The following is a 46501-nucleotide window of genomic DNA, read 5'->3' on the forward strand; positions in this document are numbered from 1 at the left end:
CATTTTGATCAGCTAGCTCCTCATGAGATAGCTACATTTGATAAAAATAAGTCGCTGGAAATTTTACATATCTTCTTTAAAGGGATTTCTCCCAATTGATTTAAAAAAACGAACAAAGATGACTATTCTCATTTTTTTGTTCGTTTTTTAGTTTTTTGAGGGTTGACACGTGTCTTTATGGAGAATAAGATGGTAGTGTGATAAACGGAAAGTGTATAGTATGCAGTGAACAAAATATGTATAAATATGCAAAAAAGGGGAGTTACTGCGTAGCAGTTAAGGCGATGGGATACAGCGGGAATATCATTATGAGGAGAGAACAACTATGAAAAAACCATCGTTACTAACGCAGGTTTTAGTAGCATTCGTCGTAGCTGTTGCGCTCGGACTCATCTTTGGAGACAAGATGTCTGTCGTGCAGCCGCTTGGCGATTTGTTTCTAAGGCTCATTAAGTTTATTATGGCGCCTTTGATTTTAACGACGCTCATTGTAGGCGTAACAAGTTTACAAGATACCAAGCAGCTTTTTAGTATGGGAGGGAGAACGATTGTTTTCTACCTCTTTACAACGTTGATTGCTGTGACGATTGGTATCGTATATGCTGTGATTTTATCACCTGGTACAGGAGCTAACGTGTCGTTACAGCAAGGAGCCACTGCGCCGAGTGGAGAAGCACCAACGCTTACGGAGACGTTGTTAAACATGATTCCGGAAAATCCATTTGCAGCGTTAATGGAAGGGAATATCCTACAAATTATCTTTATGGCAATTGCAATTGGTTTAGGGATTTTATTTGTAGGAGAGCCAGCAAAGCCAATTCAAAAGCTATTTGAATCTTTTTCCACAGTCATGTTTAAAATTACAAGTGGTATCATGGTCATTGCACCAATTGGTATCTTTGGAATGGTAGCACCAATTATTGGTGAGTATGGTTTAGCTGTTTTAGCACCTCTCGCTAAGGTGATTATTGCTGTAGCATTAGGTTGTTTAACGCAGCTTCTCGTTGTGTATTCTCTTGCGGTTAAAGGCTTTGCTGGGATGAATCCACTTACATTTTTAAAAGGAATAGCACCAGCCGGCCTTGTAGCTTTTAGTACAGCAAGTAGTGGTGCAACGCTACCTGTTTCAATGAAAAACGTTCAGGAAAACCTTGGCGTTTCAAAGGAAACAGCAAGCTTTGTTTTACCGTTAGGTGCCACAATGAATATGGACGGTAGTGCGATTTACCAAGGTGTTGCTGCGCTATTTATTGCACAATTTTATGGAATTGATCTCGGTATGAGTGAAATTTTACTAATCATGTTTACAACTACCATTGCATCAATTGGTACTGCGGGCGTGCCAGGTGCAGGGATGATTATGTTAACAATGGTACTAGCAGCCGTCAACCTTCCAGTTGAAGGAATTGCTTTAATTGCAGCAATCGATCGTATTCTTGATATGTTCCGTACGTCGGTTAATATTGTCGGAGATGCTGCAGCTTCTGTTGTTGTAGACTCATATGAGAAGAAATCAAAAGAAAAAGCGAATCAGCAAGCATCGTGAATTTTTGTGCGTACATCCTTATGAAAGGTGAGGATGTACGCATTTTTTTTCATTCCTTGCTATAATGGAAAAAGATTCACGCATACTAAAGTGAATGAGTAATTGATAATGATTTAAAGGAGTTTTTTGATGACAAAAGTAAAGTTAATTTCACATAATGATTTAGATGGGGTAAGCCCAGCTTTATTAGCTCGCTTAGCATTTGGTGATGAGAACCTTGATTACGACACGGTAGGAATCGGACGCATAAACGATACGGTGCTGCATTTTATAGAAGAAGATAATGATGGACAAGACTTATACATAACGGATATTAGCGTAAATGATGAAGTAGCAGCTAAGCTGGATGAACTTGTGAAAAATGGTCAAAAGGTTACGCTTATTGATCATCATATTTCTGCACTTCCTCTTTCTGAAAAATACGATTGGGTCCATGTGATACCAGAAGATAAGAATGGGACGAAAACAGCAGCTACATCGCTTTTTTATACATATCTACTAGAAAACAAGATGTTGGAACGTACGAAGATGCTGGATGAATACGTAGAGCTTGTACGTTTATTCGATACGTGGGATTGGTTTCACGAGAAAAATGAAAAAGCAAAAAGACTTAATCACCTTTACTACTTAATTTCTCATGAAGAGTTTAAAGATACGGTTCACGAAACGCTACAAGCATCTTATACTGGTGCCAATCAAAGCTTTGAATTTACAGAAAAGCACGCGATTTTACTTGAAGCTGAAGAGAAGCGAATTGAAAAATATATCTATGACAAACAAAAGCAAATGATGCAAGCAGAAGTAGAGATTGCAGAGCAAAAATACAAGGTAGGGATTGTGTTCGCAGATACATATCAGTCAGAGTTGGGAAATGCATTATGCCTAGAGCATGAAGAAATCGACTTTTCAGTAATGGTTGATATGGGAAGGAAAAAGCTAGGGTTTCGAGCGGTGAAAGATAAGATTAATTTAGCTGAAATCGTGGGTCACATTGGTGGTGGAGGCCATCCAAAAGCATCCGGCTGCAAATTAACGAGCGAAACCTTCAAGCTATTTGTAACCGACCACTTGTTTCAACCAGACGAAAAAAGTGAATAAACTAAGTGTAGAGGAGGGATGACTTTGACATTTGAACGTGAGGTTGTTGTGGTAACTGGTGGCGCAAATGGAATTGGAAAAGGTGTGGCAAGCGCCTATGCCAAAAAAGGTGCCAAAGTGATAATCGCAGATATTGATGAAGAACAAGGGGAGAAGCATGCTAAAACGCTGCGTGAAGCAGGTGCACAGGCAATGTTTATTCACACAGATGTAAGAAAAGAAGAGGATGTTATCAACCTCATGAAAGAAACTGTTTCAGCTTATGGTACGATTACCATTCTGGTTAATAATGCTGGAGTAACAAAGTGGAAGTCTCCGTATGAGTTAACGCTAGATGAATGGGATGATATCATAAATCTTAATTTACGAAGCGTATTTTTATGCTCAAGAGAAGCTGCAAAAGTGATGCGAAATAACAAAATAGGTGGTTCAATTGTAAACTTAGCTTCTACGCGTGCCGTTATGTCAGAGCCACACACCGAAGCATACGCTGCTACAAAAGGTGGCATTGTGGCGCTAACGCATGCTCTTGCCATTTCACTTGGACCAGACAAGATTACCGTCAACGCAATTTCTCCTGGCTGGATTGAAACTCAGCAATATGAGGATCTTCGAGATGTTGATCATGCTCAGCATCCGTCTAACCGAGTTGGCACTCCAGCAGATATTGCAAAAGCGTGCCTTTACCTGACGCATCCAGACAATGATTTTGTAACGGGGACGAACGTAGTTGTCGATGGTGGAATGACGCGCAAGATGATTTATGAACATTAACTAAAGTAAGCAGGCTATAGGCTATACCTATAGCCTGCTATTTTTATTTTGTATAAAAACACAGTTATATGAAAGCGTATTCTTTTTAAAATTTAGAAAAATCAGACTTGATTTACTTATCGAAATCATGTATCGTTATGTTCAATTCCTAATTGAAAAGGAATTAGTGTATAAAGTGAATATGTTCATGCAAAAGGTGCTAAGACACTAGTTTTAGCTTAAAAGGGAAGATCGGTGAAAATCCGACGCGGTCGCGCCACTGTAAGGAGGAGCCTATTATCAGTAAACCACTGTTTATGAAACGGGAAGGTGATAATAGGTGATGATTCTAAGTCAGGAGACCTGCCTGTTGTTTGCACTCACAACCTACGCGTAATAGGGAGAGGTGATTAGCTTGGTATTGAAACAAAAGTATATGTTGTTCAATACTTCTTAAAGCTGTCGTCTAACTCTCTTTCCAGAGAGTTTTTTATTGCAGAAAAATAGACGAAACGAGGAGATTGAAATGACAGTGAATACAGCAACAATTGGGTATCCAAGAATCGGTAGAAACAGAGAATGGAAAAAAGCAATTGAAGCTTATTGGAAGCAGGAAACAACGGAAGCAGAGCTGCACAACCAACTTCATGAGTTGTATGTTAATCAGCTTCGTATTCAAAAAGATAAGGGGATTGATTTTGTTTCAGTAGGTGACTTTAGTTATTACGATCACATGCTTGATACGGCGGTTATGTTTAATATTATTCCAGCTCGTTTCAAAAAGCAAAATCTATCCGCTCTTGATACATATTATGCAATGGCAAGAGGGAACAAAGAAGCAGAGGCATGTGAGATGACTAAGTGGTTTAATACCAACTATCACTACATTGTCCCAGAGTTTACTGACGTAACGCCGGCATTGAATGAAAACAGACCATTAGCATATTGGCAAAAAGCAAAGGACGAATTGGCACTTAACGGTAAGCCTCTTCTAATTGGGCCAGCAACCTTTATCTTATTAGGCAAAGGATTTAAACAAGAAGAAGTATCGAGCTTATTTGCTCAATTAACTCCGCTTTATATTCAAGTGATTAAGGAGTTACATGAAGCGGGAGCAGAGTGGATTCAAATTGATGAACCAATTTTTGTAACGAATAAAACAGAAGGGTACTGGAAGGAGGTTGAGGCATTTTATCAGCGTATTTCAGAGGAAGTACCTGGTGCTAATCTTATCATCCAAACGTATTTTGAAGCATTAGATAATTACCAATCTGTTGTGAACCTTCCTGTGAATGCTTTTGGGTTGGATTTTGTACATGATGAGAGAAAAAATAGTGAAGCGATAAAAGCACACGGTTTTCCAAAAGGGAAAAAGCTTTTTGCAGGCGTTATTGATGGTCGTAACGTGTGGAAAAGTAACTTAATTGAAAAAGCTGCACTTGTAAGTGAATTGCAAAAATTAGTGGGTAAAGAAGAGGTAATTGTTCAGCCATCTAGTACACTGCTTCATGTCCCTGTAACGGTAGAAACTGAACAAGAGCTACCAGCTGATATTCGAGCAGGCTTAAGTTTTGCTGAAGAAAAGCTGACTGAGCTAGAACTTTTAAAGGACCTTTTAAAAGGGGATAGCGAAGCAGTAAAAGCACATCAGCAAGAGATTGAGGCATTTTCGAAGGTTGCAAACCGCGTTCACACGAAAACGAGAGCAGAGCTAGAACAGATTGATGATCAAGCCTTATCTCGTGCTTCTGTGGCTGAGCGCCAGCGTTTGCAAAAAGAAAAGTTTGATTTACCGCTTTTACCAACTACAACAATTGGAAGCTTGCCACAAACAGCAGAGGTTCGTTCGAAGCGCTTAAAATGGAAGCAAGGTCAGTTAACGAACGAACAGTATGAAGCGTTTATAAAAGAAGAAACAAAGCGCTGGATTGAGGTTCAAGAAGAAATTGGTATTGATGTGCTGGTTCACGGTGAGTTTGAACGTACGGATATGGTTGAATTTTTTGGTGAGCGCTTAGGCGGAATGTTAACAACGAAAAACGGTTGGGTTCAATCATATGGTTCACGCTGCGTAAGACCACCTGTTGTATACGGAGATGTCTATTTAGTCGAGCCGATGACGGTTAAAGAAATTGTCTATGCACAAAGTTTAACCGAAAAAGTCGTAAAAGGAATGCTGACGGGGCCAATTACCATCTTAAACTGGTCATTCCCACGTACAGACATCTCGAAGTATGAAAGCATGAATCAAATTGCATTAGCCATTCGAAAAGAAGTTAAAGCGCTTGAAGAAGCCGGTGTTCACATGATACAAGTAGATGAACCTGCGCTGCGAGAAGGATTGCCAATTCGAGCTGAAAAGCAAGCCGCGTATTTAAATGCTACTGTTGAAGCGTTCCGTCTAGCAACAACGGGTGTAGAAGATACAACGCAAATTCATACGCATATGTGCTATTCGAAATTTGATGACATGATTGACACAATCTCTGCACTAGACGCAGATGTCATTTCAATTGAAGCATCCAGAAGTCATGGCAATATTATTTCTTCATTCGAGCAGTATTCATACGATAAAGAAATCGGGCTTGGCATTTACGACATTCATAGCCCTCGTATTCCAAGCTTTGAAGAAATGACAAATAATCTTGACCGTGCTCTTCGCGTGTTAAACCCAGCACAATTTTGGGTTAATCCAGACTGCGGTTTGAAAACACGAAATGAAAAGCAGGTAATCGATGCTTTAACTCAAATGGTAAACGTTACGAAGAAGTATCGTGAAAAGTTAGCAGCAGTCGCACAATAAAATGAAACAAAGAAAACCCCCTTTTATATGGGGGTTCTTTGTTTACGTTATGACAAATTATCTTGTTCCAGCCATTGCTGCGACCATTTTTCAATTTCTATCATAATAGGTTCAAGCGCTTTTCCTTTTTCCGTCAAGGAATACTCGATGCGTACAGGCGTTTCTGGAAAGACCTCACGCTTGACAATCCCTTGTTGTTCAAGGTCTTTCAAGCGTTCTGATAGTACGCGGCCGCTTACTGAAATGGATGATTCGATGGCACAAAAACGCTGGGGTCCAGACAGAAGCTTATAAATAATGAGCCCGGTCCAGCGCTGACTTAAAATCGTCATTGCTTTTTCAAAGCGTGGACATAAGGTTGATTGATTCATTTGTTTCACTCCTATAACACATATTATAGCACAAAGCATTAGGTGCTACACTTCTTAAAACTTCACGACCAAAGAGAAGAACCTTACATAAAGTAAGCGAAAGGAGTATTGAAGTAAAGCTGTTGAGAGAAACTAGTTAATAACCAATTACTTATCTATCTAAAAAACGAAATGGCTTATTCACGATCAAATAGCCAAGTTTTAATAATTGCTGCATACTCACGACCATATGATTGAAGCTTCACGACGTTTGGTGTTTCTGCACCTAATGGGTATACGTTATATCCTTGTCTTTTGGCAATCAGTGATGCGCGGTATAAATGAAACTGGTTGCTGACGAGTACAATATGTTTGTCATTGATATCAATAAGCTTTTTGGTATAGAGAAAGTTTTCATAAGTGGAAGTAGATTGATTTTCTTGTATAATGCGAGCAGAGTCAACGCCGTGATCTACTAAAAAAGTAGACATCGCTTCCGCTTCAGAGATGTCTTCATCATCACCTTGTCCACCTGAGACAATAGCAATAGTTGAAGGATTATCTTCTAAATAACGCAGCGCAGTAATCATGCGCTCTCGTAAACTTAAAGATAGCTCTTTTCCATTTACCTTAGCTCCAAGAATCATAATGTAGTCTGCGTTTTTTGGAGGAGGTGAACTAGCTGCAGAATAAATATGATATGACGCAAACAACACGTATCCAATTAGTAAAGAAGTAAGTACGTAGATAAATTTTCTTTTCATAAGCTACTCCCATCGTTTATTCCTATTTAGTATAATGCAGTAATTGGTATAAAAAGTAGTATTTATTTAATATTTAAGCGGTAAATAGGAAAAAATGTCATGAATTTAGCAAAAGGGATAGCTTCATATGTTTTGGAACGTTATAATCATTATGCACATCTTCTGCAACATTTCAAAGAAGGAGAGAACGAACATGAAGAAAAAAGCCGATTGGCGTTATCGAATCGCACATAAAGAAGCTTTAATCGGTATCGGCCTGGCTCTTTTCCACTTTGCATGGTGGTTTGGTTTTGCGTACGGACTTGGTTCAAAGCCCGTATCAGAGTATACATACATATTGGGGTTTCCGGCCTGGTTTTTTTATAGCTGCATACTTGGAATCCCGCTCATTATTTTACTGGTCTGGATTATTGTTCGCTTTTTCTTTTCAGATCTTCCTTTAGAAGATGAAGAAAGAGGTGAGAGCGAATGAACTGGGCTGTTGTTGTTCCTCTTGTTGTGTTTGTTCTATTAATTTTTGCGATTGGCTTTATTACCGCTAAAAAAACAAGCACGGCAAGTTCATTTATTAATGATTATTTTCTAGGAAGCAGAGAGCTTGGAGGGTTTGTTCTTGCCATGACGATGGTCGCGACGTACGGAAGTGCGAGCAGCTTTATTGGTGGTCCTGGTACAGCATATCAAACCGGACTTGCTTGGGTACTATTGTCCGTGATTCAAGTTGTAACAGGTTACTTTGTTCTCACAACTCTTGGCAAAAAATTCGCCATTGTTTCGCGAAAGATGAATGCCGTTACGCTTGTTGATTTTTTGAAAAAGCGATATGAAAGCAATATTGTTGTGATTGTTTCTGCTGTAAGCATTGTCCTTTTTCTATTTGCTTCTTTAGCTGCTCAGTGGGTTGGAGGAGCTAGATTAATTGAAGGTTTTGTAGGCATTTCATACAAAAGTGCGCTTGTCATCTTTGCAGTCACCGTACTTGTTTATGTATCAATTGGTGGGTTTCGTGCTGTCGTACTAACCGATGCCCTGCAGGGAATTGTAATGCTTGTAGGGACGATTATTTTACTAATTGCTACTATTTATGCTGGCGGCGGTGTCGAAGCAATCATGAAAGACTTAGTGAATGAAAATCCAAATCTTGTGAGCCCGTACGGAGCAGATCGTTCATTAACACCGCTTTATGTGTCATCATTTTGGATTTTAGTTGGAGTAGGAGTTGTGGGACTGCCACAGGTGGCCGTTCGAGCGATGTCTTATAAAAACTCGAAAGCGATGCATCAAGCCATGCTTATCGGTACGGTAGTAGTTGGTGTGATTATGTTAGGGATGCATCTTATTGGTGTGTTTGCTCGTGCTGTAATTCCAGGAATTGAAGTGGGAGACACTGTGATGCCGACGTTAACTCTTGAAGTATTACCACCTTGGTTAGCAGGAGTTGTACTTGCTGCGCCGATGGCAGCCATTATGTCGACGGTAGACTCTATTTTATTAATCATTAGCTCTGCTATTGTAAAAGATTTGTATTTAAACTACGTTAATCCGAAAGCAAAAGAGCAGCAGGTGAAAAGATGGAGCTTCTTAACAACAATGATTATTGGAATTTTAGTATTTTTGTTTGCTATTAACCCACCTGATTTACTCATTTGGTTTAACTTATTTTCATTCGGTGGACTTGAAGCAGTATTTATTTGGCCAATTGTGTTAGGATTATATTGGACAAAAGGAAATAAATATGGAGCAATTTCGGGAATGGTGACGGGGCTTTTAGTGTATATTTTAATTCACACATACGCTCCTAACCCATTTGGCATGCATACGGTTGTGCTTCCCGTTGTTCTGTCTTTATTGGTTTTTGTAACTGCAAGTATAATGACACAATCAAAAACAAAGAACCTACAAGAACAGCTTCGAAAAAAATATTTATAAACGATTATGTTTTAAAAGTGCCTTATACGTTTAAGGATAATAGGGAAATCGGTGGAAATCCGATGCAGCCCCCGCTACTGTAAGTGTGGATGAACCTGCAACAAACCGCTAGCAATGAGCTAGGAAGGTGCAGAAGTAAAGTGAAGCACAAGCCAGGAGACCTGCTTTTAAACATTAACTCTTATTTTTCGGCGGGGAAAATAGGTGACGTGCACATCAAAAGAATGAAGATGTTGTCATGAAGCCTTGGTTTTTAGCCAAGGCTTTTTGCTATGAAAGGCGTGATACAGATGAAAAAAGCAATTCCTCTTATGATTCAAGGAACGCACTCGGACGCTGGAAAAAGTTTACTTACAACTGCTTTTTGCCGAATTTTTGCAGAAGATGGTTTCAAAACAGCGCCGTTTAAATCACAAAATATGGCACTTAACTCTTATATTACAAAGGATGGAAAAGAGATTGGACGTGCTCAAGGAATTCAAGCTGAAGCTGCTGGAGTGGAAGCAACGACCAATATGAATCCGGTTTTAATCAAACCGACAAGAGAGTATGAGGCGCAGGTCGTCGTTCATGGTGTTCCTTTGCAAAATATGTATGCGTACGAGTATAGGAAAGATTTCTTTGAAACCGGACGTGAGATTATCACCAAAGCGTATGAAGAGCTTGCTTCTGAGTACGAGCATATTGTCATTGAAGGAGCAGGGAGTCCTGCTGAAATTAACTTAAACGACCGTGAACTTGTGAATATGCGAGTAGCTGATATTGCACAGTCTCCCGTTATTTTAGTAGGAGATATCGATAAGGGAGGCGTTTTTGCTAGCTTAGTAGGAACAATTCAGCTGCTTCCAAAAGAGCATAAGTCAAAAGTGGTAGGTGTGATTATTAATAAATTTCGAGGTGACTTGTCGCTGTTGCAACCAGGGCTTGATTGGTTTGAAGAGTATACGGGACTTCCTGTTCTAGGCGTCGTTCCTTATCTGGATGATGTGGAGATTGATGCAGAAGATTCACTTGCTTTAACTACGTACCCTACTCTTCCAAATCCAGCTAAAGAACTTGATGTTGCCGTTATTTCTTATCCTCGCATGTCGAACTTTACAGATCTAGATCCTATTCGTTTTGAAGATGATTGCCACGTAAGGCTTGTGACAAAACCTTCTCAGCTTGGAACGCCTGATTTAATCATTTTACCTGGGAGCAAGAATACGTTAGAAGACGCAAAGTACTTGTATGAAACGGGCTTAGCAGAAGCTATTTTGACAAAGAAGAATAAGGTGGATATTGCTGGAATCTGCGGTGGGTATCAAATTTTAGGTGAAGTGATAAGTGACCCAAATGAAGTGGAATCAACCCAAAAATCTGTTAAAGGGCTAGGTCTTTTACCTATTGAAACTGTAATGAAAACAAAGAAGCGAACAGAACGGGTAACGGGAAGGGCTATTTTACACGATGAGTCCTATCAAATTGAAGGTTACGAAATTCATATGGGCGAAACAACGTCTACCAAGCCAACTGTACATTTTGCTGAGCTAAATGGTATAAAAGAAGGAGCAGTTTTTGGTCGCGTCATTGGTACATACATACATGATGTTTTTCATAATGATGGCTTTCGACGTGCATATTTAAACGACATTCGACAGCAAAAAGGATTAGTGCCGATTAAGAAAACGTTTAATAGTAGGGCGCGAAAGGAAGAGTCTTTTCAAAAGCTGGCTGCACATGTACGAAAAGCAATTGATATGAAACAAATTTATGAAATCATGAGTGAATATAAAAAGTAATTCACTATCAAACGGTTGGGGCGTGCTATCTGTAAAAGATTCTTTACAAAAAGGTTAAAATCCCGGCCCTCGGTTTCCGATAGAGGGAGTTGATGCAAGATGAAAAAAATCGCAAACAAAATTGTCTTATTTTATGTCTTTAGTATAATCCTTGTTTTAACTACAGTTATTACTGGTGTTTTTGTAGGTACCGTGTCTTTAACCGTTACAGACGTTATTAAAATTATTGTTCAAAACATGTCTGGATTATCTTTATATCATGGCCCCAGTAACATGGAGCTCATTATTTGGGAAATTCGATTTCCACGCGTAGTCGTTGCCTTTTTAGTTGGAGCAGCTCTTGCCATTGCGGGGGCAGCTTTTCAAGGCTTGCTTCGAAACTCATTAGCGGACCCGTATACCATCGGGGTGTCTTCTGGAGCCACTCTTGGCACGGTGCTTGCTATCTTTTTTAACTGGCAGCTATTTGGGATGCATATCTATACGCTACCGATTATTGGGATTGTATCTGGCTTTTTAACGCTTTTACTCGTATTTGGTATTACAAAGTTAGCGAGCGGGACATTAGCTAACGAAACTATTATTTTAGCAGGTATTATTTTGTCATCGTTCATGAGCGCTATGATTTCTCTTATGGTTGCATTATCATCAGAGCAAGGAGTGCGTGAAATTTTGTATTGGCTGATGGGAAGTGTGTCAATGAGAGGCTGGGGACATGTTCAGCTTTTACTCCCGTTTTTCATCATCGGTACGGTCGGCTTACTTGCGAATACCCGCGAGCTAAATGGCTTTGCGTTTGGCGATCAGTCTGCACAGTTTATGGGAATTAACGTAAAAAGCAGAAAGCGTATCATTTTGGTATCGGCAGCTATTTTGACAGGTGCATCCGTATCTGTCTCTGGAGCAATCGGCTTTGTTGGACTTGTCATTCCTCACTTAGTAAGGTTGGTGGTAGGTGCAAACCACAAGCATGTGCTTCCTCTTTCTATTCTGATTGGAGGCAGCTATCTTGTGTTGGCAGACCTTGTAGCACGAACCATTCTAAACCCACAGGAGCTTCCAATTGGTGTGGTAACTGCGATCATCGGCTCACCTATTTTTACGCTGTTGCTTATTAAAGAAAGGATTAGGAAAAGAGGGATTGAATGATTGAGGTTTGTAACGTAACTGGTGGGTATAAAAAGCATAAGCCTACTGTAAAAAGCGTAGCTTTCACCGTGGAAAAAGGCTCATTTTGCACGCTTCTTGGACCAAACGGGAGCGGAAAGACCACGCTCATTCGCTTGATGATGGGCGTGCTACCGCTAACAGCAGGAGAAATTAAGTTAGAACAAAAGTCAATTTCCTCCTATTCAGCTACGCAGTTAGCGCAAAAAATAGCGGTTATGACGCAGGAAAACCAAATCGGTCTAGAGTTTACCGTTCGTGAAATTGTGGCGCTTGGTCGCTATCCTTTCCAAACGAAACGGTTTTTAAATAATGAATCACCTTATGATAAAGAAGTGATTGAAAGAGTGATGAAAAGAACGGATGTGTGGCGATATCGTCATCACTCATTCAATGCTTTAAGCGGTGGGGAAAAACAGCGTGTTCTTTTAGCTAAATCTTTAGCGCAAGAACCTGAATATTTGCTGTTAGATGAACCGACAAATCATCTAGACGTAAAGCACGCAATGGAACTGCTGCATTTATTAAAAGAGCTGCAGCGAGAAGAAAACTTAACCATTGTGGCGATTTTACATGATTTAAACATTGCAGCACTATTTGCTGATGACGCCATCTTGTTAAAAGATGGAGAGGTTTATGCAAGAGGTATTGAAGAGATTTTTAGTGACCAGCAAACTCTTCAGCACGTCTATGGAGTTGATTTACACGTACTTTATCATCCTGGAGTCCATAAAAGGCAGCTTGCATATGTCCCCCCGAAAGAAGAGAAGGTACTACAAGCTTTTTCCAACTTATATACGCTCATAGAAAATGAACGTTGTCTGTCAGTAAGCTTTGAACATTCCCTGCGCACCCTTTCTACGGGAGATAGCGGAAAGGGTATCCATTGGTGTAAGCAAATCGTTCAGTACACAGACGAAGAGAAAAGCAGCGATTTACTTTCGTGGTCTGGGATCGATCATCGCTTTACACGAATTTCATTTTACGAAGATGGAGTATATACGTGGCTATTCTTGTTTACAAAAAGTAAGGAACAGGTGAACGTCGTAGTTGTTACGGATATGCCTCTTAAAGATGAATCACTTTTAGAAACAGCAATGGAAGTAAGTGCTCAGCTTGGAGGGTTGGGAATCAATCGAGGGAATTTTGCAGCTTGTGCTGTTAGAAATACGGATACAAAAGCAGTAGATGCTAAAAAAATTAAAGCTATTATAAAACGAGAAGTTGATAAATATCAGCTTGTTACGCAATGAAAAATGCTCACCGTGTAAACAGCGAGCATTTTTAGTCGAAGCGATGAACATCAATTTCTGTTTCAGGTAAATTTGTATACTTTATGAGCTTGACTTCAAGAATGCCGTTTCTGCACGTAGCTTTACTTCCTTTTCGGCTGACCGTACAAGGGAGTTGACACTCTTCTGTGAAAGGTTCACCATCATACGTACCCGTAATCGTACATGAGTAAGGTGTATAGGCAACCTTGACTTCTTCAATTTTATTAGAGGTTGGAAAAGAAAGTTGGACGATACATTCATCGTGCGTTTGAAAGACGTTTGATGTTAATGAACTTCGCTGTTGCTCAGAAGAAAGCGGCTGATGGTACATTTGATGTGCTTGCTTAAAGAAGTCGTTTTCTTTCATATATTGTGGAAAAGACTGAGCCATTGCGTTGGATAACACTTGCTGTACATATTGATCGATATCTTTCATATTCATCTTTCCAAATCCATTTTCTTTAAAAGGTGATTTTCCAAACGGAAACATAGCGAACCTCCTTTAGCGACAAATGCCGTTTATGTAGCTTATGAATGCAATAAAAATAGGTGCATATCACAAATGAAATCGCCTTTTCCATATTTGGAAAAAGCGATTGAGAGAGAGGATTAATTATACATATGTTACAAATGCCTAATAGGTGCTTATACTTCTTTTCGTAATAATGAGCATCCAAAGTGCATCATAGAAAATAGATGTGCTATGATAATAAGTATTAAACCGATGGGCGTAGTAGAGATTTAGTGAAAAAGGAGCGGTTGATAGTGCACAATTCATTTATCACGGATTCAAACAAAGAATCGTACCAAAATCTTGCAGCTCTCATTCCAGCTTTTAAAGAGCGTGCTCAAGAAATTGATGAAAAAAGTAGCTTTCCCTTCCAAAACATTGAAGACTTAAAAAATGTTGGTTACACAACATGGTCATTAAGTGAAGCGAATGGAGGGGAAAACTTATCTCTGTATGACTTTCTATTGTATCAAGAGTTAATTGCTCAAGGTGATTCGTCCACGGCGTTAAGCATTGGCTGGCATATGGGCATTACGATGGATCTTCGTGATAAGCAGCCGTGGAAGCCAGAAACGCTTGAATTTTTATTTGGAAAAATTCAAAAAGGAGCGCTTGTTAACAGTGCGGCAACGGAACCGAAAACAGGGAGCCCTACGAGAGGAGGCCTTCCTGAAACCAAAGCAGAGCGTACAAAAGATGGCTGGGTGTTAAATGGCCGAAAAACGTTTACAACGATGTCACCTGTACTGGATTATTTTTTAGTTAAAGCTTTTGTGCCAGAAGCAAATCAGGTAGCACAGTTTATTATCCCAAGAGATACCCCCGGACTTTCGATTGAAGAAACATGGGATATGATTGCAATGAGAGGAACTGGAAGTCATGACTTAGTGCTAAAAGACGTTTGGATTCCCAAAGAATATTTAGCTGAATATATTGGTGGTAGTAAAAAGCCTGGCGCAAACGGGTGGTTATTGCATATTCCAGCATGCTACATTGGCATTGCTATCGCAGCGAGAGACTACGCAGTAGAGTTTGCTAAAACCTACTCACCAAATAGTATAGAAGGAACAATCAGTGAACTTCCAAATGTGCAAATGCAAATGGGAGAAATTGAGCTTGAGCTTATGAAAGCACGTCACTTCATGTATAGCGTTGCGCGCAAATGGGATGAAGGACAAAAGCGTGAAGAATTGGCAGGAGAATTAGCTGCTGTAAAGCATGTGGTCACAAATAGTGCATTTCAGGTAGTAGACAAAGCAATGCGAATTGTTGGTGCACGCAGCTTGCAGCGGAAAAATCCTCTTCAGCGCTATTATCGTGACGTGCGAGCGGGTCTTCATAACCCGCCGATGGACGATATGACGCTCATTAATTTAGCAAAACAAGCGTTTAAATAATCATACTAAGAAAACGGCAAGAGTGGAATTAAGTAAACATCCGCTCTTGCCGTTTTTTTTACAAATATTTATTTTTATAGGTCAAGCATCTATGCATAACATGTTTAAGCTACATAGACTGTAGAGAATATTTAGTGAAAAAGCCAAGGTTTTTTGCTGAATATCAAGAGATGAAAGGAGACGATTTTTTATGAAAAGAGCAGTTGCACTTCGTGCTATTTGCTGTAATGGAGGAACAACTCCGGAGCCTGTTGAACCACCTACTTCCCCAACACCACTTTTAGGTACTTTATTAACGCTAGTAAATGAGCGCGTAACATTAGGAATTTCATCAGGTATCGAACCAACAATTACAGGTGTTTTATCATTTGTAGGTACAGACTATGTAGTTGTTGTTGAAGACGATTTATCCGTAACATTCGTTTTAGTTTCTCAAATTGAAACGGTAACACCACTTTAATTAAAAGGAGGAATAATGGTATGTTTGAAAGCTTATTACTTTCTCAATTGGCAAGATATGTTGGTCAGCGAGCTGAAATTGGATTAGATAACCGAATCATTGATGGAGTTATTACGCTTGTTGGTCCTGATCATGTCACGGTTGTTGAATCGATGGGGTATGGTGCTATGCCTGTATTTGTCCCCCTAACTTCTATTAACACAATTCGTTTCTTCACTGCCTAAATTAATCCAAGGTTTTAATGAAATCGCTCCAATTGGAGTGATTTTTTTTTGTGATGCTTTTCACGTGATCACGAACGTTGTATACAGTGAAATCTCGGTAGCATACCGAATAGCGCTTCATTAGCTCATTTAAGACGCTGACATCTTCGTACATACGCCCATCTAAAAAAGAAAGAACGGGAAATCCTCCAATTGCTTTTAGAAAAGACGTACGATAAATGCGTGGCCCCATAGGAAATGCGTAGCCTAAAAGCTCATTTTTTGAGCGAATGGACCGTCCGTGCACAACACCCATTGGCTTTAATCCATTGTGTGGTGTTTCTTTCCACCTTCGTAAATTTCCATACAAAATAGCAGCGTCTGAAGGAATAGAAGGTAAGTGATTTGAAATAACTGATAAAGCGTTGGGATCAAGCCAGTCGTCTGCATCAAGCTCTAGTACGAATTCTGTATCAACTAAAGGTAGAAGGGTGTTTAGAGCGCGTGCTTTTCCTCCATTTTCTTTTTGAATGAGCTGAAAGCCTAGCTGTGATTGAAGAAAAGCTAAGTCTTCAGCAGTTCCATCCGTAGAGCCATCGTCAACTACAAAAAGTTGTTTCTTTTGAAAAGAAACGCTTTGAATGAAGCATGAAGAAACGGCTGTATGAATAAATGGCTTTGCGTTATAAGCTGCTAGCATAATTGATAGAGGAGAGCTGGCTTTATGCTCAGTAGTAAACTGATAGAGTTGGCTAGTTTCTAAAAAAGCAGAAGCAAGGCGGGTTTCTTTTTGAATTCCCATCTTCACCGCTTTTTTTGTATCCACAGGTATGCATTGATCTGAAGGAAGGGTGCGTACCCAATATGCAAACATCGCTTCAACAAAAGGAAATGCGTGTATTTCAGGAAATGGAAATAATTTTAAATCGGCGCTTTTAAAAAACAGAGGTAGTTTTAACTCTTCATCTGTTAATGGATAAGTGTATAGCTTCATTTTATCTAGCGTTTGCTTTTTTAAAAGCGGAAGGTTTACGTCGTCTCCTTTAAATAAAAACAATACGTGCTCCTTATTTAAACGTTGAACTCTTTTGTTAAGCTCGCTTCCTATACAACTAGAAAGAGATATAGTATCCGCGTGGTGCGGAATCAATTGCAGAACTTCTGACTTGGCAATGACGGTAACCGACGCACCGTCGCTCAGTTTGGCTAAAAGCTGCTGAATTACATGCGGACTTTCATGCCCAAAAAGAAAAATGTGCATATTTGTCATAATACTCTCCTTTTAACTTAGTCAATTATAGGCTGAACGCTAGTTTTTTTAAAAATTTCCATGCATACAAGGTATATATATTCTATGAGGTTTGGATTAATGTTGAGAGGTAGGTTAATAGCATAAAGATAATAATCTCGCCTATAGCAAGTCTTACTTCCCAGCATAGAGTAATAAGAGGATACAGCAAAGACGGAGTCTAAACTATGTATAGGATGTGTAGAGAATGAAAGTGATGACCATTTTAGGTACGAGGCCTGAAATTATACGTCTAAGTTTGATTATTGACAAATTAGACCGCTATGCAACTAAGCATATTTTAGTTCATACAGGTCAAAATTTTACCGCTTCCCTTAGCGACGTATTTTTTCAAGAGTTACAGGTTAGAAAGCCAAACTACGTGCTTGCTAATCAGCAAGCCACGTTAGGACAGCAACTTTCAACAATGTATGCTCAGTTAGAAGCAATTTTTTTGAAAGAAAAGCCTGATAAAGTTTTGGTGTTGGGTGATACAAATAGCGGACTAAGTGCAATTCTAGCAGAACGTATGGGAATTACAGTGATGCATATGGAAGCTGGAAATCGTTGCTTTGATCTCGAAGTACCCGAGGAAAAGAATAGAAAAGTAATTGACGCCATTTCAAGCATTAACCTTCCTTATACTCCTCAAAGTAAAGAAAATCTTATTCGAGAAGGTGTTCCAAAGAACCGAATTGTGGTTTCTGGAAATCCTATTTTTGAAGTGTTAAACCATTACGCTCTTCAAATTAACGCAAGTTCTATTTTAGAAGCACTAAGCATCAAAAAAAATGATTATTTCTTAGTCACGATACATCGTGCTGAAAATGTTGATTATGAAGACCGTTTAGTTGAAATTATGAATGGTCTTAATAAAGTGGCCGAATCATTTCAAAAACGTATGATTTGCAGCATTCATCCACGAACAAAATCACGCATTGATAAGCATCCTTCTCTTCAAATTCATCCACTTGTTGAGTTTCATGAACCATTCGGCTTTTTTGACTTTGTGAAGCTTGAAAAAAATGCGCTTTGTGTTTTAACAGATAGCGGTACCGTTCAGGAAGAATGTTGCTTGTTTCATGTTCCAACAGTAACGGTTCGAAAAACAACAGAACGTCCTGAAACGATTGATTGTGGAAGCAACATGCTATCAGGCTTAAACGGGGATCAAATTGTAAACTGCGTCAAAGTCATGGTAAATCAGTCAAATAGATGGTCTTACCCGGAAGGCTACGATCATCCGGATGTTTCAGATAAAGTAATAAAAGTAATTTTAGGAGGTCTTAACAGTGTTTAAAAACCAAACGATTTTAGTTACAGGTGGCACAGGCTCATGGGGATACGAATTAGTAAGGCAGTTATTAACGCTTGACCCAAAGGAAATTAGAATTATTTCACGCAATGAATCCAGTCAATTTACAATGAAGCAAGAGTTTGACAACAATCCAAAGCTTCAATTTTTAATAGGGGATATTAAAGAAAAAGATTCATTGATTGAAGCATGCCAAGGCGTGGATTATGTGTTTCATCTTGCAGCTTTAAAACATGTTCCCGTCTGTGAAGATCAGCCGTTAGAAGCATTAAAAACAAACGTACACGGTACGCAAAACGTTATTGATGCAGCCATCATTTGTAATGTGAAGCGCGTAATTTACATTTCAACTGATAAAGCGGCGAATCCATCGAATTTCTATGGGCTTTCAAAGGCCATGGGCGAACGTTTAATTATTCATGCGAATACACTAAACACGAAGACAAAATTTGTATGCATTCGCGGTGGAAACGTACTTGGAACAAACGGAAGCGTTATTCACGTATTTAAAAAGCAAATTCAAGAAAAAGGAAAAGTAGGAATTACTGATTTAGACATGACGCGCTTTTTCTTAACGCTAGAAGATGCAATCAAGCTTGTCTTTAAAGCAACATTTGAAAGCCTTGGCGGTGAGATTTTCGTTATGAAAATGCCAACATGCAAAATCATTGACCTTGCTTATGTGTTAATCGATGCTTCAAACAAAGAAAATGTCGATATCGAAATACTAGGCATTCGTCCTGGTGAAAAAATTCACGAATTGCTTCTGTCGGAATACGAAAGCACAACAACGATTGCTTATGATGAAGAATATTTTGTCATCTTACCGCCAATTCATATTCCAGGTCTAAAAGAGCATTATGCAAACTTTAAGCCTGTGAACCTTGTGAACTATAATTCTAGCAAAGAGTTAATGACGAAGGAAGAAATTAAAGAGATGTTAGAGAAAGGACGGTTTATCTAAATGAAAATACTAATCCTTGGTGGAAAAGGAATGGCTGGTCACGTTATCACTTCTTATTTTAAGCAAAAACCTCAGTACGAAGTAGTCTATACATCAAGGGATTTAGATGACAAAGAAGGATTGTATGTTGATGTAACAAACGCAACTGATCTTGAAAAGTTAATGGAACAAGAAAAGCCGGATATTACGATTAACTGTATTGGTATTTTAAATCATCATGCGGAGCAGCATAGTAAACTTGCTTTCCACGTTAATAGCGTTCTTCCCCATCAGCTTGTAAAATTAACGGAGCGCTACCAAGGGAAGCTTATTCATATTAGTACAGATTGCGTCTTTTTAGGGGACAAAGGCAACTATACGGAAAGTGATGCTCCTGACGGGACATCCATTTATGCTCAATCCAAGCAGTTAGGTGAAATTATTAGCGATAAGCACCTAACGGTTCGAACTTCAATCATTGGACCTGAGTTAAAAACCGACGGAATTGGCCTATTTCTATGGTTTATGAAGCAAACTGGAAAAATCAAAGGCTATAAGCGAGCGCTATGGAACGGTGTCACAACAATAGAGCTTGCTAAGGCAATTGAAGTGTTTATTCAACAGGACGTGACGGGACTTTATCATCTTGCAACCGAGCCGAAAATTTCCAAATTCGACCTTCTTCAGCTCATGAAAGAAGTGTTTCAAAAAGATGATGTTACGATTGAAGAAGATGAAGTATTTGTGTTGGATCGCACCATTAAAAATACGCGAATAGACCATATTTACACGCCGCCTACTTACCGAGTCATGCTGGAAGAGATGAAAGATTGGATTCAAAAGCAATGAGAAAGCGCATCCTTATTACCGGAGCAAGCGGTTTTACAGGGAAGCACGCAGTCGTGCATTTTATGAAAAAAGACTATGAAGTAACTGCTGCAATGCGCAAGGAAATGTCTTGTGAAGGTGCAAGCGTAGTTAGCTGTGATTTAGAAAACGAAGACCAGGTCATGAAGCTCGTTGAAGACGCAAATCCTCATTATATTCTCCACCTTGCTGGTCAAAATCATGTCGGTAGCTCATGGGAACAGCCTTTATCTTACGTTAACAGCAATGTAATTGGAACGCTTCATTTATTAGAAGCAGTGAGAAAAAAAGTGCCTACTGCTCGAATTGTAGTAGCCGGATCCGCGCTCCAGTATAATCCTTCAGATAGTTCAACATTGACTCATCCATATAGCTTTTCAAAAACGATGCAGATTCTAGTCTCAGAGGCATGGGCAAAGCTCTATAATCTCGATGTGGTTATTGCAAAGCCTTCAAATTTAATTGGACCTGGGCATTCCAACGGTGTTTGTTCGATTTTTGCCAAAAAAATTGCTGCTATGGAAAAAGGCGATGAAAAGAAAGAGCTTCACATTAGCAATTTAGAAGCCAGGCGCAATTTTATTGATGTGAGAGACGCTGTTGCAGCATATGAACATTTATTCTTATTTGGTCAAAGGAAGGCAGTTTATGAAATCGCCTCCTCTGTCTGCTATTCATTAAAAGAAGTTGCCTCTATGCTGAGAACGCTTGCTCACGTAGATTTCCAGATTACGAATGATGAAGCGAACAGTGAACCTTTCTTAATACCAGATACGTCACCCCTTCAACTTATAGGCTGGAAACCAAACTATTCGCTTGAGAAATCGCTTTTAGATATTCTGACATTTCATCGACAAACCAAGGATTAAAGTAGTACACGTTTTCATATAAATCAATAAACAAAAGAAAGCTGTCTAAAAAGGCAGCTTTTCTTTTTATAAGGAGGGGAGTGTAAATAATCAATATTGAAAATAAAGTTTGGTTTTCCATAAAAATATGAAAAAGAGTAGTTGTCAAATGGTTGATTGTAAGTATAATAGAGATTGTAGATTGTGCAAACGTTTTCGCTATAAAATGAAAGCGTTCTATTTTTAGGGAGTTGTACAAGCGGTTGCACAAGTCAAACATAATAGGTCAACGGAGGGGTTAAAATGAAGAAAGCGTTATCAGTTTTCATGACTTCAGCGCTAACAGTAGGTATGTTAGCAGCATGTGGTCCAGAAGAAGGCGCAACAAGCACGACACCAGGATCTGGGAGTGGGGGAGAAAAACCAGAAAAGCTAGTTGTTTGGGAAGATAAAGATAAAGGACCAGCACTAGACTATGCAATTAAAAGTTTTGAAAAAGAACATGGTATTAAAATTGAGTATAAAGAAGTAGAAACAACAAAAATTCAGGAGCAGCTAGCATTGGACGGGCCTGCCGGAACAGCTCCAGACGTTGTAACAATTCCTCATGATAACATCGGTCCAGCTGTTACAAAAGGGTTGCTTGCAGAGTTGACAACTACTTCAGATGAGACAACATCTCGCTTTAGTGAATCATCAATTGATGCAATGACGTTTGACGGCAAGCTTTACGGTTTACCAAAAGCAACGGAAACGCCAGTACTTGTGTATAATAAAGCGTTTATGAAAGAGGCTCCAAAAACAATGGACGAACTTAAAGCCTTTTCAGAAGACTTCACAAAAGACGGGAAGTATGGCTTTTTAGCGCTACTGGATAACTATTACTTTGCACATGGTTTCCTAAGTGGTTACGGTGGTTACGTATTCGGTGAAAAAGACGGTTCATTTGATACAAAAGACTTGGGTGTCAACAATGCTGAAGCGGTTGAAGCAGTTGACTACATCAACACTTGGTACCAAGACAAGCTGTTACCGAATGGTATTATTGGAGAAAATGGTGGTAGCGCATTAGACGGTCTATTTAACGAAGGTAAAGTAGCTTCTGTTATGAATGGTGCATGGTCTTTCCAAGGCTATAAAGCAGCGGGAATTGATATTGGTGCCGCTCCAATGCCAAAGTTACCAAACGGTGAACCAGTTAAAACGTTTATGGGTGTAAAAGGTTGGAACGTTACATCATTCTCAACTAATAAAGAATGGGCTGAAAAATTTATTGACCATATCACAAACGATGAGAATGCAAAGAAACGCTTTGAGTTAACACAAGAAATTCCACCAAATACAGCATTGCTTGAAGATCCAATTATTAAAGACAATGAGTTAGCTTCTGCAGTTGCTATGCAATCTCAAGATGCAGTACCGATGCCGTCAATTCCTGAAATGTCAGAAGTTTGGCCTCCAATGCAAAGCGCAGTTCAAACCGTTATCACGGGTAAAGCAGATTCTAAAAAAGCTCTAGATGAAGCACGTAAAACAATTGAAGAAAACATCAAAGCAAACCACAGCGGTAAATAAATCAATCTGTTTAAGGAAAGAAGTACCTTTGATTCTTCAGGGGTACTCTTTCCTTACTAATAAGGCAAGCGTTTGCGCTATGAAAAGACTTACTATTTTGCTTATTTAGAATGAAAAGGAGAGGCCATACATGGAGCTAAAACATGCTGAAAATCAGCCCGAGCAAACATTTCAAGGTAGCAACCATCGTAAAATAGCGTTAGGATTATCAATCATCCCCGGGTTAGGTCAGCTATATAATCGTCAAATTCTAAAAGGAATGTTGTTTCTTTTACTTACTATTTCCTTCGTTGTTGTATTTAAAGATTTTTTGAACATTGGTTTATGGGGACTTGTGACACTTGGTGAAGTGCTGCCGCGAGACCATTCAATCTTTTTGCTAGTATACGGAATCTTGTCCGTTATTTTACTCGTGTTTGCACTCGGGTTTTATGTTTTTAACTTACGTGATGCCTATAAAAACGGAGAGAAGCGTGATTTAGGACTACGTATCAGTACGGTAAAAGAGCAATATCACAATTTACTAGATAACGGATTTCCGTATCTCATGATTTCACCAGGTTTTGTTCTTCTTGTTTTTGTTGTCATTTTTCCAATTTTGTTTGTTATTTTATTAGCATTTACAAACTATGATCTCTACCACTCACCGCCAGCAAAGCTTGTCGATTGGGTAGGATTTAAGAACTTTATTGATATGGCAACGGTGCCAATTTGGCGAGAAACGTTTATCAGCGTGTTTGCATGGACGTTAATTTGGACATTTGGCGCAACAACCCTTCAAGTAGCATTGGGCATCTTTTTAGCGATTTTAATTAATCAAAAAGATTTAAAAGGGAAAGCAATTATTCGTACTGTATTTATTTTACCTTGGGCAGTACCAGGCTTTGTTTCCATCCTAGTGTTTGCAGGAATGTTTAACGAGACCTTCGGAGCGATTAATAATGACATCCTCGCTTTTTTAGGAATTGAAGGAATAAATTGGATGACGGAACCGCTTTGGAGCCGAGTGGCTTTAATTATGATCCAGACATGGTTAGGATTTCCATTTATCTTCGCAATGACAACAGGTGTGCTTCAATCAATTCCAGAGGAGTTGTACGAAGCGGCAACTGTAGATGGGGCAACGGCTGTTCAAAAATTCATGAAAATTACGTTACCGCTTGTTCTTTTTGCAACGGCACCAATTTTAATTACCCAGTACACGTTTAACTTTAACAACTTTAACGTGATTTACTTATTTAATGCTGGTGGACCTGCGGTATCAGGTCAAACAGCTGGAAGTACAGATATTCTAATATCATGGATTTATAAGCTGACGATGACGACTCAGCAATATGGAAAAGCTGCAGCCATTACAATGTTATTGTCAGTGATTGTTATCACTGTGGCGCTATGGCAATTTAAGCGCACAAAATCATTCCAAGAAGAGGATATGATGTAACTATGAGTATAAAAACAAAAAAAACCATTCGTCTCACTTTATCATACGCAGTTGTACTAGTTATGTTTGCCATTATCTTATATCCAATTCTTTGGATTATTGGTTCGTCTTTAAATCCCGGAGATAGCCTGTCTGGTTCAAAAATGTTTCCGGAAAATGCTACGTTCAAGCACTATGCAGCTCTATTTGATACGAGCCAAAGTAATTATTTAATTTGGTATGCGAACTCGTTGAAAATTAGTATCTCAACAATGATTTTATCTCTTATTTTAGTTAGCCTAACTGCCTATTCATTTTCTCGCTATCGATTTGTTGGAAGAAAAAATGGATTATTAACGTTTTTGGTGTTACAAATGATTCCAAACTTTGCAGCATTAATTGCTATTTTTGTGCTTGCGACGGTTACAAAGTTAATTGATACACACCTTGGGTTAATTTTAATCTATGTAGGTGGAGCTATTCCAATGAATACATGGTTAATGAAAGGGTATTTAGATACGATTCCAAAAGAGCTAGATGAGTCCGCAAAGATGGACGGAGCTGGGCATCTTCGTATCTTTTTCCAAATCGTTATGCCATTAGCCAAACCAATCATTGCTGTTATTGCATTATTTACGTTTACAGCTCCGTTTGGAGATTTCATTTTAGCAAAGGTATTGCTTCGTTCAGGCGAAAATTACACGCTGGCAGTTGGTTTATATGATATGATTTCAAGACAATTCGGAAATCAGTTTACAGCTTTTGCGGCAGGGTCTGTACTCATTGCCGTTCCGATTGCTCTTTTATTCCTAGTTTGTCAAAAGTACTTTATCTCAGGCTTAACAGCCGGAGGGACAAAGGGATAATTATATGAATCTTAATCGTATAGGAATGCACAGCTTCCTTATATGAACATCAACACAAATAAACAGGCACAGTGAAATGTGCCTGTTTATTTGTGTGCATCTTGTAAAAAGGAATAGCATGCTTTTTCAAACGCTGCGACGCTGTTTGAGAGCTGCCACTTTTCAGCTTCTTGCTGTCCGTTAACTTTTAACTTCGCAAGTAGGGCAGAATCTTGAATTAAGCGGCTAATATCTTTCCCAAGTCGATTTTCATAGCGATAAGACATTAAGCAGGTTTCTTCATGACGACCGTATTCGGTATTCCCACCTGCATAGACACATACGATTGCAGCACCACATTTCATTGCTTCAAGCCCCGGTAAAACAGCTGTTTCATAAATGGACGAAGTAACAAAAATATCTGCTCGGTTGTAATAAGCGCACAGTTCATAGTCATCTTTTGGAGAATAAAATAAAAAGCCTTCCTTATTTCGCAAGTCTTGTAGAGTAGGAGACTGAGCAAACTCATTTGGTGGACAAATCAGGTTAATTCGTACACTTGGAAACTGTTTTTTGACAACCTTTAGTTGCTCAATTAAATAATCCTGATCCCGCTGCCAAGAATATCCGCCTTCTGGTATTCTCACAATAGCAGAGATGGTGAACGGTTTTCTTTTATTAGAGAGTGAAAGCTTTGAAAAGTTAGGGTTGACATAAATAGGAATATGTTCACCTTTAATCCCATGAAGTAACGAGATTAATTCTTGCTGATACCGTGAGATGACAAGCAAATAGGGTGTTGTATTGTAAGACTGAAAAGAAACGCTTTGTTTAGGAAGAAACACGGGCTCGTAGCTCAAGCTAAAGCGCGCGTGAACGCCTTTTCCTTGAGCGCTTGCAGCTGCAGCAGACGGAACGGTTGAGTAGAAGTTTGAGATAATTAAGTCACTGTTGGGATAGTCTTGCTCCGTTATCACAGCACCAAGAGTCCTTGTAATCTTTGCTTTTACGTCATACTCTATGTCACCTTGTGGAGGCATTAAAATGGTTACATTATGCCCTAAATCAACAAGGCCGTTACTAATATCAGCAAGCATGCGCTGAGCGCCACCTTTGCACAGCGTTAAAATAGGAAACGTAATGTTTAAAGGCGTATTTAAAGATTGAGTTGTTAAAGAGTTAGCCTGAGCAGATGAATTCTTTTCAAGATTTACCATGTTGGCTAACACGGGACGATGAGCTTCTTGAACTGCTTTTACTTCAAGATCAATTTCCGACGTATGTTTTTTTGTTCCCATCTCATCATGCACGCGGTAGTGAACAAGCGGTTCATTAAGGTAATAAAACTCATAAGCAGGAACGCAGCGCAGCCAGTAATCATAATCTTGGGTAAATCGAAGAGCTTCATTAAATAAGCCAAGCGTAGTGAATACCTCCATTTTCATCATGATTGTACAGCCGTTAATGCTACATCCAATTTGAAGATGTTCAATAAAATCTAGCTTGCGGTCAAAATAAACACCGGCTAAAGGCACAGTTACTTCACTGTTGTTATTAATAAGTGCATAGTTTGAATGACTAATATAAGCGTTATGTGCTTTCATAAAGTTTAGCTGCTTTTCTACTTTATCATGAACAAACAAATCATCCGAGCTAAGCCATGCAAAATATTCGCCCGTTGCGTGCTGAATACCCATGTTTAAAGCGCTGGCAGTTCCTCCGTTTTGCTTTTCTACATAGCGAATTTGATTTAAATAAGGCGTGATTTTTTCAGTATGCATCGTTGATCCGTCATTTACCACAACCACTTCGATGTTTGGGTACGTTTGTCCAAGTGCGCTTTCAATTGCCTGATTAACATAGGAACAATTATAAAAAGGAATAATAATTGATACTTTTTCCATTTTAAATCCCTTCTTTCTTTCATGCTTAAAATGAAAGGCTTGTTATAAAATTTGAAAGAATAAAACAGTTGAAAAATAGTTTTATTGTCCAAGCACTTTTAGACAAAATTCATATAATAAAATGTAAGTATATTTTAATTTAGGGGGAGAATAAATTGAGACCTATTGATGACTTTAGTGCAAGCGTGCCAAGTAACTTTAATAATAGTTTAGATCGAGTCATTCCGACTAGAGGAACTGTTGTTTTAGCTGAATTCGGACTAGCTGTTCCTCGTTCTGGTTCCAATGTTTTGTTAGAAGGGACCGTTGGTATTCGCTCTTTCTTAGGGTTACCAAACATCTTAGTTAATGTGTTACGTGACGGTGGTATTATCGGATCTGTTCAGGTAAGCACGCTGGCAGTAAATGAAATTCGACTTGCTACATTTCAAATTGTAGATGCAAATGCTCCTGTTGGCTATCATGCGTACACGATTACTGCTGAGTCGTTAAATCCGCTCCTAACACAAGCTCGTGTTACCGGTCCTCTAACGTTTACTGGAACTACAATTGGCCCTGTTTCATAATATGAACGCTTTCTATTCGTTAACATTTGGCGGATAGAAGGGGTTTTTTAAAGCTGAGAGAGCATTTGTTTAAAGTGAACCGCATATTCCTGCGGTGAAAAATGCTGAATAATATGCGTAATACCTTGATTTCGGATAGTTTCACGCAAAGCTTTATCTGTAAGAAGCTCGATGCCTTCTCTGATTGCTTCCTCAATATTACCTAGGGTGAAAAATTTTCCTGTTTGATTATGAATAATAAAGCTTTTGACACCGTCAGAATCCGTTGATAAAACGGGGCATCTACATACCATGGCTTCTAATACAGCATAGCCGAAACCTTCTACTTTAGAAGTTGAGCATAAAAATCCTCCAGAATCCCCAATGGTTGAAAAATACTCTGCCATTTTGGCATGAGGTTGATTGGCGTAAATAGTTAAATGACTTCTAAGGTTGAGCTGGTCAAGCAAACGCTCAAACGCTTCACGTTCAGCTGGAGTTGAAAGCGTATTGTCTTCGAACATCCAAAGCTTGATATCAGAAGAATGTTTTATAATATCAGCTCCAATGCGAAGGAAATCACGCCAGTTTTTATTATCCTCAAGCCTTCCTACCCATCCGATAATTGGTGTAGGATGCTTTGGTAGCGGTTGATAATGAAATTGCTTTGTATCAAAACAGTTATGAAAGCAAAACTGTGATTTTGAAGAGAAGTATTGCTGAAAAGCATTGATAAGATGAGGGGTGTTAGGATATAGAATGGCATCGCTATAGTTTTTAATATAAGAATGCGCATCCCCTTTCAAATAAGCATTTGTGTACTCTTTATCCGTTCCTAATCCTTGCACTTCATAAATCAAATGCCCCTTATAACCTAAATGTCTCAACCTTTTTAAAAGAAGATAATCTGTATTAACAATAATAGCGTCATAGCGTCCTTTTGAAATAATTTCTTTTATTTTTACATCTTCATTTGTCACAAAGACAGAAGCGTTTACTTTGTTTTGCAGACCAGTTCCAGACTGCGTATATAAAAAATCACATTGGATATCTGATTCAGACAAAGCGTAAAAGCGCTGTCGATTTAGCGTTTCAACGCCACCGCTTGGAATATAAAACGTAAATAATAGTTTTTTTCTATCTGAGTCTACGGGTGTTACTGTAGTAGGAAAGGATGCTTTAATGACAGGCTGAGCAGTTGTTTCTTTACAAAGTGGCCAGTACCTAATCATATGATCTTCTACATGTTCAATCGTTTTTTTGAAAAAGGCTTGGATAAACGGTTCTGTTCGTACGATGTTCCAAAGCCTAACCTCTTGTAAATCACCTTGGAAGTAGCCATATGAAGGATGGCCACCGAAACAAAAATGTGGAACGATTTTTCTTCGACGGCTTAAAATTCCTTTTTTGACAAATTTTCCATTAATATACAGAGAAGGAATACGATTGTGATAAACGAGTGCAAGGTGCGTCCATTCTTCCACTACACAAGGAAAGACAAGCGTTGGTGTAAAATGATTTTTCCCCACTTCATAAATAGAGATGCCGTTCGTTCCAACGGAAATGGCAACGGACGCTTCAGTATTGTTGAGAACTTGGTCATCATCAGGCGCAATGACAAACGGCTGGTTTTTAAAGGTAGATATACCTGAGCGAGCCTCGTTTTCAAGAAACTGTTCCTTTGAAGGGCGTACCCAAAATTCAATCGTAAATGTATTCGAAATAGGAACAGAAGTCGGTGGGTCTGCTTTAAGTTGTTCACTACCTGAAAATGATGCGTAAGAAGAGTGAAGCATTGGAAAGGACCTCCTCTTTTTTAAATTTTACATATAAGCATATGTTTCCATTTCATTTATGCTATTTTATACATATATGTTAGAGGGGGAGTTTATGTTCATTTGACATAAAAACTCTCAATAAGCACGGATTTAGTATTGGTTCATACGTTAATGGAAAGGAGGAGTTTAGATAGTGAAAAAAGTATCAATTATTATCCCTTTTTATAACTGTGCCTACATCGATCAAGCACTTGATAGTGTGTTTAAGCAAACGTATCCACACATTGAAGTTATTGTAATCAACGATGGGTCCACTGAACACTATGAGAAAATTACCCCTTACTTAGATCGAATCATTTACATTGAAAAGGGAAACGGAGGGACGGCTAGCGCATTAAACATGGGGCTGAGTCGTGCGACCGGAGATTATATTTGTTGGTTAAGTTCAGATGATATGTACTCCACAAATAAAATTGAAAATCAGCTGGCATACATGCTTAAAACTAACGCGTCTTTTTCCTATACAAATTATCATTTAATTAATAAGGTAGGGGCAATTACGTCTAGAGGAATCGGTATTTACTACCCTACTCGACTTCAGATACTAAAAGAGATGAGCAAAGGTAATTTTATTAACGGCTGTAGCGTTATGATTAAAAAAGAAGTATTCGACCGGGTAGGGATATTTGATGAAACCTTACCGTATACGCATGATTATGATATGTGGCTGAGAATTATCGAACAGTTTTCTGTTTACTATATTGATGAGCCGCTTCTATACTATAGAATTCATGAGAAGATGGGAACTATGCAGCATGCGCGAACTATTAAAAAGGAAGTAAAACGTGTGAAAGCTGCTCATAAAGATTCCATACAGCAAGTGATTGCACAAGAACAAGCTAAATAAAAAGAGCACTGTTTCAGAGTACGAAACAGTGCTTTTAATTATGTTAATAGTGGCTATGTTTACAATGACTGGATTGAAGTTCTTCTCTTGGATGAATGTAAGCACCTTCGAGTTGGATGGTTTTACTGCAACCACTTGTTACGTTTTGACAAATGCTTACTTCTACGCGAAGCTCTTGCTCACGGTTTATGCATGAAGGAGTTACGGTAAACTCGACGCTTGTCACGTCACTTTGAACAGTTGTACCTGTCGGTGCATAAAGGTATACGGTTTCTTGAATGGTAAAGGGAATGGGGTTAGATCGACAAATTTGACCAGTTGTTTGATCAACTAGCTTAAGCACATAACGTCCTTGTTTTTGCATGACTGCCCGATAAAGAGAGGAGCAATTATCTTCGTCATTTACTTTCTTTTTCGTACGCATCATTGAGTTGGTTAGTTCAGTCGTAGTAATGCCTCGTTCTGGTGAGGTTGGACATCCATTTTCATCTACAATCATAGCTTCAATAAAAAAGCGATTGCGCTGTAACAGAAGTTCGCATAAATTAATGCCGTTAATAATTTCATCGGTTCCATCGCTTTTGAAGACGTCTAGCTCACCCTCGTACTTTTTTTGTACCCAATCATAAAGGTGAAATGCATTTACACAATGAGTTTGGTGAGAGGATGACACTGTTATATTCATTCCTTTCTAGTAGAATCTATGAGTTAGTATACTCAAGTTCCTATAGAAAGTGTGTTAGGTAGACGTCTTAGTTTTTTATGCATTTTAGGAACATTTTGTAAAAAGGGGTTATATACTTTTAAGTGTATTTAAAAAACGAGGTGAACATACTGTGCCATATATTAATCGGTTTTTAGGGAATGCAAACGGGGCTATTACATTTACGGGAAATACCTTTGGCCTCAGTAAGCAAAACAATGCAAATACCCCCGGTACTGCCCATTCTATTGGAACCTTTTTTAGCGCAAATGCAAGCTCAGTGGATGGATCTTATCCGATTGGTACAACGGCTGACTGGCGGCAAAATGCTTCAAGTACCATATTGCGGTTGCCATCTACAACAACTAGAATTTTATACGCTGAACTAATTTGGGGTGGTTTGTATACATCCACAGATGAAAACGTCAGCGCCTTTATTAATAATTCAATTACGTTTCGCACACCTTCAGGAAGCTTCACTATTGCACCTGACACCGCTACGCGCTCAACGCTAACCGTATCTCCGAATCTCTTTTATGTACGAAGTGCCAACGTAACGAACTTAATCACAACTCCAGGAACATATACAGCTCTTGGAGTTCCAGGTACACAAGGAAACTTAGACAATACGCTAAACTCAGCGGGATGGACACTTGCTGTTGTATACGAAGACCCACTGCAAAGATCTCGGAATCTATCCCTTTTTGTTGGAGCTGAGCTAACGAGTAGTGCCGGGACCTCAACCGCGACGGTATCTGGTTTTGGTACACCTGTAACTGGAGCTGTCAACGGACGTCTACTAATTAGTTCAATTGAAGGGGATTCAGTCATAGTTGGAGACCAATTTTTATTTGGTCCAACTCCAACAACGCTTCAAGCAGTATCAGGTCCTAATAATCCACTTACGAACTTTTTTGCATCTCAAATTAATAATGATGCCGGTACCATAGATACGTCAGGTACGTTTGGGAACGTCAACCATCCTATTGGAACCAATATTTCAGGTGCTCGTCAAGGGTGGGATATTACAAACATTGATGTATCACCGTGGTTACAAAACAATCAATCGACTGCGGCAGTCCGAGGAGCCACTAGTGGAGACACGTATGTCGTCAATACTTTGGGGCTTCAAATTGATATTAATGCACCTGTCTTTACAATTAATAAAACAGCTAACGTGTCATCAGCAAGAACTGGAGACGTTATTACGTATACCGTTACGATTCAAAATACAGGAACAGCAGCAGCAAACCTGGTGGTTGCGACAGATGCGCTGTCCAATGCGACTACCTTTGTACCGAATAGCTTATTTGTGAATGGAGTGCAACAGCCTAATAAGAATATTCAAAGTGGAATTTCTCTTGGTACAGTAGGCATTAATCAAACCATTACTTTAACCTATCAAGTTCAAGTAGCTGGGCCGTTAACAAATGTTCCGCAGCTGTCCAATCAGGTCTTTATTGAATATCGATTTGAAAGTACACCTGGAAACACGTTGACAGGTGCATCATCTTCAACAATTAATAATGTAACAGCTGTCAATAGGCCTCCAACAGTTCCCAATTATACCGTGACAAACCCAGAAGATACGCCAGCAATTGGCCAAATAGTAGGAACTGATGTAGACGGGAATCCACTGATATACCAATTGGGAACAGCACCCGTAAACGGAATTGTAACGGTCAATCCGAATGGTCAATTTGTCTATACGCCAAACGCAAATTTTAACGGAACAGATAGCTTTACTGTTGTTGTAAGCGACGGTCAAGGAGGAACAGCCGTTTCAACGGTTACTCTTATTATTACACCGGTCAACGATGCGCCAGTTACGCAAAATTATTTTGTTCAAACGCTAGAGGACACCCCGCTTACAGGGCAAATTTTTGCGACGGATGCAGATGGGAATCCGCTGACGTTCAGTTTACAAACAGCACCAGCAAATGGCGTAGTTACGCTCAATGCTGACGGAACTTATACGTATACACCCACTATAAACTTTAACGGAACGGATCAATTTGCAGCCTTAGTGAGTGATGGTCAAGGAGGAACAGCTGTTTCAGTCGTTACCATAATGGTTATTCCCGTGAATGACCCACCTGTTGTTCCAAACTATACGTTTACCACACAAGAAGATTCAGCAGTAATAGGAGCGGTTGTAGCCGTTGATCCTGATCAAGATTCGCTGACGTATCAACTTCAAAATTCACCTGCAAATGGCGTGGCGGTTGTGAATCAAGATGGAACGTTTACGTATACGCCAAACCTTAATTTTAATGGGACAGATGTGTTTACAGTATTAGTAAGTGATGGTCAAGGAGGTACAGCCGTTTCAACTGTTACCATTAACGTTTTACCAGTGAATGATCCACCAGTTACAGGGAATTTATCATTTACAATCAATGAAGATACTACGTTATCAAATCGCGTGACGGCTACAGATCCTGATGGAGATCCTTTAACGTTTTCCCTGCAAAATGCACCAACAAATGGAACGGTACTTGTCAATGCAGGTGGCACGTTTACGTATACACCAAACCCGAATTTTAATGGAACAGATGTCTTTACTGTGTTGGTGAGTGATGGCCAAGGGGGAACAGCGGTATCCACAGTAACCGTTACGATTCTACCTATTAATGACCTACCAACGGTACCCAACTATACGTTTAATACACAAGAAGATGTATCTGTTGTTGGAACCATTGTAGGAAATGATGTAGACGGAAATCCTTTAACATACACACTTCAAACCCAAGGAAGTAACGGAACGGCAATTGTGAATGCAGATGGTACGTTTACGTATACGCCAAACCTAAATTTTAATGGAACAGACGTGTTTACAGTATTGGTGAGCGATGGTCAAGGAGGGACAGCGGTCTCGACCGTCACAATTAATGTGTTGCCAGTGAATGATCCACCGATAACAGGAGACTTATTTTTCACTATTCCTGAGGATAATTCACTAGCAGGGCAAGTAACAGCAGCGGATGTAGATGGAGATCCACTAACGTTTAGTTTACAAAACCCACCGGTTAACGGCACGGTACTTGTTAATGTAGATGGTACGTTTACGTATACGCCAAACTTAAATTACAATGGTAGCGATCAATTTACAGTACTAGTAAGCGATGGGCAAGGAGGCACCGCTGTTTCGACTGTTTTTATTACCATTACTTCGGTAAACGATGGTCCACTCATCCCGAACTACACGTTTACGACACAAGAAGACGGACCGGTAATTGCTAACGTTGTGGCAATTGATGTAGATGGAGACCCACTTACCTATACGTTGCAGACGCAAGCAACAAACGGGGCAGCGGTTGTCAACGCAGATGGCACGTTTACGTATACACCAAACCCGAATTTTAACGGCACGGATGTCTTTACAATTTTGGTGAGTGATGGTCAAGGGGGCACCGCTGTTTCTACAGTAACCATTAACGTGCTGCCAGTCAATGACCCTCCTGTTACATCTGATTTGTTTTTTACCATTGCAGAAGACACGGAGATATCTAATCAAGTTGTGGCATTTGATCCAGACGGAAATCCTTTAACATACACACTTCAAACCCAAGGAACTAACGGAACGGCAATTGTGAATGCAGATGGGACGTTTACGTATACGCCAACCTTAAATTTTAATGGAACAGACGTGTTTACAGTATTGGTGAGCGATGGTCAAGGAGGAACAGCAGTCTCGACCGTAAATATTACGATTGTACCGGTCAACGACCCACCGACAGTTCCTAATTATACATTTTCAACATTAGAAGATGTGCCTTTATTGGGTGCTGTAGTAGGAACAGATGTCGATGGAAATCCGTTGACGTACACGCTGCAAACGCAAGCGAGCAATGGAGTAGCTGTTGTGAATGCAGACGGGACGTTTACGTATACGCCGAATTTAAATTTTAATGGAACCGATGTGTTTACGGTGTTGGTAAGCGACGGCCAAGGTGGGACAGCGGTTTCAACGGTAACGATTAATGTTCAGCCGGTCAACGATCCGCCAGTGACAGTAGACCTAGCGTTTACAATCAATGAAGATAACGTTATTTCAAATCAAGTACCTGCTAGTGATCCAGAAGGAGACCTGTTAACGTTTAGTTTGTTAAACGCACCTATCAATGGGACTGCAGTTGTCAACGCAGATGGGACGTTCACCTACACGCCAAACCTTAACTACAACGGAACAGATACCTTTAGTGTTCTTGTATCAGACGGTCAAGGAGGAACAGCGGTTTCAAATATTTCTATTACAATCGTATCAGTCAATGATCCGCCAGTTGTTCAAGACCGAACGATCACAACAACGGTTAATATTCCAATTTTAAGTAGTGTGCCAGCTTCAGACCCAGAAGGAAATGCGTTAACTTATACAGTGGAACAGCCACCAACAAACGGTACGGTTATATTGAACGGAGACGGGACTTTTACGTATACACCGAATCCAGCATATGTTGGCGGAGATCTGTTTACAGTTCTTGTCACTGATTCAGAAGGAGCGACAGCACTCTCAACAATAACTGTTACTGTATTAGCGACCAACGGAAACACAACGGCTCAAGACGCGCAGTTAACGACGCCAGAAGATATTCCTGTGCAGGGGCAATTGGTAGCGACAAACGTATTAGGTAATCCGCTTGTCTATACTCTTCAAGGTCCACCTGCTTTTGGAACGGTTACGTTAGATAGCGCCACAGGAGTATACACCTATACGCCCAACCAAAACTTTAATGGCAAGGATTCATTTACCGTATTTGTGACGGATAACGCCGGAGGAAACGCAATTTCTTCTCAAGTGATTACGGTTACGCCAGTGAATGATCCGCCAGTCGTACCAAACTATCAGATTACAACGCTTGAAGACACGCCTATTGCGTCAGTGGTTATCGCAACAGATGTAGACGGTAATTCACTCACATACTCACTTCTTGTTGCGCCAACAAACGGAGTAGCTTTGGTAAATACGGATGGCACCTACACGTATACACCGAATCCAAACTTTAATGGAACAGATCAGTTTACAGTTCTCGTTGATGATGGTCAAGGAGGAACAGCAACATCCATTATTACGGTCACAGTCGTTCCAGTGAATGATCCGCCGGTTGGACCAAATGAAATCTTCGTTACAACGCTTGAAGACACTACGCTAATTGGTCAAATTATTGCAACAGATCCAGACGGGGATGTATTGACCTATGCTCTTGAAAATGCACCAATAAACGGAACAGCCGTTGTTAACCTGGACGGAACTTATACGTATACGCCGAACCTTAACTATAACGGCAAGGATTCATTTACGGTGCGAATTAGTGACCCATCTGGAGCATTTATTATTACGAATGTAATGGTCACCGTTATTCCAGTAAACGATCTGCCAACCGTTCCGAACTATGCTTATACGATTCTAGAAGATACCGCTTTGAATAGCATAGTTGTTGGGACAGATGCAGACGGAGACCCGCTCACCTATTCACTAGCAGCTCCACCTGCTAATGGAACCGCAGTCGTTAACCTAGACGGCACGTTTACGTACACGCCAAATCCAGACTTTAACGGGCAAGATAATTTCTTTGTGAACGTACAGGATCAAAACGGCGGCACCGCTATCTCGGAGATTGTCATTACCATTGTACCTGTCAATGACCCACCAATTGCGCCGAATGTAATTACGGTTACAACGAATGAAGACGTTGCGGTAGGAGGCACAATTAACGCAATTGATCCAGACGGAGATCCATTGACGTATACGCTTGAAGACGCTCCTATTAATGGAACCGTAGTAATTGACTCACAGGGCTCGTTTGTATATACGCCCAACTTGAATTTTAACGGAACGGACACGTTTGCGGTTCGAGTAAGTGATACAAGCGGAGCATTTATAGTTGTGAACGTACAGGTCACTGTGAGCCCAGTTAACGATGTGCCAACCGTACCGGATTATCAGTTTAGTATTAACGAAGATACTGTGCTAACAAACCAAGTCGTTGGTACGGATGTAGACGGGGATCCGTTATCGTATAGCTTGCTTTCTCCACCGGTGAACGGAACAGCCGTCGTGAATCCAGACGGGACGTATACGTACACGCCAAACGCAAACTTTACCGGAACGGATAATTTCTTTGTGCTGGTGACTGACCCTAATGGAGGGCAAGCGGTATCAACTATCACAATAAACGTATTACCAGTAAACGACCCACCGATTGCACCAAATGTAATTGAGGTTGTAACGGATGAAGATACGGCGATTACAAGTGCTGTAAACGCCGTGGATCCAGATGGAGATCCATTACTGTATACCCTTGAAAATACGCCAGTAAACGGAACGGCAGTGGTGGATTCACAAGGTTCGTTTTTATACACACCAAATCTTAATTACAGTGGACCGGACACATTTACAATCCGAGTAACCGATACGGCTGGGAACTTTATTATTGTAAATGTTAACGTCACGGTTGTACCGGTAAACGATCCACCGATTGTACCAAACTATCAATATACGATTTTAGAAGATACGATTCTTATCAATCAAGTGTTTGCTACCGATGTAGACGGAGACCCATTAACGTATATGCTAGCTTACCAAAGTAGCTATGGTATAGCGACTGTGAACCCGGATGGAAGCTTCACATATATTCCTAACCCTAATTTCGTTGGCGAAGATAACTTTGGCGTAACGGTTAGTGATGGGCAGGGAGGTACAGCTTTATCCATCATTATGATTACGGTTACACCGGTAGATGATCCGCCGATTGCGCCAAATGAAATCATGATTTCTACACCGGAAGAAACGCCTGTTACAACTCAAATTGTCGCAATAGACCCAGAAGGATTACCGTTAACGTATGCGATTGAAGACGCACCGATTAACGGAACGGTTATCATTGATAATAATGGCGTGTACACCTATACACCGAATGAGAATTTCACGGGTGGAGATACGTTTACCGTTCGAATTACGGACGTAGGTGGAAACTTTGTTATTACGACCGTGCTGGTTATGGTAACACCTGTTGAACAGCCGCCGGTTGTGCCGAACTACTCAATAACCACTCTGCAAAATCAAAGTGTAACTGGCGCAGTTGTTGGAATCGATCCAAACGGAGACCCGATAACGTATAGCCTAGGGCAGCCTGCACAAAATGGTGTGGTGACGGTTAGTCCAGATGGAAACTTTATTTATACGCCAAACACTGATTATGTAGGAAGCGATTTATTCACCGTCATCTTAGAAGATACAACAGGATTAACTGCTACTTCATTTGTTAACGTAACAATAACACCAGTAAATCGTACGCCTGTTACAAATGATTTTACCGTTAATACACTTGAAAATACGCCGGTAAGCGGGCAAACGCCAGGGGTTGATCCAGATGGAAACCCAATTACCTATTCTATATCAGGACTTCCATTTAATGGAACACTAACGGTAGATAGCGCGACAGGTGTATACACGTACACGCCAAATTCAGGCTTTGTAGGTATTGATTCGTTTACAATTGAGCTTCATGATAATGCTGGCGGCGTTGCTCAATCTCTTGGAACAGTCACTGTCATTAGTACGAATCGCCCGCCAACCGTAAATGACTTGTCCATTGCAACGCAGCAAGGATTACCGGCAACAGGGCAATTGATTGGAACGGATCCGGATGGAGACCCAATTCGCTTTAGGCTAAACCTAGCTCCTTTAAATGGAAGCGTAGTGGTCAATAGTGACGGAACGTTTACGTATATACCGAATATTGGCTATATTGGTACCGATAACTTTTCAGTTATCGTAGAGGATACGCGGGGAGGGCGAGGATTTGGAACAGTGAACGTAACGATTACCCCAACTCCTCCACCGTTTACCGTACTTGGTGCAGAAGTGACAACGCTTATTAATCAACCAGTTAATGGATTAGTTGCTGTTAATGATCCTGAAGGCGATATTGTGTCTTATCAAATTAGCGCCCAGCCTCAAAATGGAACGGTTATTCTTAATCAAGACGGGACGTTTACGTATACCCCGAATCAAAATTTTGTTGGGGAAGGTTTCTTTGACGTCATTGTTACGGATGGCAATGGTGTTCAAGGGATAGGTACGGTTATTATCAACGTACTGCCGTCTTCAAGTATAATCGTAGTTATGGATTCTGAAATTTCTCTTGAGTTTAATACACCGATAGACGGGCAAGTTATGGCGACAAGTACGACGGGGCTTCCGCTATTGTATACGCTCCAAACGCCGATACAAAATGGAACGGTAACGGTCAATTCCGACGGTACGTACCGCTATGTGCCAGCAGCTGGATTTTTTGGTTCCGATAACTTTTCGGTACTTGTAACTGATTCAGAAGGTAACGCAGAGATTGCTAATGTGGTTGCTGTCGTTCAAGGACCGGTTAACGCCCAGCCAATTGTCACAGACCAAACGGTTCAAACGATTGAGGGTCAGCCTGTATCAGGAACTGTTATTGCAACGGATCCAAACGGGCAGCCGCTGACGTATACGCTTCTTGGAAGCGGAGCTGTGAATGGAGTTGTGATGTTAAATCCAGATGGAACGTTCACGTATACGCCAAACGCGGGATTTGTTGGCAATGATGCGTTCAGTGTACTGGTAGAAAATCCACAGGGATTAAACGCTACTACTACGATTGCCGTTGTAGTTACGCCGTTTCCAAATCAGGTTGTTGCAGAGAATCTCGTCATTCGAACAGTCAGTAACCAGCCTGCAACTGGTCAAATAATCGCAAGAGATCAGCTTGGCATACCGCTTGTGTACTCACTCAATATAAGTCCTTTATATGGAACAGCAGTAGTCAATCCAGATGGATTCATTCTCTATACGCCAAATGCAGGGTTTAGCGGCCAAGACCAGTTTAGTGTACTCGTTGTAAATGACCAGGGAGATCAAGCGATTTCTCAAGTAACAGTCGTTGTGGATAATCCAGCAAGCACAATTATCGTTCCGGATACAACCATTCAAACAGTCCAAAATCAAAGTGTTCAAGGTATTGTATTAGCGAGTGATTCTCAAGGCAGACCGCTTCGTTACTCCCAAGGATCCATGCCAGAGAACGGGACGGTTGTGGTTAATCCAGACGGAACGTTTACGTACACGCCAAATCCACAGTTCTTCGGAACGGATTCGTTTACGGTATTTGTGCAAAATGACCGAGGCGACTCATCTTCAGGAGTAGTAAGAGTTGTTGTTGAAGAACTTCAAAGTGAAATCACGGTAGAGCCACTTACAGTGTCTGGTCAGCAAAATCAGCCGGTTAGCGGTCAAGTGGTAGCAACAGATGCGCTTGGACACCCATTAACGTACGCTGTCGGTATCGGACCAGCAAATGGAACGCTTCTCTTTAACCTAGACGGAACGTTTACCTATACGCCAAATCTAGACTTTGCAGGCATTGATAGCTTTACGGTAATTGTTCGAAATGATTTGGGTGATTCAGTCACGGTGGTTGTATCGGTAGTTATTGCTAGTGCTGGAAGTCAAGTAACAGCAGATGACCAAAACGGAACGGTTGTCGCAGGACAGGTGCTTCAAGGGCAAATTGTAGCAAGTGATTCACAAGGACGCCCGCTCACTTATACGGTAGCGACAACGCCGAATTCTGGAACGGTTGTTGTAACCGTAAGCGGTGCCTACACGTATACGTCAAATCTTGGTTTTGCTGGAAGGGATCAGTTCACTGTTATTGTTCGAAATGATTTAGGGCAAGAAGCATTTTCGGTTGTGACTATAGACGTAACCCCATCAGCAAACGTTATTACAGCAAATGATGTAACGCTACAGACAACTTCCGGAACACCTGTAAACGGCTTGTTTACAGCAAGCGATACGCAAGGGCGCCCATTAACGTTTACGCTTCGCACGGTACCAACGAACGGTCGAGTGACATTAGGTGCAAATGGTCAATTTGTCTATACGCCAAACGCAAACTTTGTAGGGACAGATTCATTCTCCGTACTAGTAATTGATGACACGGGCGCAGCAACTACGGCAACCGTAACAATTACAGTGATTGAAAATCAGCCAGACGCACCAATTATTAAAGATCAAGCGTTTACGCTAAACGTCAATGAAACGATTCAAGCTCAAATTGTTGCCAGGGATTCACAAGGATTACCGCTGGCCTACAGAATTGTCACTCCACCGCAAAACGGAGTAGCCTTCATTAATCAGGAAACGGGCGTAATCACGTACACGCCAAATCCAAATTTCGTCGGAACGGATTCTGTTGTGGTGAGCGTGACTAATAGTGCTGGTGTAACATCGACAGCAACCATCACCTTTATCGTCCAACGCGGTATCAGTTTTAGGTGTTCAATTATTCTCTAAAGAATTCTCAAAAATCCTTTTGTATAGTACGCTATACAAAAGGGTTTTTTAAGAGGAGGCTCGTCATGAGGGAAATAAAGGTAGTGCCGTACAAAACAGAATGGCAAAATCAATATGAAATAGAAAAACGATTATTAGAAGCGATTTTTGGTGCCGAAATTCTTAGTATTCATCATATCGGCAGCACGTCCGTACCTGGCTTAGCAGCAAAGCCGATAATTGATATTTTAGTTGAAGTTAAACAAATTTCGTTGATTCATACATATAATAATGAAATGGTAAAGATGGGCTATGAGTGTAAAGGAGAAAATGGAATAGAAGGAAGACGGTATTTTCAAAAAGGAGGAGAAGATAGAACTCATCATGTTCACATGTATGAACAAGACCATTCCGAAGTGGGTAGACATTTGCGATTTAGAGATTACTTAAGGAAACACCCGGATGAGGCATGGGAGTATGCATGTTTAAAACAAGAGCTAGCTAAAAAGTATCAATACAGTCCAGCAGAATACGTAGGAGGAAAAACTTCTTTTATACAAATGATTGATCAGAAAGCGCTTAGAAAGTAAAGGACTTTATCTTTTATATCAAAACAAAATCGTGTACAATAACCTTTGTTAGTAAAAGTGAAGGAGAGTGCCCGCTTGAAGCCCGTTATTAAACAAACTCAGGTTTCGAACAGCCGAAGAAAAAAAATGATGTGGATTGGAAGTTTTTCATTAATTTTGCTAGTGATTGTACTATGTATAGCAATTTCAATTTATGTGGGTCTTAGCTTGACCAAAAAAGAGCGACAGCCTGTAACAGAAAATCCAAGTACGTATGGTTTAACATATCGCGATGAAGCATTTACAAGTAGAGATGGAGAAACGGAGCTTAAAGGGTGGATGATGGAGCCACAAAGTTCTCCGAAAGCTACTATTATTATGTCTCATGGCTACGGAGGAAATCGTCATGATTTAAATGGAGGGTTTCTTCCTTTGAGTAAAAGTTTAATAGAAGCTGGATATCGAGTGGTGACCTTCGATTTTCGAAATGCTGGAGAATCACAAGGAGATCAAACGACAATTGGTGTAAAAGAACAGCTGGATTTACTGGGAGTCATTGATCGAGTGAAGGAAGAAACAGATGAGCCCATTGTTCTATACGGAATTTCAATGGGAGCAGCAACATCACTGTTAGCAGCTGGTCAAGAAGAAGCTGTCCAGGCAGTCATTGCGGACAGTCCGTTTAGTGATTTAAAAACTTATCTCGAGGATAATCTATCAGTATGGTCAAAGCTTCCAGACTTTCCGTTTACGCCACTTACGCTAGCAACGGTTCCGTATATTGCTGATTTAAATCCTGAAGATGCAAGTCCAATACAAGCAGTTGAAGAAATTTATCCTCGTCCTATCTTATTTATCCACAGTAACGGAGATACGGCTATTCCGTATACAGAAAGTCAAAAGATGGTCAAAACACACCCCGATGAATTTGAGCTTTGGGTGCCTAAAGATGTACCGCATGTAAAAGGGTATAGTGAATATCCTACTGAATATGTGAAAAGGGTGACGGAGTTTTTGGATCAATCTTTATCCCTTCAATAACAGCCTTTGAGTGAAAGCTCAAAGGCTGTTATTTTTGTTTATTCAGATGATAAAGGAGCTTGAATTGTGCCATCTTCTACGAGCTCAAGATAGAGATTACGAAGGATATACGTTTTGAAAACCTCAAGCTTTCTTCCCTCAATCTTTGTCACGTTTACTGCTTTTAGTTCTTTAATAAACCAGCCTTTAGAATAAAGATGAGCCATATAAGTTCCCTCCGTAATTAGAATAGAAATGCTTTTATTATCTATGCTGCAGAGTGCTTGAACTATGTGATGAGAAACCGAAAAAGTTTTTTTGAGAAAAAGTGATCCAAGCACAAGAATTGTCCGTTTATCTAGTAAGAACAACTTATTTAAAAAAATTTAAAAGAAGGTGATCCAAACTGATAATGAATTCGTTAGGTAAGTAACGAACGCACTTAGAATAAAAAATTCAAAAGAGTGTGATCCAAATTTAAACTTCATTCGTTAGGCAAGTAACGAAGATAGGTCACAGTCAAAAAAGAAAAAAATTTTTAGGAAAAAGTGATCTAAGAATAAAAAAATTTCGTTACGAAAATGTAGAAGAAAAAACAAAACTAGAGGAGATTGTTTTTAAATGAAAATCAGCAAAAAATTAATAGCCCCAGTACTAGGTGCATCACTTCTTGTTCCCACGATGGTAAGCGCAGCAGAACCGGCACAAATACAGCCGACAGTTGTGACACCAGCAGCAGATTTACGTTCCACTCTTGATCAGCTATTGTCTGAACATTTCGTTTTACCAGTAACTGCAATGACGAAAGCTTAAATCTATCCGAACTATTGAAGGTTACCTCCTTTAATAAGTCGATTAAACCATCATCTTTTATGGTAATAAATCCAACGATATACGTTTGGATAGTGGCGACGAACGTAACATCTTGTTCTAAGCGATTTATCCAGCCTGCTTGACCTGACCAGATATCAAGCTGCTCAGTTGAATAGTGCTCGCGGTTAATCGTTTTAATCGTTTGTTGAAACAAATCTAATGAAATATCTGCATCAGCTTATTAAGCGAGTTGAGTCGCTAGAAGCAGCGAAAATGAAAGAAGATAAAGTAAACGAAAATCTTTGAGAAGCGTATTGGAAATCCTGTACGCTTTTTTAATGGGCATTTCTTGGTTTTTATTATCTTATTTTTCGGAATAAAAAAAGTTTTTTAGGGAATTGATAAAAATATGAAACTTTTTCTAATTTGTTACGTTTAATAAGGTAGTAGAAAAAGGGGGGATGGACGTGGCACCAACGAAAACAACGTATCTAAGAGATTTATGCTTAATGTATCAAGAGGCAAGTTTTTATGCAACATCCATTCCACGTTCATGCGAAAAAGCGGCCGGAAAATATTTTCAAATGAAAAAGCAAGAAAAGGTAATTGCATACTTAGATACGTCTTTAATCGGATTTTATGGTAAGAGAGGATTTTACTTAACGACCGACGGACTTTATTGGAAGTGTTGGCGTAAAAAGAAAGGATCGATAAGCTGGAATGAGTTTCAACAGCTTACATCTATCTCCCTCAGAGGAGAACAAATTATCTGCTTTAATGATAAAGAGATTTTTCACCTAAATGAAAATGCATATTCTGCTAAGAAGTTAGTAGACTTATTGCAAAAAATTCAGCAGCTATTGTGTCACCATTCACACGAATTTATGTGCAGAGAACATACATATCCATCAATTTCGTTAGAAGAATTAACATCGATTTGCGCATCTTTTCAAGAGAATAACCCGCTACTAAAAGCAGAGCAAGTGTTGGCAACAACAGATCAGTTAGGCATAGAAATGACCAAGGAAATTAAAAACCGCTTACCCGTAGCCAAAACAAATCACATTGTTGCGCATTTAAGTACATATCCCCATCAAAAAACCGAAGGAATTACGATATGTGCAGAGGGGATTTATTTTTCAAAGTCGTTTACAACGCTCTACTATCCATGGAACCTCTTTCGATATGTTCCAATATCAGTAGGGGCTGAGGAGCTTCGAGTGGCCAATAAGTACTCGTTATCATTAAATCATGCGTTTATGTCAAGTGGTGAAGTGATGTCATTCTTAAAACAAATTAAGCGCCATATTCACAAAACCTATGAAAAAGACAATACGAGAAAAATTGATAAACAAACGTTAAGTCTATTTGTATAAGCTAGCAATTAGCCATGTGAAGGAAAATTTCTCTAATTGAAGCTGGCAGATGAAGGTTACAATATAGTTCATAGATTGAATCGGCGTTATGGTCATATGAAGCCCAATATTTCTTTTCCTTTTTCAGGTAAATAGAAAAAGAAATAACTTGCTGTTTGGTTTGACTTGTTTTTAAGGAGATATGAATAACCGGGTTAGTAATCGTATATTCAGTATAAAGCTCTTCTGGAAAATGCTCTATAGCAGTGAGCTCACTCTGCTTAATAATGTTCGCTAGTTCAATAAGTTTCATCAGTTCACCTCTATCGATTTACTCGTTTGTATCCTATACCTATTGAAGAAACTTTAAAAATAGACTCTTTTTTTATAAGAAGAGTGAACTTGGCTAGTTGACGTTTTGTCTGAATACAAATAAAATTCATATAAAGAAGTAATTCCCTCATTTAGAGATTAAAAGAGTTTGGAAGTGACAGGGGGGTCGTCATGTTGGCGAATGTAGTGGTAGACCAGCGGAAGGTTTATATTGATGAGCTAACCGTAGTTGGGGTTCCAATTCGTACAACGGATCGGGCAGAAGAAAAAGGAACGGGGACAATTCCAGCCCATTGGGACATGTTTTACAAGCAACAAATGGCAAATAAAATTGCTAATAAGGTAACTGGAAAGATGTTTGCGTTATATACAGATTATGAAGCGTCGAATCCGATTGAATTTACGTTTGCACTTGGATATGAGGTCACACCAGGTGGAGAGTTAAGAGAAGAAATGCGAGAGTTTACTATTCCTGCTGGTGAATATATGGTGTTTACAACTGCTATCGGTCCGGCGAAGAAAGTAGTTTTAGATGCTTGGTCGTATATATGGGAGTGGTCGAATAGAAACGAGCGAGCGTTCGTTTTGGATTTTGAGCTATATGATGAGCGCTGCATTGACCCTAATTTCAGTCAGGTTGATATTTATGTCTCGATAAAATCGTAGTCGTTTTAAATGTCTAAAGGAGTAAAGTTGTGATTAGCAATGATTTATTACAAGCGTTAAAGGATGGGTATAAACAAAGAATTAAATGGGTATTTGCCGTTCAGCTTACTTTGTTTTTAGTTGTTGCTACTCTGCTTATTATCAGCTTCATAACAAAGTTTACCGTAAGTCAGCTTAGCTTTATTTTAGCCTGTGTAAGTGCAAGCTCATTTCTTTCTGCAATCGAACATATTATTTTAAAACGAGAGAAGTGGCAGTGGACATTTGAATTCATTCTTTCACTTTTCTTTTTAGGCCTTGCTTTGTTTTTCTTTCTTCATTAATAAAAAGAGGCTGAGACATAAGTAGTTCAGCCCGACTATACCTGACCGATTGAGAGTTCACAACTTTTAATCGGTCAGGTTTTTTTGTTGATTGGGCAAAACCAGTTTGGAAACGGGGTGGAATGGAGCGTAG

General features: G+C 39.8%; 37 protein-coding genes and 2 riboswitches. Of the genes, 27 read left to right on the forward strand and 10 right to left on the reverse strand.

All coding sequences use genetic code 11. The features are described 5' to 3' along the window. Nucleotides 1-325 precede the first annotated feature (325 nt). The 4 genes from BFL01S_RS03125 to metE all read left to right on the forward strand — a co-directional run bounded on the left by BFL01S_RS03125 (nt 326) and on the right by metE (nt 6200). Nucleotides 326-1546 carry a dicarboxylate/amino acid:cation symporter gene (locus BFL01S_RS03125; protein WP_061784840.1) on the forward strand — a complete coding sequence of 407 codons (1221 nt, stop codon included), beginning with the start codon at nt 326-328 and terminating at the stop codon, nt 1544-1546. A gap of 129 nt (nt 1547-1675) precedes the next feature. Beyond that, nucleotides 1676-2644, forward strand: a complete 969-nt coding sequence (locus BFL01S_RS03130; RefSeq protein WP_061784841.1) for a DHH family phosphoesterase — start codon at nt 1676-1678, stop codon at nt 2642-2644. A 24-nt stretch (nt 2645-2668) separates the two neighbouring features. Further along, nucleotides 2669-3418 carry a glucose 1-dehydrogenase gene (locus tag BFL01S_RS03135; RefSeq protein WP_061784842.1) on the forward strand — a complete coding sequence of 250 codons (750 nt, stop codon included), beginning with the start codon at nt 2669-2671 and terminating at the stop codon, nt 3416-3418. A gap of 177 nt (nt 3419-3595) precedes the next feature. Beyond that, nucleotides 3596-3782, forward strand: a riboswitch (cobalamin riboswitch). 141 nt (nt 3783-3923) lie between these two features. Then, nucleotides 3924-6200, forward strand: coding sequence for a 5-methyltetrahydropteroyltriglutamate--homocysteine S-methyltransferase (metE, locus tag BFL01S_RS03140; protein ID WP_061784843.1), 2277 nt, complete (start codon nt 3924-3926; stop codon nt 6198-6200). 47 nt (nt 6201-6247) lie between these two features. Here the strand turns inward: metE and BFL01S_RS03145 are convergent, their stop codons facing one another. Next, on the reverse strand, nt 6248-6571 hold the full coding sequence (locus BFL01S_RS03145; protein ID WP_025910077.1) for a winged helix-turn-helix transcriptional regulator: 324 nt from the start codon (nt 6569-6571) through the stop codon (nt 6248-6250). A gap of 176 nt (nt 6572-6747) precedes the next feature. Beyond that, the gene (locus BFL01S_RS03150) at nt 6748-7314 is read right to left on the reverse strand and encodes a YdcF family protein (RefSeq protein WP_025910079.1); all 567 of its coding nucleotides are present in this window, start codon (nt 7312-7314) and stop codon (nt 6748-6750) included. Between the two features lie 193 nt (nt 7315-7507). Between BFL01S_RS03150 and BFL01S_RS03155 the strand changes: the two genes are divergently transcribed. From BFL01S_RS03155 to BFL01S_RS03175, 5 genes are all read left to right on the forward strand, one after another. Beyond that, nucleotides 7508-7786, forward strand: a complete 279-nt coding sequence (locus BFL01S_RS03155) for a YhdT family protein (RefSeq protein WP_025910081.1) — start codon at nt 7508-7510, stop codon at nt 7784-7786. Next, on the forward strand, nt 7783-9243 hold the full coding sequence (gene panF, locus BFL01S_RS03160) for a sodium/pantothenate symporter (protein WP_025910083.1): 1461 nt from the start codon (nt 7783-7785) through the stop codon (nt 9241-9243). Before BFL01S_RS03155 ends, panF begins: the two co-directional genes overlap by 4 nt. After that, nucleotides 9242-9426: riboswitch (cobalamin riboswitch) on the forward strand. Its footprint overlaps the gene before it by 2 nt. A 107-nt stretch (nt 9427-9533) precedes the next feature. Then, nucleotides 9534-11024 carry a cobyric acid synthase gene (locus BFL01S_RS03165; protein WP_025910084.1) on the forward strand — a complete coding sequence of 497 codons (1491 nt, stop codon included), beginning with the start codon at nt 9534-9536 and terminating at the stop codon, nt 11022-11024. Between the two features lie 99 nt (nt 11025-11123). Beyond that, the gene (locus tag BFL01S_RS03170; protein WP_061784844.1) at nt 11124-12173 is read left to right on the forward strand and encodes a FecCD family ABC transporter permease; all 1050 of its coding nucleotides are present in this window, start codon (nt 11124-11126) and stop codon (nt 12171-12173) included. After that, the gene (locus tag BFL01S_RS03175; RefSeq protein ID WP_061784845.1) at nt 12170-13444 is read left to right on the forward strand and encodes an ABC transporter ATP-binding protein; all 1275 of its coding nucleotides are present in this window, start codon (nt 12170-12172) and stop codon (nt 13442-13444) included. The genes BFL01S_RS03170 and BFL01S_RS03175 overlap by 4 nt, the downstream gene beginning before the upstream one ends. 31 nt (nt 13445-13475) lie before the next feature. On the opposite strand, the gene BFL01S_RS03180 is transcribed toward BFL01S_RS03175, so the two are convergent. After that, nucleotides 13476-13955 carry an Hsp20/alpha crystallin family protein gene (locus tag BFL01S_RS03180; protein ID WP_061784846.1) on the reverse strand — a complete coding sequence of 160 codons (480 nt, stop codon included), beginning with the start codon at nt 13953-13955 and terminating at the stop codon, nt 13476-13478. Between the two features lie 275 nt (nt 13956-14230). Here BFL01S_RS03180 and BFL01S_RS03185 point away from each other — a divergent pair, with 275 nt between their 5' ends. From BFL01S_RS03185 to BFL01S_RS03195, 3 genes are all read left to right on the forward strand, one after another. Beyond that, entirely contained in the window at nt 14231-15373 is a 1143-nt protein-coding gene (locus BFL01S_RS03185) for an acyl-CoA dehydrogenase family protein (RefSeq protein ID WP_061784847.1), read from the forward strand. Nucleotides 15374-15563: 190 nt separating this feature from the next. Next, nucleotides 15564-15833 carry a hypothetical protein gene (locus BFL01S_RS03190; protein WP_061784848.1) on the forward strand — a complete coding sequence of 90 codons (270 nt, stop codon included), beginning with the start codon at nt 15564-15566 and terminating at the stop codon, nt 15831-15833. Between the two features lie 20 nt (nt 15834-15853). After that, on the forward strand, nt 15854-16057 hold the full coding sequence (locus BFL01S_RS03195; RefSeq protein WP_061784849.1) for a hypothetical protein: 204 nt from the start codon (nt 15854-15856) through the stop codon (nt 16055-16057). A gap of 1 nt (nt 16058) precedes the next feature. Here BFL01S_RS03195 and BFL01S_RS03200 read toward each other — a convergent pair whose 3' ends face one another. Beyond that, nucleotides 16059-17306, reverse strand: a complete 1248-nt coding sequence (locus tag BFL01S_RS03200; protein ID WP_061784850.1) for a glycosyltransferase family 2 protein — start codon at nt 17304-17306, stop codon at nt 16059-16061. Between the two features lie 226 nt (nt 17307-17532). On the opposite strand from BFL01S_RS03200, the gene wecB reads away from it, so the two are divergent. From wecB to BFL01S_RS03235, 7 genes are all read left to right on the forward strand, one after another. After that, the gene (gene wecB, locus BFL01S_RS03205) at nt 17533-18624 is read left to right on the forward strand and encodes a non-hydrolyzing UDP-N-acetylglucosamine 2-epimerase (protein ID WP_061784851.1); all 1092 of its coding nucleotides are present in this window, start codon (nt 17533-17535) and stop codon (nt 18622-18624) included. Next, nucleotides 18617-19603 (forward strand): polysaccharide biosynthesis protein, encoded by a 987-nt coding sequence (locus BFL01S_RS03210; protein WP_061784852.1) that lies wholly within the window; start codon nt 18617-18619, stop codon nt 19601-19603. The genes wecB and BFL01S_RS03210 overlap by 8 nt, the downstream gene beginning before the upstream one ends. Continuing rightward, nucleotides 19604-20431, forward strand: a complete 828-nt coding sequence (locus BFL01S_RS03215; RefSeq protein ID WP_025910098.1) for a dTDP-4-dehydrorhamnose reductase family protein — start codon at nt 19604-19606, stop codon at nt 20429-20431. It abuts the gene before it with no gap. Continuing rightward, nucleotides 20428-21318 (forward strand): NAD-dependent epimerase/dehydratase family protein, encoded by an 891-nt coding sequence (locus BFL01S_RS03220; RefSeq protein WP_025910100.1) that lies wholly within the window; start codon nt 20428-20430, stop codon nt 21316-21318. Before BFL01S_RS03215 ends, BFL01S_RS03220 begins: the two co-directional genes overlap by 4 nt. Nucleotides 21319-21600: 282 nt before the next feature. After that, entirely contained in the window at nt 21601-22872 is a 1272-nt protein-coding gene (locus BFL01S_RS03225; RefSeq protein ID WP_025910242.1) for a sugar ABC transporter substrate-binding protein, read from the forward strand. A 130-nt stretch (nt 22873-23002) separates the two neighbouring features. Beyond that, on the forward strand, nt 23003-24313 hold the full coding sequence (locus tag BFL01S_RS03230) for a carbohydrate ABC transporter permease (RefSeq protein WP_025910244.1): 1311 nt from the start codon (nt 23003-23005) through the stop codon (nt 24311-24313). Between the two features lie 2 nt (nt 24314-24315). Then, nucleotides 24316-25158: a sugar ABC transporter permease gene (locus BFL01S_RS03235; RefSeq protein ID WP_025910245.1), complete on the forward strand. Its 843-nt coding sequence runs from the start codon at nt 24316-24318 to the stop codon at nt 25156-25158. 86 nt (nt 25159-25244) lie between these two features. Here the strand turns inward: BFL01S_RS03235 and BFL01S_RS20955 are convergent, their stop codons facing one another. Beyond that, nucleotides 25245-27041, reverse strand: a complete 1797-nt coding sequence (locus tag BFL01S_RS20955) for a glycosyltransferase (RefSeq protein WP_235859194.1) — start codon at nt 27039-27041, stop codon at nt 25245-25247. Nucleotides 27042-27196: 155 nt separating this feature from the next. Between BFL01S_RS20955 and BFL01S_RS03250 the strand changes: the two genes are divergently transcribed. Beyond that, entirely contained in the window at nt 27197-27607 is a 411-nt protein-coding gene (locus BFL01S_RS03250; RefSeq protein ID WP_061784853.1) for a hypothetical protein, read from the forward strand. A gap of 47 nt (nt 27608-27654) precedes the next feature. On the opposite strand, the gene BFL01S_RS21360 is transcribed toward BFL01S_RS03250, so the two are convergent. Continuing rightward, the gene (locus BFL01S_RS21360; protein WP_082802687.1) at nt 27655-29382 is read right to left on the reverse strand and encodes a glycosyltransferase; all 1728 of its coding nucleotides are present in this window, start codon (nt 29380-29382) and stop codon (nt 27655-27657) included. A gap of 175 nt (nt 29383-29557) precedes the next feature. On the opposite strand from BFL01S_RS21360, the gene BFL01S_RS03260 reads away from it, so the two are divergent. Then, nucleotides 29558-30271: a glycosyltransferase gene (locus tag BFL01S_RS03260; RefSeq protein WP_061784854.1), complete on the forward strand. Its 714-nt coding sequence runs from the start codon at nt 29558-29560 to the stop codon at nt 30269-30271. A 43-nt stretch (nt 30272-30314) separates the two neighbouring features. Here the strand turns inward: BFL01S_RS03260 and BFL01S_RS03265 are convergent, their stop codons facing one another. After that, nucleotides 30315-30956 (reverse strand): BMQ_0737 family morphogenetic spore coat protein, encoded by a 642-nt coding sequence (locus BFL01S_RS03265; RefSeq protein WP_138116876.1) that lies wholly within the window; start codon nt 30954-30956, stop codon nt 30315-30317. A gap of 151 nt (nt 30957-31107) precedes the next feature. On the opposite strand from BFL01S_RS03265, the gene BFL01S_RS03270 reads away from it, so the two are divergent. The 3 genes from BFL01S_RS03270 to BFL01S_RS03280 all read left to right on the forward strand — a co-directional run bounded on the left by BFL01S_RS03270 (nt 31108) and on the right by BFL01S_RS03280 (nt 42899). Then, nucleotides 31108-41310, forward strand: a complete 10203-nt coding sequence (locus BFL01S_RS03270) for a tandem-95 repeat protein (protein ID WP_061784855.1) — start codon at nt 31108-31110, stop codon at nt 41308-41310. A 65-nt stretch (nt 41311-41375) separates the two neighbouring features. Continuing rightward, on the forward strand, nt 41376-41879 hold the full coding sequence (locus BFL01S_RS03275; protein ID WP_061784856.1) for a GrpB family protein: 504 nt from the start codon (nt 41376-41378) through the stop codon (nt 41877-41879). 75 nt (nt 41880-41954) lie between these two features. After that, nucleotides 41955-42899: an alpha/beta hydrolase gene (locus BFL01S_RS03280; protein ID WP_025910253.1), complete on the forward strand. Its 945-nt coding sequence runs from the start codon at nt 41955-41957 to the stop codon at nt 42897-42899. A 38-nt stretch (nt 42900-42937) separates the two neighbouring features. Here BFL01S_RS03280 and BFL01S_RS19845 read toward each other — a convergent pair whose 3' ends face one another. Beyond that, nucleotides 42938-43105 (reverse strand): YflJ family protein, encoded by a 168-nt coding sequence (locus BFL01S_RS19845; RefSeq protein WP_076512373.1) that lies wholly within the window; start codon nt 43103-43105, stop codon nt 42938-42940. Nucleotides 43106-43506: 401 nt separating this feature from the next. Then, nucleotides 43507-43905, reverse strand: coding sequence for a hypothetical protein (locus BFL01S_RS21425; RefSeq protein WP_156474893.1), 399 nt, complete (start codon nt 43903-43905; stop codon nt 43507-43509). A gap of 253 nt (nt 43906-44158) precedes the next feature. Between BFL01S_RS21425 and BFL01S_RS03290 the strand changes: the two genes are divergently transcribed. Continuing rightward, complete coding sequence (locus BFL01S_RS03290; RefSeq protein WP_025910257.1) at nt 44159-45067, forward strand: hypothetical protein; 909 nt, start codon at nt 44159-44161, stop codon at nt 45065-45067. Nucleotide 45068: 1 nt separating this feature from the next. Here the strand turns inward: BFL01S_RS03290 and BFL01S_RS03295 are convergent, their stop codons facing one another. After that, the gene (locus tag BFL01S_RS03295; protein ID WP_061784858.1) at nt 45069-45359 is read right to left on the reverse strand and encodes a hypothetical protein; all 291 of its coding nucleotides are present in this window, start codon (nt 45357-45359) and stop codon (nt 45069-45071) included. Between the two features lie 191 nt (nt 45360-45550). Between BFL01S_RS03295 and BFL01S_RS03300 the strand changes: the two genes are divergently transcribed. Further along, a complete protein-coding gene (locus BFL01S_RS03300; protein ID WP_061784859.1) occupies nt 45551-46045 on the forward strand; it encodes a GyrI-like domain-containing protein in 495 nt (164 codons plus the stop codon). A 29-nt stretch (nt 46046-46074) separates the two neighbouring features. After that, the gene (locus BFL01S_RS03305) at nt 46075-46368 is read left to right on the forward strand and encodes a hypothetical protein (RefSeq protein WP_025910263.1); all 294 of its coding nucleotides are present in this window, start codon (nt 46075-46077) and stop codon (nt 46366-46368) included. Nucleotides 46369-46501: the final 133 nt, after the last annotated feature.

The organism is Priestia flexa NBRC 15715 (assembly GCF_001591565.1).
GTDB classification, from domain to species: Bacteria; Bacillota; Bacilli; order Bacillales; family Bacillaceae_H; genus Priestia; species Priestia flexa.

What these genes read in the sequence shown, in the direction of transcription:
- BFL01S_RS03125 (WP_061784840.1), top strand. Translation starts at nt 326, where the DNA reads ATGAAAAAACCATCGTTACTAACGCAGGTTTTAGTAGCATTCGTCGTA.
- BFL01S_RS03130 (WP_061784841.1), top strand. Translation starts at nt 1,676, where the DNA reads ATGACAAAAGTAAAGTTAATTTCACATAATGATTTAGATGGGGTAAGC.
- metE (WP_061784843.1), top strand. Translation starts at nt 3,924, where the DNA reads ATGACAGTGAATACAGCAACAATTGGGTATCCAAGAATCGGTAGAAAC.
- BFL01S_RS03145 (WP_025910077.1), bottom strand. Translation starts at nt 6,571, where the DNA reads ATGAATCAATCAACCTTATGTCCACGCTTTGAAAAAGCAATGACGATT.
- BFL01S_RS03150 (WP_025910079.1), bottom strand. Translation starts at nt 7,314, where the DNA reads ATGAAAAGAAAATTTATCTACGTACTTACTTCTTTACTAATTGGATAC.
- BFL01S_RS03155 (WP_025910081.1), top strand. Translation starts at nt 7,508, where the DNA reads ATGAAGAAAAAAGCCGATTGGCGTTATCGAATCGCACATAAAGAAGCT.
- panF (WP_025910083.1), top strand. Translation starts at nt 7,783, where the DNA reads ATGAACTGGGCTGTTGTTGTTCCTCTTGTTGTGTTTGTTCTATTAATT.
- BFL01S_RS03165 (WP_025910084.1), top strand. Translation starts at nt 9,534, where the DNA reads ATGAAAAAAGCAATTCCTCTTATGATTCAAGGAACGCACTCGGACGCT.
- BFL01S_RS03170 (WP_061784844.1), top strand. Translation starts at nt 11,124, where the DNA reads ATGAAAAAAATCGCAAACAAAATTGTCTTATTTTATGTCTTTAGTATA.
- BFL01S_RS03175 (WP_061784845.1), top strand. Translation starts at nt 12,170, where the DNA reads ATGATTGAGGTTTGTAACGTAACTGGTGGGTATAAAAAGCATAAGCCT.
- BFL01S_RS03180 (WP_061784846.1), bottom strand. Translation starts at nt 13,955, where the DNA reads ATGTTTCCGTTTGGAAAATCACCTTTTAAAGAAAATGGATTTGGAAAG.
- BFL01S_RS03190 (WP_061784848.1), top strand. Translation starts at nt 15,564, where the DNA reads ATGAAAAGAGCAGTTGCACTTCGTGCTATTTGCTGTAATGGAGGAACA.
- BFL01S_RS03195 (WP_061784849.1), top strand. Translation starts at nt 15,854, where the DNA reads ATGTTTGAAAGCTTATTACTTTCTCAATTGGCAAGATATGTTGGTCAG.
- BFL01S_RS03200 (WP_061784850.1), bottom strand. Translation starts at nt 17,306, where the DNA reads ATGACAAATATGCACATTTTTCTTTTTGGGCATGAAAGTCCGCATGTA.
- wecB (WP_061784851.1), top strand. Translation starts at nt 17,533, where the DNA reads ATGAAAGTGATGACCATTTTAGGTACGAGGCCTGAAATTATACGTCTA.
- BFL01S_RS03215 (WP_025910098.1), top strand. Translation starts at nt 19,604, where the DNA reads ATGAAAATACTAATCCTTGGTGGAAAAGGAATGGCTGGTCACGTTATC.
- BFL01S_RS03220 (WP_025910100.1), top strand. Translation starts at nt 20,428, where the DNA reads ATGAGAAAGCGCATCCTTATTACCGGAGCAAGCGGTTTTACAGGGAAG.
- BFL01S_RS03225 (WP_025910242.1), top strand. Translation starts at nt 21,601, where the DNA reads ATGAAGAAAGCGTTATCAGTTTTCATGACTTCAGCGCTAACAGTAGGT.
- BFL01S_RS03230 (WP_025910244.1), top strand. Translation starts at nt 23,003, where the DNA reads ATGGAGCTAAAACATGCTGAAAATCAGCCCGAGCAAACATTTCAAGGT.
- BFL01S_RS03235 (WP_025910245.1), top strand. Translation starts at nt 24,316, where the DNA reads ATGAGTATAAAAACAAAAAAAACCATTCGTCTCACTTTATCATACGCA.
- BFL01S_RS20955 (WP_235859194.1), bottom strand. Translation starts at nt 27,041, where the DNA reads ATGGAAAAAGTATCAATTATTATTCCTTTTTATAATTGTTCCTATGTT.
- BFL01S_RS21360 (WP_082802687.1), bottom strand. Translation starts at nt 29,382, where the DNA reads ATGCTTCACTCTTCTTACGCATCATTTTCAGGTAGTGAACAACTTAAA.
- BFL01S_RS03265 (WP_138116876.1), bottom strand. Translation starts at nt 30,956, where the DNA reads ATGAATATAACAGTGTCATCCTCTCACCAAACTCATTGTGTAAATGCA.
- BFL01S_RS03275 (WP_061784856.1), top strand. Translation starts at nt 41,376, where the DNA reads ATGAGGGAAATAAAGGTAGTGCCGTACAAAACAGAATGGCAAAATCAA.
- BFL01S_RS19845 (WP_076512373.1), bottom strand. Translation starts at nt 43,105, where the DNA reads ATGGCTCATCTTTATTCTAAAGGCTGGTTTATTAAAGAACTAAAAGCA.
- BFL01S_RS03295 (WP_061784858.1), bottom strand. Translation starts at nt 45,359, where the DNA reads ATGAAACTTATTGAACTAGCGAACATTATTAAGCAGAGTGAGCTCACT.
- BFL01S_RS03300 (WP_061784859.1), top strand. Translation starts at nt 45,551, where the DNA reads ATGTTGGCGAATGTAGTGGTAGACCAGCGGAAGGTTTATATTGATGAG.